Annotated in this window: 45 protein-coding genes, 3 tRNA genes and 4 pseudogenes (2 of these 52 running past the window's edge); 17 read left to right on the top strand and 35 right to left on the bottom strand. The window is 60.5% G+C overall.

From position 1 onward, the window contains the following. From eno to rlmD, 5 genes are all read right to left on the bottom strand, one after another. Positions 1-923, bottom strand: the 5' portion of a protein-coding gene (gene eno, locus AC1M2H_RS05640; RefSeq protein WP_045857537.1) for a phosphopyruvate hydratase. 376 nt of this gene lie to the left of the window's left edge; 923 of the gene's 1,299 nt are visible here — the first part of the coding sequence; it begins with the start codon at positions 921-923; the stop codon falls past the left edge of the window. 80 nt (positions 924-1,003) lie between these two features. Beyond that, positions 1,004-2,641 carry a glutamine hydrolyzing CTP synthase gene (gene pyrG, locus AC1M2H_RS05635; protein ID WP_480150631.1) on the bottom strand — a complete coding sequence of 546 codons (1,638 nt, stop codon included), beginning with the start codon at positions 2,639-2,641 and terminating at the stop codon, positions 1,004-1,006. A gap of 223 nt (positions 2,642-2,864) precedes the next feature. Next, positions 2,865-3,656 (bottom strand): nucleoside triphosphate pyrophosphohydrolase, encoded by a 792-nt coding sequence (gene mazG / locus AC1M2H_RS05630; RefSeq protein WP_426812113.1) that lies wholly within the window; start codon positions 3,654-3,656, stop codon positions 2,865-2,867. Positions 3,657-3,773: 117 nt separating this feature from the next. After that, a complete protein-coding gene (relA, locus tag AC1M2H_RS05625; protein WP_426812112.1) occupies positions 3,774-6,011 on the bottom strand; it encodes a GTP diphosphokinase in 2,238 nt (745 codons plus the stop codon). A 131-nt stretch (positions 6,012-6,142) separates the two neighbouring features. Beyond that, a complete protein-coding gene (gene rlmD, locus AC1M2H_RS05620; protein ID WP_480150630.1) occupies positions 6,143-7,483 on the bottom strand; it encodes a 23S rRNA (uracil(1939)-C(5))-methyltransferase RlmD in 1,341 nt (446 codons plus the stop codon). 57 nt (positions 7,484-7,540) lie between these two features. Here rlmD and barA point away from each other — a divergent pair, with 57 nt between their 5' ends. Then, complete coding sequence (gene barA / locus AC1M2H_RS05615) at positions 7,541-10,294, top strand: two-component sensor histidine kinase BarA (protein WP_480150629.1); 2,754 nt, start codon at positions 7,541-7,543, stop codon at positions 10,292-10,294. Between the two features lie 50 nt (positions 10,295-10,344). Here barA and AC1M2H_RS05610 read toward each other — a convergent pair whose 3' ends face one another. From AC1M2H_RS05610 to syd, 8 genes are all read right to left on the bottom strand, one after another. Continuing rightward, positions 10,345-11,484: a glycerate kinase gene (locus AC1M2H_RS05610; protein WP_480150628.1), complete on the bottom strand. Its 1,140-nt coding sequence runs from the start codon at positions 11,482-11,484 to the stop codon at positions 10,345-10,347. A gap of 70 nt (positions 11,485-11,554) precedes the next feature. Beyond that, positions 11,555-12,895: a glucarate dehydratase gene (gene gudD, locus AC1M2H_RS05605; protein ID WP_480150627.1), complete on the bottom strand. Its 1,341-nt coding sequence runs from the start codon at positions 12,893-12,895 to the stop codon at positions 11,555-11,557. A gap of 18 nt (positions 12,896-12,913) precedes the next feature. Next, a complete protein-coding gene (locus AC1M2H_RS05600) occupies positions 12,914-14,254 on the bottom strand; it encodes an enolase C-terminal domain-like protein (protein ID WP_480150626.1) in 1,341 nt (446 codons plus the stop codon). Between the two features lie 2 nt (positions 14,255-14,256). Further along, positions 14,257-15,609 (bottom strand): MFS transporter, encoded by a 1,353-nt coding sequence (locus tag AC1M2H_RS05595; RefSeq protein WP_480150625.1) that lies wholly within the window; start codon positions 15,607-15,609, stop codon positions 14,257-14,259. A 469-nt stretch (positions 15,610-16,078) separates the two neighbouring features. Continuing rightward, positions 16,079-16,522 (bottom strand): flavodoxin, encoded by a 444-nt coding sequence (locus AC1M2H_RS05590; RefSeq protein WP_480150624.1) that lies wholly within the window; start codon positions 16,520-16,522, stop codon positions 16,079-16,081. A 2-nt stretch (positions 16,523-16,524) separates the two neighbouring features. Then, on the bottom strand, positions 16,525-17,319 hold the full coding sequence (gene truC / locus AC1M2H_RS05585; RefSeq protein WP_480150623.1) for a tRNA pseudouridine(65) synthase TruC: 795 nt from the start codon (positions 17,317-17,319) through the stop codon (positions 16,525-16,527). Beyond that, positions 17,319-17,648 carry a YqcC family protein gene (locus tag AC1M2H_RS05580; protein ID WP_480150622.1) on the bottom strand — a complete coding sequence of 110 codons (330 nt, stop codon included), beginning with the start codon at positions 17,646-17,648 and terminating at the stop codon, positions 17,319-17,321. The genes truC and AC1M2H_RS05580 overlap by 1 nt, the downstream gene beginning before the upstream one ends. A gap of 632 nt (positions 17,649-18,280) precedes the next feature. Then, a complete protein-coding gene (gene syd, locus AC1M2H_RS05575) occupies positions 18,281-18,826 on the bottom strand; it encodes a SecY-interacting protein (RefSeq protein ID WP_480150621.1) in 546 nt (181 codons plus the stop codon). A gap of 68 nt (positions 18,827-18,894) precedes the next feature. On the opposite strand from syd, the gene queF reads away from it, so the two are divergent. The 5 genes from queF to AC1M2H_RS05550 all read left to right on the top strand — a co-directional run bounded on the left by queF (position 18,895) and on the right by AC1M2H_RS05550 (position 25,611). Next, entirely contained in the window at positions 18,895-19,740 is an 846-nt protein-coding gene (queF, locus tag AC1M2H_RS05570) for an NADPH-dependent 7-cyano-7-deazaguanine reductase QueF (protein WP_480150620.1), read from the top strand. 114 nt (positions 19,741-19,854) lie between these two features. Further along, the gene (gene ppnN / locus AC1M2H_RS05565) at positions 19,855-21,222 is read left to right on the top strand and encodes a nucleotide 5'-monophosphate nucleosidase PpnN (RefSeq protein ID WP_480150619.1); all 1,368 of its coding nucleotides are present in this window, start codon (positions 19,855-19,857) and stop codon (positions 21,220-21,222) included. A 580-nt stretch (positions 21,223-21,802) separates the two neighbouring features. Then, a complete protein-coding gene (locus tag AC1M2H_RS05560; protein ID WP_480150618.1) occupies positions 21,803-23,092 on the top strand; it encodes an HAAAP family serine/threonine permease in 1,290 nt (429 codons plus the stop codon). A gap of 57 nt (positions 23,093-23,149) precedes the next feature. After that, positions 23,150-24,517 carry an L-serine ammonia-lyase gene (locus AC1M2H_RS05555; protein WP_480150617.1) on the top strand — a complete coding sequence of 456 codons (1,368 nt, stop codon included), beginning with the start codon at positions 23,150-23,152 and terminating at the stop codon, positions 24,515-24,517. Positions 24,518-24,672: 155 nt separating this feature from the next. Next, positions 24,673-25,611: a sulfonate ABC transporter substrate-binding protein gene (locus AC1M2H_RS05550; RefSeq protein ID WP_480150616.1), complete on the top strand. Its 939-nt coding sequence runs from the start codon at positions 24,673-24,675 to the stop codon at positions 25,609-25,611. A gap of 37 nt (positions 25,612-25,648) precedes the next feature. Here AC1M2H_RS05550 and AC1M2H_RS05545 read toward each other — a convergent pair whose 3' ends face one another. The 8 genes from AC1M2H_RS05545 to ssuD all read right to left on the bottom strand — a co-directional run bounded on the left by AC1M2H_RS05545 (position 25,649) and on the right by ssuD (position 35,119). Next, the gene (locus AC1M2H_RS05545; RefSeq protein ID WP_480151849.1) at positions 25,649-26,872 is read right to left on the bottom strand and encodes an acyl-CoA dehydrogenase family protein; all 1,224 of its coding nucleotides are present in this window, start codon (positions 26,870-26,872) and stop codon (positions 25,649-25,651) included. 10 nt (positions 26,873-26,882) lie between these two features. Next, the gene (locus AC1M2H_RS05540; RefSeq protein ID WP_480150615.1) at positions 26,883-28,304 is read right to left on the bottom strand and encodes an MFS transporter; all 1,422 of its coding nucleotides are present in this window, start codon (positions 28,302-28,304) and stop codon (positions 26,883-26,885) included. A 171-nt stretch (positions 28,305-28,475) separates the two neighbouring features. Further along, positions 28,476-29,354, bottom strand: coding sequence for a MetQ/NlpA family ABC transporter substrate-binding protein (locus tag AC1M2H_RS05535; protein WP_480150614.1), 879 nt, complete (start codon positions 29,352-29,354; stop codon positions 28,476-28,478). After that, the gene (locus AC1M2H_RS05530) at positions 29,351-30,049 is read right to left on the bottom strand and encodes a methionine ABC transporter permease (RefSeq protein ID WP_480150613.1); all 699 of its coding nucleotides are present in this window, start codon (positions 30,047-30,049) and stop codon (positions 29,351-29,353) included. The genes AC1M2H_RS05535 and AC1M2H_RS05530 overlap by 4 nt, the downstream gene beginning before the upstream one ends. Next, complete coding sequence (locus tag AC1M2H_RS05525) at positions 30,046-31,065, bottom strand: methionine ABC transporter ATP-binding protein (protein ID WP_480150612.1); 1,020 nt, start codon at positions 31,063-31,065, stop codon at positions 30,046-30,048. Before AC1M2H_RS05525 ends, AC1M2H_RS05530 begins: the two co-directional genes overlap by 4 nt. Further along, entirely contained in the window at positions 31,062-32,468 is a 1,407-nt protein-coding gene (locus AC1M2H_RS05520; RefSeq protein ID WP_480150611.1) for an LLM class flavin-dependent oxidoreductase, read from the bottom strand. Before AC1M2H_RS05520 ends, AC1M2H_RS05525 begins: the two co-directional genes overlap by 4 nt. A gap of 39 nt (positions 32,469-32,507) precedes the next feature. After that, positions 32,508-33,902, bottom strand: a complete 1,395-nt coding sequence (locus tag AC1M2H_RS05515; protein WP_480150610.1) for an FAD/NAD(P)-binding protein — start codon at positions 33,900-33,902, stop codon at positions 32,508-32,510. Positions 33,903-33,946: 44 nt separating this feature from the next. After that, positions 33,947-35,119 carry an FMNH2-dependent alkanesulfonate monooxygenase gene (gene ssuD / locus AC1M2H_RS05510; RefSeq protein ID WP_480150609.1) on the bottom strand — a complete coding sequence of 391 codons (1,173 nt, stop codon included), beginning with the start codon at positions 35,117-35,119 and terminating at the stop codon, positions 33,947-33,949. 271 nt (positions 35,120-35,390) lie between these two features. Between ssuD and AC1M2H_RS05505 the strand changes: the two genes are divergently transcribed. Then, complete coding sequence (locus AC1M2H_RS05505) at positions 35,391-37,334, top strand: aliphatic sulfonate ABC transporter substrate-binding protein (protein WP_480150608.1); 1,944 nt, start codon at positions 35,391-35,393, stop codon at positions 37,332-37,334. 157 nt (positions 37,335-37,491) lie between these two features. Next, entirely contained in the window at positions 37,492-38,247 is a 756-nt protein-coding gene (xni, locus tag AC1M2H_RS05500; RefSeq protein ID WP_480150607.1) for a flap endonuclease Xni, read from the top strand. Between the two features lie 255 nt (positions 38,248-38,502). Here the strand turns inward: xni and AC1M2H_RS05495 are convergent. Further along, positions 38,503-38,601: pseudogene (locus AC1M2H_RS05495) on the bottom strand (hypothetical protein); the annotation flags it as partial. Between AC1M2H_RS05495 and AC1M2H_RS05490 the strand changes: the two are divergent. From AC1M2H_RS05490 to fucR, 3 genes and pseudogenes are all read left to right on the top strand, one after another. Then, positions 38,567-38,734, top strand: a pseudogene (locus AC1M2H_RS05490) (hypothetical protein); the annotation flags it as partial. The pseudogenes AC1M2H_RS05495 and AC1M2H_RS05490 sit on opposite strands and share 35 nt — an antisense overlap. 46 nt (positions 38,735-38,780) lie before the next feature. Then, positions 38,781-38,900 (top strand): annotated as a pseudogene (locus tag AC1M2H_RS05485) (RbsD/FucU domain-containing protein); the annotation flags it as partial. 58 nt (positions 38,901-38,958) lie between these two features. After that, positions 38,959-39,675 (top strand): L-fucose operon activator, encoded by a 717-nt coding sequence (gene fucR, locus AC1M2H_RS05480; RefSeq protein WP_480150606.1) that lies wholly within the window; start codon positions 38,959-38,961, stop codon positions 39,673-39,675. A 56-nt stretch (positions 39,676-39,731) separates the two neighbouring features. On the opposite strand, the gene rlmM is transcribed toward fucR, so the two are convergent. Genes rlmM through gcvA form a run of 3 tightly spaced genes read right to left on the bottom strand, consistent with a single transcriptional unit; the run spans position 39,732 to position 42,157 of the window. Beyond that, positions 39,732-40,832 (bottom strand): 23S rRNA (cytidine(2498)-2'-O)-methyltransferase RlmM, encoded by a 1,101-nt coding sequence (rlmM, locus tag AC1M2H_RS05475; protein WP_480150605.1) that lies wholly within the window; start codon positions 40,830-40,832, stop codon positions 39,732-39,734. After that, a complete protein-coding gene (locus AC1M2H_RS05470) occupies positions 40,825-41,220 on the bottom strand; it encodes a DUF423 domain-containing protein (protein ID WP_480150604.1) in 396 nt (131 codons plus the stop codon). The genes rlmM and AC1M2H_RS05470 overlap by 8 nt, the downstream gene beginning before the upstream one ends. A 19-nt stretch (positions 41,221-41,239) precedes the next feature. After that, positions 41,240-42,157, bottom strand: coding sequence for a glycine cleavage system transcriptional regulator GcvA (gene gcvA, locus AC1M2H_RS05465; RefSeq protein WP_480150603.1), 918 nt, complete (start codon positions 42,155-42,157; stop codon positions 41,240-41,242). A 434-nt stretch (positions 42,158-42,591) separates the two neighbouring features. Here gcvA and csdA point away from each other — a divergent pair, with 434 nt between their 5' ends. Together csdA and csdE are read left to right on the top strand one after the other, a co-directional pair. After that, the gene (csdA, locus tag AC1M2H_RS05460; RefSeq protein ID WP_480150602.1) at positions 42,592-43,797 is read left to right on the top strand and encodes a cysteine desulfurase CsdA; all 1,206 of its coding nucleotides are present in this window, start codon (positions 42,592-42,594) and stop codon (positions 43,795-43,797) included. Beyond that, positions 43,797-44,237 (top strand): cysteine desulfurase sulfur acceptor subunit CsdE, encoded by a 441-nt coding sequence (csdE, locus tag AC1M2H_RS05455; protein ID WP_480150601.1) that lies wholly within the window; start codon positions 43,797-43,799, stop codon positions 44,235-44,237. Before csdA ends, csdE begins: the two co-directional genes overlap by 1 nt. Here csdE and tcdA read toward each other — a convergent pair. Then, on the bottom strand, positions 44,234-45,040 hold the full coding sequence (gene tcdA, locus AC1M2H_RS05450; protein ID WP_480150600.1) for a tRNA cyclic N6-threonylcarbamoyladenosine(37) synthase TcdA: 807 nt from the start codon (positions 45,038-45,040) through the stop codon (positions 44,234-44,236). The genes csdE and tcdA overlap by 4 nt on opposite strands. Positions 45,041-45,108: 68 nt before the next feature. Continuing rightward, positions 45,109-46,206 carry a murein transglycosylase A gene (gene mltA, locus AC1M2H_RS05445; RefSeq protein WP_426812085.1) on the bottom strand — a complete coding sequence of 366 codons (1,098 nt, stop codon included), beginning with the start codon at positions 46,204-46,206 and terminating at the stop codon, positions 45,109-45,111. Between the two features lie 214 nt (positions 46,207-46,420). On the opposite strand from mltA, the gene AC1M2H_RS05440 reads away from it, so the two are divergent. The 3 genes from AC1M2H_RS05440 (at position 46,421) to AC1M2H_RS05430 (ending at position 46,743) form a co-directional block, all read left to right on the top strand. Then, positions 46,421-46,497: transfer RNA gene (locus tag AC1M2H_RS05440), tRNA-Met, on the top strand. Positions 46,498-46,545: 48 nt separating this feature from the next. Then, a tRNA-Met gene (locus AC1M2H_RS05435) sits at positions 46,546-46,622 on the top strand. 44 nt (positions 46,623-46,666) lie between these two features. After that, positions 46,667-46,743, top strand: a tRNA-Met gene (locus AC1M2H_RS05430). 166 nt (positions 46,744-46,909) lie between these two features. On the opposite strand, the gene cobS is transcribed toward AC1M2H_RS05430, so the two are convergent. From cobS to amiC, 6 genes and pseudogenes are all read right to left on the bottom strand, one after another. Then, a complete protein-coding gene (gene cobS, locus AC1M2H_RS05425) occupies positions 46,910-47,653 on the bottom strand; it encodes an adenosylcobinamide-GDP ribazoletransferase (RefSeq protein ID WP_480150599.1) in 744 nt (247 codons plus the stop codon). Next, positions 47,650-48,195, bottom strand: coding sequence for a bifunctional adenosylcobinamide kinase/adenosylcobinamide-phosphate guanylyltransferase (gene cobU / locus AC1M2H_RS05420; RefSeq protein ID WP_480150598.1), 546 nt, complete (start codon positions 48,193-48,195; stop codon positions 47,650-47,652). The genes cobS and cobU overlap by 4 nt, the downstream gene beginning before the upstream one ends. Next, complete coding sequence (locus AC1M2H_RS05415) at positions 48,189-49,712, bottom strand: cobyric acid synthase (RefSeq protein ID WP_480150597.1); 1,524 nt, start codon at positions 49,710-49,712, stop codon at positions 48,189-48,191. The genes cobU and AC1M2H_RS05415 overlap by 7 nt, the downstream gene beginning before the upstream one ends. A gap of 52 nt (positions 49,713-49,764) precedes the next feature. Continuing rightward, positions 49,765-50,724 (bottom strand): adenosylcobinamide-phosphate synthase CbiB, encoded by a 960-nt coding sequence (gene cbiB, locus AC1M2H_RS05410; protein ID WP_480150596.1) that lies wholly within the window; start codon positions 50,722-50,724, stop codon positions 49,765-49,767. Between the two features lie 336 nt (positions 50,725-51,060). Then, positions 51,061-52,145, bottom strand: a pseudogene (cobD, locus tag AC1M2H_RS05405) (threonine-phosphate decarboxylase CobD). Positions 52,146-52,159: 14 nt separating this feature from the next. Next, the gene (gene amiC / locus AC1M2H_RS05400; RefSeq protein ID WP_480150595.1) at positions 52,160-53,413 is read right to left on the bottom strand and encodes an N-acetylmuramoyl-L-alanine amidase AmiC; all 1,254 of its coding nucleotides are present in this window, start codon (positions 53,411-53,413) and stop codon (positions 52,160-52,162) included. Positions 53,414-53,642: 229 nt separating this feature from the next. Here amiC and argA point away from each other — a divergent pair, with 229 nt between their 5' ends. After that, complete coding sequence (gene argA, locus AC1M2H_RS05395) at positions 53,643-54,974, top strand: amino-acid N-acetyltransferase (protein ID WP_480150594.1); 1,332 nt, start codon at positions 53,643-53,645, stop codon at positions 54,972-54,974. Between the two features lie 51 nt (positions 54,975-55,025). On the opposite strand, the gene recD is transcribed toward argA, so the two are convergent. Beyond that, a complete protein-coding gene (recD, locus tag AC1M2H_RS05390) occupies positions 55,026-56,870 on the bottom strand; it encodes an exodeoxyribonuclease V subunit alpha (RefSeq protein ID WP_480150593.1) in 1,845 nt (614 codons plus the stop codon). Next, positions 56,867-57,671 carry the 3' end of an exodeoxyribonuclease V subunit beta gene (gene recB / locus AC1M2H_RS05385; RefSeq protein ID WP_480150592.1) on the bottom strand. 2,741 nt of this gene lie beyond the right edge of the window, so only the last 805 of its 3,546 coding nucleotides appear in the window; its start codon lies off the right edge, out of view; it ends in the stop codon at positions 56,867-56,869. The genes recD and recB overlap by 4 nt, the downstream gene beginning before the upstream one ends.

Genomic DNA, 57,671 nt, shown 5'->3' with positions numbered 1-57,671 from the left:
AGAACTTTAGTCTGGTATGCAAAGCCGTCCCAGTCAGATTCGTCCAGACCGTCTTCGATAGAGACGATCGGGTACTGTTTGGTCAGGTCTTCCAGGAAGTGGGTGAACTCTTCAGAGGTGAACGCTTTGTTGCCTTCGCCAGCCAGAACGTATTTACCGTCTTTGTAGAATTCAGAAGCCGCGCAGTCCATCGCCAGGGTGATGTCTGTGCCCAGCTCGTAGCCGGCAGCTTTAACCGCTTCAGCGATAACCGCCAGAGCTTCAGCGTTGGAGCCCAGGTTCGGCGCGTAGCCGCCTTCGTCACCCACTGCGGTGTTCATGCCTTTAGCTTTCAGAACTTTAGCCAGGTTATGGAACACTTCAGAACCCATACGTACGGCTTCTTTCAGGGATTTAGCGCCAACCGGCTGAATCATAAATTCCTGGATGTCGACGTTGTTGTCCGCGTGCTCGCCGCCGTTGATGATGTTCATCATCGGAACCGGCATGGAGTATTTGCCCGGGGTACCGTTCAGCTCGGCGATGTGTTCGAACAGCGGCTGACCTTTAGCGGCAGCGGCTGCCTTGGCGTTTGCCAGGGACACGGCCAGGATTGCGTTCGCACCGAAGTTAGATTTGTTTTCAGTACCGTCCAGATCGATCATGATCTTGTCGATGCCGGCCTGGTCTTTGGCGTCTTTGCCAAGGATTGCCTGAGCGATCGGGCCGTTAACCGCGCCAACGGCTTTCAGTACGCCTTTGCCCATGAAGCGGGATTTGTCGCCATCGCGCAGTTCCAGCGCTTCGCGGGAACCAGTAGAAGCACCTGACGGAGCTGCTGCCATACCAACGAAACCACCTTCCAGGTGTACTTCGGCTTCAACAGTCGGGTTACCACGGGAGTCGATGATTTCACGACCGATGACTTTAACGATTTTGGACATTAGATTTTCCTCAGTACAAGTTAAACTAAAACTCCAGACAAACAATGCACCCGGATGGGTGCATTGCCGTTCTAACTCTTTTACTTCGCCTGACGCTTCTGATACTCGCCTGCTGCTTTAACAAAACCAGCAAACAGCGGATGGCCGTCGCGCGGCGTCGAAGTAAACTCCGGGTGGAACTGACAGGCCACAAACCACGGATGGTTCGGCACCTCGATGATCTCGACCAACTGATCGTCCCCGGAACGGCCCGCAACGCGCAGGCCCGCATTTTCAATAGGCTTCAACAACATGTTGTTGACTTCGTAACGGTGACGATGGCGCTCGGTGATTGTCGGCTCGCCGTACAGCTGGCGCACCAGGCTATCTTCGTCCAGCTGGCACTGCTGCGCGCCCAGGCGCATGGTGCCGCCGAGATCGCTTCTCTCGGAACGAACTTCGACGTTGCCTTCTTCATCACGCCATTCGGTAATCAGCGCCACGACCGGGAACTTACAGTCTGGCACAAATTCCGTGGAGTTGGCGTTCTCCATCCCCGCTACGTTGCGCGCGAACTCAATCAGCGCAACCTGCATACCCAGGCAGATACCCAGATATGGAATATTGTTTTCACGCGCATAGCGCGCGGTGGCAATCTTACCTTCAACGCCGCGGTAGCCGAAGCCGCCCGGGATCAGGATAGCATCTAAATTCTTCAGAATTTCGACGCCGCGCGTTTCCACATCCTGCGAATCAATCAGCTTGATGTTTACGGTCACGCGATTTTTCAGACCGCCGTGTTTCAGCGCTTCAATCACCGATTTGTAGGCATCCGGCAGCTCAATGTACTTACCGACCATACCGATGGTGACTTCGCCTGCCGGGTTAGCTTCTTCGTAGATAACCTGTTCCCATTCGGCCAGGTTTGCTTCCGGGCAGTTCAAGCTGAATCGTTTACAAATATAATCGTCCAGCCCCTGAGATTTCAACAGGCCCGGAATTTTATAAATGGAATCGACATCTTTCAGAGAAATAACGGCCTTTTCCGGGACGTTACAGAACAATGCAATTTTAGCACGTTCGTTCGCCGGGACCGCCCGATCGGAGCGGCAGATCAGAATATCTGGCTGAATACCGATAGAAAGCAGCTCTTTTACGGAGTGCTGAGTCGGTTTGGTTTTGACTTCGCCGGCTGCCGCCATGTACGGCACCAGGGTCAAATGCATAAACAGGGTATGCTCGCGGCCGATTTCTACCGCCATCTGGCGAATCGCTTCGAGGAACGGCAGGGATTCGATATCGCCGACGGTACCGCCGATTTCAACCAGCACCACGTCGTGACCTTCGCCACCGGCAAGCACGCGCTCTTTAATCGCGTTGGTAATGTGCGGAATAACCTGTACGGTTGCGCCCAGGTAATCACCACGGCGCTCTTTGCGCAGGACGTCGGAGTAAATACGCCCCGTAGTGAAGTTGTTGCGGCGGCTCATTTTGGTACGGATGAAGCGCTCGTAATGGCCCAGGTCCAGATCGGTTTCAGCGCCGTCTTCAGTAACGAACACTTCCCCGTGTTGGATAGGACTCATGGTACCCGGATCGACGTTGATGTACGGATCCAGTTTCATCATGGTCACGTTAAGCCCACGGGCCTCGAGAATAGCTGCGAGGGATGCTGCGGCAATGCCTTTACCCAGAGAGGATACGACCCCGCCGGTCACAAAAATATAGTTCGTTGTCATGCTGAACCTGAGAAGTTAGGGTGAAACGATGGAATAACCAGGACGGGAAAGTAGTATACCCGAACACGACGAGCGCCACAAACTTTCATTCTCCGCCTCCTTTCCAGGCCATAACAAACACAGGGAGTGAGAAAATAGCCCCTTTTGGGTAAATGTTTTTGACGCAAATCAAGCGCTTGTCATTTAAAAAATCACACAAATCGCGCTTGATCGCGAAAACCCGTTAGAGATCAGTTTCCTGCCGCTTTACCTCTTGCCACACTTCTTCCATGGTATCAAGGTCAACGCCGGTCATCTCCAGTCCGCGCGCGGCGACAATGCGCTCAACTTCGCGGAAGCGGCGCTCAAACTTCAGGTTGGCTTTTTGCAGCGCGACTTCGGCTTTAACGCCTAAATGGCGGGATAAATTGACCGTCGCAAACAGCAGGTCGCCAACTTCCTCCTCCAGTTTAGCCTCATCTACTACCGCCTGCTGCACTTCGTGCATCACCTCGTCGATCTCCTCGTGCACCTTGTCCAGCACCGGACCCAGCGAGGTCCAGTCAAAGCCCACCCCCGAGCAGCGTTTTTGTATTTTATGCGCGCGCATCAGCGCCGGCAGGCTGTGCGGAATATCATCCAGCGCGGAGTGCTGGGATTTTTCCGCCCGCTCGGCGCTTTTGATCTCTTCCCAGCGCGCCAGCACTTCCGTACTGCTGCCGGCGCTGGCGTCGCCGAAGATATGCGGATGGCGGCGCTCCAGCTTATCGCTAATCGCGGCACACACGTCGTCAAAGGCAAAACGTCCCTCTTCCTGCGCCATCTGGGCGTAGAACACCACCTGGAACAGCAGGTCTCCGAGTTCGCCGCGCAGATCGTCAAAATCTTCGCGGGCGATAGCATCCAGCACTTCGTAGGTTTCTTCGAGGGTATAGGGGGCAATGGTGGCAAAGGTCTGCTCTTTGTCCCACGGGCAGCCGGTTTCCGGGTCGCGCAGGCGTTGCATTATCCCGAGCAGGCGGTCGATTTGAGTCATGACGATTCCTTGCAAAATGTTGGTCTTTTTCGCTTCCCCCGGTGTCAACGCAGGAGAAAATCAGCGCGGTAGCCCTCTCCCCAAAGGAGAGAGGGCCATGGATGGAGGGCTAAACCATTAGCCGCCGTGCAGACGGCGGGCATCAATAACGTCCGGTACCTGGTTCAGCTTGCCGAGCACGCGGCCCAGCACCTGCAGGTTATAGATTTCGATGGTCATATCGATGGTGGCCAGCTGCTGTTTGGTATCGCTACGGCTGGCCACGCCCAGCACGTTGACCTTCTCGTTGGCGAGGATGGTAGTGATATCGCGCAGCAGGCCGCTGCGATCGTTGGCGACCACGCGCACCACCAGCGAGTAGCCCGCGGAGTAACTTTCCCCCCAGACCGCATCGACGATCCGCTCCGGCGCGTGCGACTGCAGCTCCGCCAGCTGATCGCAGTCCGCCCGGTGCACCGAGATCCCGCGCCCCTGGGTGATAAAGCCGACAATCTCATCGCCGGGGATCGGCTGGCAGCAGCGCGCGATATGGTGCATCAGGTTGCCGACGCCTTCGACCACCACCCGGCCGTTGTCTTTGCTGCGATTCTGCGGCGCCCAGCTCTTCTGCTGCAGCTGCTTCAGCGCCGCCGCATCCTGCTCGGCCGCGCTCGGCTTATTGAACTGCGCCTGCAGGAAGTTGACCATCTGGTTAAGGCGAATATCTCCGCCGCCGATGGCCGCCAGCAGCTCGTCCAGCTCGTTGAAGTTGTAGCGCGGCAGCAGATGTTTTTCTGCATCCTTGAGAGTGATGCCAAGATGCTCCAGCTCATCGTCAAGGATCTGCCGCCCGGCGAGAATGTTTTTATCGCGATCCTGCTTGCGGAACCAGGCGTGAATTTTCGAGCGCCCGCGGCTGGTGGTGACGTAGCCAAGGTTCGGGTTCAGCCAGTCGCGGCTCGGGTTGGGCTGCTTCTGGGTGATAATTTCAATCTGATCGCCCATCTGCAGCTGATAGGTAAACGGCACAATGCGTCCGCTGATTTTCGCCCCGATGCAGCGGTGGCCGACATCGCTGTGGATGTGGTAGGCAAAATCGAGCGGCGTCGAGCCGGAGGGTAAATCGACCACGTCGCCCTTCGGCGTAAAGACGTAAACCCGGTCGTCAAAGACCTGGCTACGCACTTCATCCAGCATTTCGCCGGAATCCGCCATCTCTTCCTGCCAGGCGATCAGCTTACGCAGCCAGGCAATGCGGTCTTCGTAGCCGCGCCCGCCGCCCACCGCCGCGCCGGCGCCCTCTTTGTACTTCCAGTGCGCGGCGACGCCCAGCTCGGCATCCTCATGCATCTGGCGAGTACGAATTTGAATTTCTACCGTTTTGCCGCCGGGGCCGAGCACCACGGTATGAATAGACTGGTAGCCGTTAGGTTTCGGATTAGCGACGTAATCATCGAACTCATCCGGCAGATGGCGGTAGTGGGTGTGGACTATCCCCAGCGCGGCGTAGCAGTCCTGCAGGCGCTCGGCGACAATGCGCACCGCCCGCACGTCAAACAGCTCATCGAAGGTGAGGTGCTTTTTCTGCATTTTCCGCCAGATGCTGTAGATATGCTTCGGCCGGCCGTACACTTCGGCCTTAACGCCTTCCGTTTTCATCTCCGAGCGCAGGTGGCCGACGAATTCGTCAATGTAGTGCTCGCGGTCGATTCGCCGCTCGTGCAGCAGCTTGGCGATGCGCTTATATTCGTCCGGATGCAGGTAGCGGAAGCAGTAGTCCTCCAGCTCCCACTTCAGCTGGCCGATGCCTAAGCGGTTGGCCAGCGGCGCGTAGATATTGGTGCACTCTTTCGCCGCCAGCACCCGTTCATCTTCGGGCTCGTCTTTGACTTCCCGCAGGTGGGCAATACGTTCGGCGAGCTTGATGACTACGCAGCGGAAATCGTCGACCATCGCCAGCAGCATGCGGCGAATGTTATCCACCTGCTCGGAGGAGACGGAGTCGGTGTGGGTGGCCTTGAGCTGGCGGATGGCCGCCATGTCGCGTACGCCGTGGATCAGGGTGACCACGGATTTGCCGACGCTCTCCTGCATCACCTCTTCGCTGACGACCTCGCCGTCCGCCAGCGGGAACAGCATCGCAGCCCGCAGCGTATCAATGTCCATGCTCAACGTGGAGAGGATTTCAACCATCTCCACGCCACGCCATAGCAGAAGGTCCGCGCGCGGATGTCCCTGCGTTTGCTCACGACAATAGTCCCAGGTTTCGGCTAAGCGCTCACACGACTGCTGGCTGGAAATGCCCAGACTCGCGATCCATTTATTCGGGTCAAATTCACCAGCTTTATTTAGATGTGCACTTCTTACCGCAACCATTGTCCTCTCCTTAAGGGACCTGGCCTGCCGAAGTCGGCAAGCCTCAACTTATACACTTCATCCTGCAAATCGTATTAACGCCGGCGCCCGTCGCTCGCCTCAGTCGCTGAGCCGAACGGGCCGCTGAGGATTTACTCTACTGCCACCTCAATGCGATTCGTATGATTTTGTGTAAGCTTGTGCTCAAACAGCACCATTGATTCCAGATGCCCGGTATGCGGGAACATATCCAGCATCGCCAGGCGTTGGATTTCATACCCCGCCCCTAAAAGCAGTTCGCTATCGCGCGCCAGTGTCGCCGGGTTACAGGAGACATAGACTACGCGCTGCGGGGCCAGTTTTATAATATGTTGCATCACGCCGGCCGCGCCGGCTCTTGCCGGATCGAGCAGTATTTTATCAAAGCCGCGCTTCGCCCAGGCCTGGCGGGTCACGTCCTCTTCCAGATTTTCGTGGAAGAATGTGACGTTATGCAGATTGTTCAGCGCGGCGTTTTCTCGCCCCTTCTCGACCAGAGCAGGAACGCCTTCAACCCCGACAACCTGCGCGGCGCGCTGCGCCAGCGGTAGGGTAAAATTGCCCATTCCGCAGAACAGATCCAGCACCCGGTCCTGCGGCTGAATATTCAGCCACTCGAGCGCCGTACGCACCATCAGCTGGTTAACGCCGTCGTTAACCTGGATAAAATCGCGCGGACTGAACACTAAGCGTAGTCCGTCTGACGTATACCATGGCGCTTCGCCGGCAATATGTTCAAGTATCTCGCTTTGCGGCGCCAGGTACAGGGAAAGACCGTTAGATTGCGAAAATCGTTCCAGTTTTTCTTTATCGCCGGCGGGCAGCGCGGCGGTATGGCGCAATACCATCAGCGGCCCGTTATCGGCCTGCACCAGCTCAACGTGGCCCAACTGACGCACGGATTTCAGGCTGCTCAGGCATTGGCGCACCGCCGGCAGCAATGCCTCAAGAGCGGGCGCCAAAACGGGGCACTGCACCACGTCGACAATATCGCTGGAGCTGGCCTGACGAAAGCCCATCCGTAAGTGTTGGGTCTTTGGCTGATAATTCAAGCTCAGGCGCGCGCGTCGGCGATAGCCCCACGGCGAAGCGGCTATAATCTCTTCGACATCGCGCTTCATCAGCCGCCCGAGCGCGGCGCGCTTGCTTTGCTGCTGCAGCTCAACGCTGGCATGCTGCTGCTGGCAGCCGCCGCAGACGCCAAAGTGCGGGCAGCGCGGCGTCTGGCGCTGCGGGCTGTCGTTGAGGCGGCGTTTCACCCCGGCGTGAGCGTACTGTTTTTTATCGTCAACCAGCACCACCTCGGCCTGCTCCTGCGGCAGCAGGCCGCGAACAAATAGCGCTTTTCCCTGGTGACGAGCGACGCCCTGACCAAAGGGATCGAGGTCATTGACTGTAACGGTTATGATCTGGCGCGTCGTCACACGCCGTTTTGCAGAGTAGAATTGCGCCATCGTAGAGATTTGTCTCAATCAAATATACTGACTCTTATTCTCCCATAACGGAACCGCATGACCAACTACAGCCTACGTGCTCGCATGATGATTCTTATTCTGGCGCCTACCGTACTTATTGGTTTGCTGCTCAGCATTTTCTTCGTCGCGCATCGCTATCACGACCTGCAGCGTCAGCTGGAAGACGCCGGCGCCAGCATTATCGAGCCGCTGGCGGTCTCCAGTGAATATGGCATGAATCTGCAAAACCGCGAATCTATCGGGCAGTTGATTAGCGTCCTGCACCGTCGTCACTCGGATATTGTGCGCGCAATTTCAATTTATGATTCGCAAAACAGGCTCTTTGTGACCTCCAATTTTCAGCTTAACCCCAGTGAGCTGCGGCTGGACAAGGGGGCAAAGTTTCCCCGCCAGCTCAGCGTGACCCGCAAAGGCGACGTGATGATCCTGCGCACGCCGATCGTCTCGGAGAGCTATTCGCCCGACGAGTCGCCGGTGACCGATGCCAAAATGCCCGGCAACATGCTGGGCTACGTGGCCCTCGAGCTGGATCTCAAATCGGTACGCCTGCAGCAGTACAAAGAGATTTTTATCTCCAGCGTGATGATGCTGTTCTGCATTGGGATTGCGCTGATTTTCGGCTGGCGGCTGATGCGCGACGTCACCGGGCCGATCCGCAATATGGTCAATACCGTTGACCGCATTCGCCGCGGGCAGCTGGATAGCCGCGTCGAAGGCTTTATGCTCGGCGAGCTGGATATGCTGAAGAACGGCATCAACTCTATGGCGATGTCGCTGGCTGCATATCATGAAGAGATGCAGCACAATATCGATCAGGCGACCTCCGATCTGCGCGAAACCCTCGAGCAGATGGAGATCCAAAACGTGGAGCTGGATCTGGCGAAAAAACGCGCTCAGGAAGCCGCGCGCATCAAGTCAGAGTTCCTCGCCAATATGTCCCACGAGCTGCGAACGCCGCTTAACGGCGTGATTGGCTTTACCCGCCTGACGCTGAAAACCGATTTAAACGCCACCCAGCGCGATCACTTGACCACCATCGAGCGCTCCGCCAACAACCTGCTGGCCATCATCAACGACGTGCTGGACTTTTCCAAGCTGGAGGCGGGTAAGCTCATTCTTGAGAGCATACCGTTCCTGCTGCGCAGTTCGCTGGATGAGGTGGTGACCCTGCTGGCGCACTCGGCCCACGATAAGGGGCTGGAGCTGACGCTGAACATCAAAAATGATGTGCCGGATAATATTATCGGCGACCCGCTGCGACTGCAGCAGATCGTCACCAACCTGGTGGGCAACGCCATCAAGTTCACCGAGCACGGGAATATCGACGTGCTGGTGGAGCAGCGCGCGATCGGCAACTCCCGCGTGCAGATCGAGATCCAAATCCACGATACCGGAATCGGCATTCCGGAGCGCGACCAGTCGCGGCTGTTCCAGGCTTTCCGCCAGGCGGATGCCAGCATCTCCCGCCGTCACGGCGGCACCGGCCTGGGGCTGGTCATTACCCAGCGGCTGGTGAGGGAGATGGGAGGCGATATCTCCTTCCACAGCCAGCCTAACCGCGGCTCAACCTTCTGGTTCCATATCAGCCTCGATCTCAACCCGAACGCGATTCCCGACAGCCCGCTCACCGACTGTCTGCAGGGGAAAACGCTGGCGTACATCGAAGCCAACGCGGCGGCGGCCCAGTGCACGATGGAGCTGCTGGCCAACACGCCGCTGGAAGTGGTCTATAGCCCGACGTTTTCCGCGCTGCCGGAGACGCATTACGATATTCTGCTGGCCGGCATTCCGGTTTCCATGCGCGACCTTAATCAGCACAAGGATAAGCTCACCAAAGCCTGCGCGATGGCGGACAATTTAATTCTCGCGCTCCCCTGCCACGGGCAGATCAACGCTGAAGCGCTGAAGCGCGAGGGCGTGGCCGCCTGCCTGCTTAAGCCGCTGACCTCAACCCGGTTACTCCCCGCGCTAACCGCCTCCTGTCGGACGCAGCCGGCGGTGATGTTGACGCATATCGACAGCAGCAAGCTGCCGATGACGGTGATGGCGGTTGACGATAATCCGGCAAACCTGAAGCTTATCGGCGTACTGCTGGAAGACCTGGTCCAGCACGTCACGCTATGCGAGAGCGGCCAGCGATCCGTGGAGCTGGCCAGGGAGATGCAGCTGGATCTGGTGCTGATGGATATTCAGATGCCGGATATGGACGGCATTCGCGCCTGCGAGCTCATTCGCCACCTTCCCCACCATCAGCAAACGCCGGTCATCGCGGTCACGGCCCACGCCCTGGAGGGGCAAAAAGAGAAACTGCTGAGCGCCGGCATGAACGACTACCTGGCAAAACCGATTGAAGAGGAGAAGCTGCACAGCCTGCTGCTGCGCTATCAGCCAGGAATGCACGCCGCCGCCCCGCTGGCGGCCGAGGTGATTGAACCCCCGATCGATCATAACGTCACCCTCAACTGGCAGCTGGCGCTGCGCCAGGCGGCGATGAAGCCGGACCTGGCGCGGGAGATGCTGCAGATGCTGCTCGCCTTTATGCCGGAGGTACGTAACAAGGTGGAAGAGCAGCTGGTGGGCGAAGAGCCGGAAGGGCTGCTGGATTTGATTCATAAGCTTCACGGGAGCTGCAGCTACAGCGGCGTGCCGCGGCTGAAGAAGCTGTGTCAGACCATCGAGAGCCAGCTGCGCGCGGGAACCGTCGCCGAGGATCTGGAGCCCGAGCTTCTGGAACTGCTGGATGAGATGGATAACGTCACGCGGGAAGCGTGCAGGCTAATGGGCGTCTAGCCCGGCTGACTCTGCGGGTCCGGGCAGCGGCCCGGCCCCGCGGAGCGCAGCTACAGCTTTTGCCCCATTTTCAGTATCGCCGCCACGTTGCGCGCCGTCATGCGCACATTATCGGCGGCATTTTCCAGCGCCTCTTCCAGGGTGCAGACGGAATTGAGTACGCTGAAGACCGCATCCAGCCCGTGCTGATGCACAACGCCCACGTCCGCGCTCAGGCTGCCGGCAATGCCAATCACCGGGATATCGTAGCTTTTCGCCACCTTAGCCACCCCAACCGGCACCTTGCCGTGGATAGTCTGGCTGTCGATGCGCCCTTCGCCGGTGATCACCAGGTCAGCGTCCGCCACCCGCTCCGCGAGACGCAGGGCGTCGGTCACAATCTCAATCCCCGGGCGCAGCCTCGCTCCGCAAAACGCGTAGAGCGCGGCGCCCATTCCGCCCGCCGCTCCGCCGCCCTCAAGATTGAGGACATCAATGTCGAGGTCGCGATGGATAATTTGCGCGAAATGCGCCAGCGCGCGGTCGAGGCGATCGATCATCGCCGGCGTCGCCCCTTTCTGCGGGCCAAATACCGCCGTTGCCCCTTCCGGGCCGGTTAGCGGGTTGGTGACGTCGCAGGCCACCTCGATGCGGCAATCCGCCAGCCGCTGATCCAGCTCGCGGAGGTCAATCTTCGCCAGCTGCTCCAGCGCCGCGCCGCCGGCCGCGATCTGCCGGTTATCTTCCGTCAGCAGCTTGCCGCCCAGCGCCTGCACCATCCCGGCGCCGCCGTCGTTCGTGGCGCTGCCGCCGATACCGATAATAATCTGCTTCACGCCGCTATCCAGCGCGTGGCGGATCAGCTCGCCGGTTCCCCAGCTGGTGGTGAGCAGCGGATTACGGCGCGCCGACGGAACGCTCTCCAGGCCGCTGGCCGCCGCCATTTCGATATAGGCGCAGCGTTCGTCGCCGGAAACGCCGTAAAAAGCGTCCACCGGCTCGCCGAGAGGGCCGGTAACGACAGCCCGCACCAGACGCCCCTGAGTGGCGGCGACCATCGCTTCAACGGTCCCCTCACCGCCGTCGGCGACCGGTAGCTTGAGGTACTCTGCATCGGGATAAACCTCCCTGAACCCCTGCTCTATTGCGGTCGCTACGCCCAGCGCACTCAGGCTCTCCTTGTATGAATCCGGTGCAATGACTATTTTCATAAGCTGTCCTTAATATGAACCAACACCCGCTATCAAAACGCTACCGGCCCCCGCAGGGACCGGCTATTTCTCAGCGCACCATGCACGGGCGCTTGTTGTTAAACGTCCACTCGGGGATCAGATACTGCATCGCCATCGCATCGTCGCGAGCGCCCAGACCGTGCTTTTTATACAGTTCATTAGCCTGCATAACGCGGTCCATATCGAGCTCTACGCCAAGGCCAGGCGTCGACGGTACCTGCACCATACCACCTTTGATCTCAAAAGGTTGTCGGGTCAAACGCTGGTTCCCTTCCTGCCAGATCCAGTGGGTATCAATGGCGGTGACCTTACCCGGCGCCGCCGCCGCGACGTGGGTGAACATCGCCAGCGAGATATCAAAATGGTTGTTCGAATGCGAGCCCCAGGTCAGGCCAAACTCATGGCACATCTGGGCCACGCGAACCGATCCCTGCATGGTCCAGAAGTGCGGGTCGGCCAGCGGAATGTCCACCGACTGCAGGGACAGGGTATGACCCATCTGCCGCCAGTCGGTGGCAATCATATTGGTCGCCGTTGGCAGACCGGTGGCGCGGCGGAATTCCGCCATCACCTCACGGCCGGAGTAGCCCTGCTCGGCCCCGCACGGATCTTCCGCATAGGCCAGCACCCCTTTCAGCGCTTTGCCAATGGCGATGGCCTCGTCGAGCAGCCAGGCGCCGTTCGGGTCAAGCGTCACCCGCGCCTGCGGGAAGCGCTTCGCCAGCGCCACAATGGACTCGGCCTCCTCCTCGCCGGCCAGCACGCCGCCTTTGAGTTTAAAATCGTTGAAACCATATTTTTCGTAAGCGGCTTCCGCCAGACGCACCACGGCATCCGGAGTCATAGCCTCTTCGTGGCGCAGCCGGTACCAGTCGCACTTCTCATCGGTCTGGCTCTGATAGGCCAGCGGCGTGGCCTGGCGGTTGCCGACGAAGAACAGGTAGCCGAGCATTTCCACTTCGCTGCGCTGCTGCCCGTCGCCCAGTAGCGAAGCCACGTTCACGCCGAGGTGCTGGCCAAGCAGGTCCAGCAGCGCCGCTTCAATCCCGGTCACTACATGAATAGTGGTACGCAGGTCGAAGGTTTGCAAACCGCGCCCGCCGGCATCGCGGTCGGCAAACTGCTGGCGAACGGCGCCGAGCACGTTTTTATATTCGCCGAGAGTTTTGCCGACCACCAGCGCCGCGGCCTCCTCCAGGGTCTGGCGGATCTTCTCTCCGCCAGGAATTTCGCCCACCCCGGTATGCCCCGAGTTATCTTTAATAATCACAATATTGCGGGTGAAGTACGGAGCGTGCGCGCCGCTGAGATTCATCAGCATGCTATCGTGGCCGGCCACCGGGATAACCTGCATAGAAGCGACTACCGGCGTTGAGAATTGCGTCGTCATGATTTAATCCTTTTCTAATTAATCGCGGCCGAAAACGGGACGTTTGCGGTCAAATTTCCACCCCGGGATCAGGTACTGCATCGGCCCCGCGTCGTTCCGCGCCCCTCCGGGCAGCGTCTTATAGGCCTCGTGCGCCTTTTGCACCTGCTCCCAGTCCAGCTCCACGCCCAGGCCCGGCGCGTCCGGCACGGCAATCCTGCCGTTTTCAATCTGCAGCGGATTTTTGGTCAGGCGGCAGTCGCCCTCCTGCCAAATCCAGTGGGTATCGATAGCGGTCGGATTGCCCGGCGCCGCCGCGCCGACGTGGGTAAACATGGCCAGAGAAATATCGAAGTGGTTATTTGAGTGGCAGCCCCAGGTCAGCCCCCAGTCGTCGCACAGCTGCGCGACACGCACCGCGCCGGATAGCGTCCAGAAGTGCGGATCGGCGAGCGGGATATCCACCGCATTGAGCATCACCGCGTGCCCCATTTCGCGCCAGTTGGTGGCAATCATATTGGTGGCAACCGGCAGGCCGGTGGCGCGGCGGAATTCCGCCATCACTTCCCGACCGGAAAATCCCTGCTCGGCGCCGCAGGGATCTTCGGCGTAGGTCAGCACATCCTGCAGGCCTTTGCACAGCTCAATGGCCTCATCAAGCAGCCAGGCGCCGTTCGGGTCAACGGTAATACGCGCATCCGGGAAGCGTTTTTTCAGCGCCCGAGCGGTGTGAATTTCCTGCTCGCCCGGCAGCACGCCGCCCTTAAGCTTGAAATCTTTAAAGCCGTAGCGATCCTGGGCGGCTTCGGCGAGGCGGACCACCACTTCGCCGCTCAGCGCCCCCTGATGCCGCAGGTGGTACCAGTCATGCTGGCCCGGAGTGGTCTCCAGATAGGGCAGATCCGTTTTATTACGATCGCCGATATAGAAGAGATAGCCCAGAACGGTGACCGCGTCGCGCTGTTTGCCCGGCCCCAGCAGTTCGCAGACCGGGACATTCAGCGCTTTGCCCAGCAGATCCAGCAGCGCGGCTTCCAGCGCCGCCACCGCGTTAACCCGCAGCTCAAAGGTCCAGGCGCCTTTACCGAAGGTGTCGAAATCCGCCGCCTGATTGCCTTTATGCACCTGTTGAACCACTTTGTTCAGCCGCGCAATCTCCTGTCCCAGCACCTGAGGGATAGCGTCCACCAGCGTCTGATAGATCACCTCGCCGCCGGGGGCCTCGCCGATCCCGGTGTTGCCCGCGCTGTCGGTGAGTACCACAATATTGCGGGTAAACCAGGCGTTGTGCGCGCCGCCAATATTCAGCAGCATACTGTCATGCCCGGCAACCGGGATCACCTTCATGTCGGTGACGATCGGAGTAGATTGAGTATTCATCGTTAGCGTTCCCCAACAGGTTTCAGTTCAATGCGTTTAATATCCCCCACCAGCACCAGGTAGCTCAGCACCGCTACCAGCGCATGCACCCCGACATAAACCAGCGCGCCGTTGAATGACCCCGTGGCCCCGACGATATAGCCGATCGCAATAGGCGTGACGATACCGGAGATGTTGCCGAACATGTTGAACAGGCCGCCGGAGAGGCCGCTGATCTCTTTCGGCGCGGTATCCGCCATCACCGCCCAGCCCAGCGCGCCGATGCCCTTGCCGAAGAAGGCCATCGCCATAAAGCCGATAATCATCCATTCCGCGTTAACGTAGTTACAGAACACCATCACCATCGACAGCAGCATGCCGAGCACGATGGGAGTTTTGCGGGCAATATTCAGCGAGCCGGTGCGGCGCATTAGCCAGTCGGAGATGATGCCGCCGAGCACGCCGCCGGCAAAACCGCAGATGGCGGGTACGGAGGCGACAAACCCGGCCTTCAGAATCGACATGCCGCGCGCCTGCACCAGGTAGACCGGAAACCAGGTAATAAAGAAGTAGGTCAAGGCGTTGATGCAGTACTGGCCGATGTAGATCCCGACCATCATGCGCGATCCGATCAGCTGCCTGATCTGACCCCATTTTTCGCTGAACGTCACTTTCTGCGCGCCTTTCTTCTGATCCATATTGATCAGCGCGCCGCCTTCGGCAATATATTCCAGCTCCTTCTTGTTGACGCCGGGATGTTGATTCGGCTCGTGGATCACTTTCAGCCACACGAAGCTAATCACGATCCCCAGTCCGCCCATAAAGAAGAAGACGTGAGACCAGCCGACCTCATGGGTTAACCAGCCCATGATCGGCGCGAAGATGACGGTCGCGAAGTATTGCGCGGAGTTGAAAATAGCCACCGCCGTCCCCCTTTCCTGCGCGGGAAACCAGGCGGCTACGATGCGGCTGTTGCCGGGGAAGGATGGCGACTCCGCCAGCCCAACCAGAAAGCGTAGGGTAAACAGGGCGACGATAATGCCGAAACCGCTAAAGATATCGACGAAGCCCTGCAGGAGGGTAAACATCGACCAAATGAAGATCGACCAAAAATAGACCCGCTTTGAGCCGAAGCGATCGAGCAGCCAACCGCCGGGAATCTGTCCAATGACGTAGGCCCATGAGAACGCTGAGAAAACGTAGCCCATGCCCACCGCGTCGAGGCCAATATCTTTGGCCATTTCCGAACCGGCAATCGATAACGTCGCGCGGTCGCCGTAGTTAAAAGAGGTGACGATAAACAGCATCACCACTATCCAGTAGCGGGCGTTGGTGCGTTTTTCCGCGCCGCTCGCCGCCTGACTTAATGTACTCATTGTTGCACTCCTGAATCATAGCAATTAGCTACGTTCATTCTGAACAGCACAACCTGTAGGGTAATCAGAATGACGTGTTGGTGTTTTCGTTTTATCCGGCATTTTGCTTTTTCAAACTGGCAGGGAAAGTATAAAAAGAGGACCTGGCCGGCTCACCGTGCACATACACAGCTTTGCGGGACGCGCTGAAATCGATTTATGGCTTATGCCTAATCAGATGGGGGGTAGTTCACGGAAATGAAAAGCAGTCGCCGCTTAGCGCGGCAGGCGACGATGTAAACGGCAGGAGTGTGAAATATCTCTCTTGACCCGGTGAAAAGGCCCGGAAAAGACCACTCTGTAAAGCGGCTATTATGCAGATGCCTGAAGCCCTGACCGGCGGGCGCGGGTATGATCTCCTGGACCGTTTGTCCGGCGCTGGCCTGCAGAAGGGACGCCCTCCAGGTAGAGAGCGTCGCTTTTCATCCGCTTATTCGAGCAGGGTCGCCCACTGTTCAACCCACGGGTTGGAGACGCCTTCGGGCTCAGGGTCTTCGCTGGCGTCAATCAGCAGCATGTCGCCGACGCGCTTTGCGCCCTGCTCCTGCAGCAGCGCATCAAAGGTTTTGCCGCCGCCGCAGAAGTTAGCGTAGGTGCTGTCGCCAAGCGCGATAATGCCGTAGCGCAGGTGCGGCTGGTACATATCCTTAATGCCTTCATATAGCGGGACGATGCTATCCGGCAGATCGCCCTGTCCGGTCGTTGACGTCACGACCAGCACGTATTTTCCGCTGTAGGGCTCCCAGTCCTGAACCGCCGGGTCTTCGAATACCTTCGCTTTATGGCCCAGACCGCTCAAAACGGCTTCAGCCTCTTCAGCGACCAGCAGCGCGTTACCGTACATCGTACCGACAAAAATCCCGACTTCTGCCATGTTTATCTCCCTGGATTGACCTCAATCCGTTCATCCTGACCGCTGTCGCCAGCAAACTCAACCCTTTCATTTAGCGGCAGAAGGCCTCGCCAGCCAAATTGCGACAGCGCCCGCATCCACGTCTCGTCGAGGCCGGCGCGAATGACCAGCGGCTCGCCGGTAAATGGATGGGTTAGCGAGAGCTGGCTGGCGTGCAGCATCAGGCGGTCGCAGGCAAAGTTTTCAGCCGCGCTGCGGTTCTGCCGCAGATCGCCGTGCTTGCTGTCGCCGATAATCGGGTGGCGCAGGTGGGAGAGATGGCGGCGTAGCTGGTGCTTACGTCCCGTTTTAGGCTCCAGCTCAACCAGGCTGTAGCGCGTGGTCGGGTAGCGTCCGGTGGCGACCGGCATTTCCACCGTCGCTAGGCCATGATAGTGGGTCACCGCCGGCTGCGGGCCTTTATCTTCGCGGGCGAATTTATCGGCGATTTTATCCAGCTCTTCTACCAGCGGGTAATCGAGCAGCGCCTCTGCGGTCAGCCAGCCGCGGGCAATAGCGTGGTAGCGCTTTTGCATCTGGTGCTGTTCAAACTGCTGCGACAGTAACCTTCCCGCCTCGCTCGATAGCCCCATCAGCAGGACGCCGGAGGTCGGCCTGTCGAGGCGATGGGCGGTAAAGACGTGCTGGCCAATCTGATCGCGCACCGTTTGCATCACCACCACTTTCTCATCGCGATCCAGCCAGCTGCGGTGGACCAGCCAGCCGGAAGGCTTATTGACCGCCACCAGCCACTCGTCCTGATAGATAATTTCCAGCATCAGGCGCCGTCGCTCGCAAAAAGGGTATCGAGCAGCAGCAGCTCGGCCAGCACGCGCTCGCGCAGCGGGTGGGAGGCGTCAAGGGCCATCTCATAATAGGGGGCGACGGCAAAGCTCTGCGGCAGCGGCCGTTCGCCGTCCAGCAGCTGATGCATACGAGGGATCAGTACCCACTGCAGCCACTCCAGCGGCTCCATGGTATCCATGCAGAACGGGCTGTCGCTGGCAAAGGCGCTGCTTTGCGGCGCATTTTCCTGCCAGTACCGCGTGTCGCGCAGCAGCGCTTCAATAGCGTGCAGGCGCTCGCGCACGCTGAGGTGAAGAGTCATGGGGGAAACCTCGATGAGTTGTAAACCGGCGCAGAATAGCAAATTCAGAAGAGAAATAAAAAAAGGGAGCACTGTATAAACAGTGCTCCCGGTTCGTTTCGCAGCAATCCGGCTACATTGGTGCTCCCTGCTCGTCCGTGAAAACTTTTCCTGAGGTCTCCTGACCATGTTCATCCATAAACTAGTGCATCCTGCTTTCACACCACCCCGATGCGAAATTACCTGTCCTTAAGTCTATCCCGATCTTCCTGATCCACCGTTCATCATGAGCGGCTCACGTTCTCCATCCTGGAGGTGTCCTTTACGCAATCCTGCGTTATCCTGTGCTTCATCCTGAAACCTGTCCCTGCTACGCCTTCCCGGCGGGTCCTGCAGAAGCGTCATCATCCTGATGTTCACTTCATTTCGCGACTTCCTGTCGACGTACATAGGATCACTGATTCCGCCTCGTCTTACAAGCCTTCATACGACAATCTCTTAAGATTATTCCCCACCAATAAAGACGCGATAATAAATAACACACTGAATTATAATGATTTATTTAAAATTAAAAAGTTGAAAAATGACTTAAATAATGACGATCTCTTACAGGTCTTGTAAGAGATCTCTCACAAATGGGCAGGCAGGACGGGTTAAACAACCGGCTCAAGCTGGTTCAGGAAACTCGCAATGGAGGGAGCAAGAGTCGTACGCTTGCGCGTGCCGAGCGTCTCTTTGAGGACTTCGCCGCTCAGGTTACAAACGGAAATAACCTCCAGCTCGCTCTCCAGCGTGGCGATAAATAGCGTCGGCGACAGCTTCAGACGTTTTTGCACCACCAGATGACCAATTAGATTTTCCTGCATGCGCTGGAAGTCATCCGGACTCCAGGTTTGCAGCAGGGTCATCGTCTCACCGGCAAAGCGCGCCTGCATATCGCCGGCAAACTGGGTGGTATAATAACGATGAGCCGGCGGTTGTACCACAATATCCAGGGCCCTTTCAACCGCGCTGATATTGGCGGCGAGGGAAAAGGGCTGCGGTTGCCAGAAAACGGCGTCAGCGTCCGTCGCGCTGATGCAGGGTGACGGGATGCCGTAAAGCTCCTCGCTGCGCGGCAGGCTTGCGCGCTGCTGCTGCCAGGCGTCGCAATAACGTTGGGTAAATGCTTGCAGCGCTTCTGCGGTCTGATTGTCCACCGGTTTCTCTCTTCACGTTAGCCAGGATACACTTAGCAAATAGTGTACCCGCTTTACTATGGTGAAACATGTCTTCTTATGAGAATCATCAGGCTCTGGCCGGCCTGACGCTCGGTAAATCAACCGATTACCGCGATACCTACGACGCATCCCTGCTGCAGGGCGTGCCGCGCAGCCTGAACCGCGATCCGCTGGGTCTCCACGCCGACAGCCTGCCCTTCCACGGCGGCGATATCTGGACGCTGTACGAGCTCTCCTGGCTGAACGCAAAAGGCCTGCCGCAGGTGGCGGTGGGCCACGTCGAGCTGAGCGATACCAGCGTGAACCTGGTGGAGTCCAAAAGCTTTAAGCTCTATCTAAACAGCTTTAACCAGACCCGCTTTGCCGACTGGCAGGAGGTGCAGGCGACCCTGACGCGCGACCTTAGCGCCTGCGCCCGGGGCGAGGTGACGGTTGCGCTCTATCGCCTCGACGAACTCGAAGGCCAGCCGGTGGCCCATCTGCACGGTACCTGCATCGACGATCAGGATATCGCGATTGATAACTATGAATTCAGCACCGACCACCTGCTGGGCGCCGCCGGCGACAAAATCGTCGAAGAGACGCTGGTGAGCCATCTGCTGAAGTCTAACTGCCTGATCACCCATCAGCCGGACTGGGGTTCGGTGCAAATCCAGTATCGTGGGCCAAAAATCGATCGCGAAAAGCTGCTGCGCTACCTGGTCTCGTTCCGTCATCACAACGAGTTTCACGAGCAGTGCGTCGAGCGGATCTTCAACGACCTCCTGCGCTTCTGCCGGCCGCAGTCGCTCTCCGTCTACGCCCGCTATACCCGCCGCGGCGGCCTCGATATCAACCCGTGGCGCAGCAACGCGGACTTTGTTCCGGCTATCGCTCGCCTGGCGCGCCAGTAGTAAAGAATTTTCACAACTTTGCGTGCCTTCACGCGTACGCAAGGTTGTGGAAACGCCGCAGGCAAGGCTATTGTAATCACAGGAAGACGATAATCGTCCTGTTAAGGAGTTCACTTGATTACACATGTTAGCCCGCTTGGTTCAATGGATATGCTGTCACAGCTGGAAGTGGATATGCTTAAACGCACCGCCAGCAGCGACCTGTATCAACTCTTTCGCAACTGTTCGCTTGCCGTGCTCAACTCGGGGAGCCTGACCGATAACAGCAAAGAACTGCTGTCTCGTTTTGAAAACTTCGATATTAACGTGCTGCGTCGCGAACGCGGCGTAAAGCTGGAACTGATCAACCCGCCGGAAGAGGCGTTCGTTGACGGGCGTATTATCCGTTCCCTGCAGGCCAACCTGTTTGCCGTGCTGCGCGACATCCTGTTCGTTTACGGGCAGATTCATAATACCGTTCGCCTGCCAAACCTCGACCTCGAAAGCTCGGTGCATATCACCAACCTGGTGTTCTCGATTCTGCGTAACGCCCGCGCCCTGCACGTCGGCGAAGCACCGAATATGATCGTCTGCTGGGGCGGCCACTCGATCAATGAGACCGAATATCTCTACGCCCGCCGCGTCGGGACCCAGCTCGGCCTGCGCGAGCTGAATATCTGCACCGGCTGCGGCCCGGGCGCGATGGAAGCGCCGATGAAAGGCGCCGCGGTTGGCCATGCCCAGCAGCGCTACAAAGACAGCCGCTTTATCGGCATGACCGAACCTTCGATTATTGCCGCCGAGCCGCCGAACCCGCTGGTGAACGAGCTGATCATCATGCCGGATATCGAAAAGCGTCTTGAGGCCTTCGTGCGTATCGCCCACGGGATCATTATCTTCCCGGGCGGGGTGGGGACGGCGGAAGAGCTGCTCTATCTGCTGGGCATTCTGATGCACCCGGCCAACAAGGCGCAGGTCCTGCCGCTGATCCTCACCGGGCCAAAAGAGAGCGCGAACTATTTCCGCGTGCTGGATGAGTTTATCGTCCACACCATGGGCGAATCGGCGCGCCGTCACTACAAGATTATCATTGACGACGCCAGCGAAGTGGCGCGTCAGCTGAAGAAAGCGATGCCGCTGGTGAAAGAGAGCCGCCGGGAAACCGACGACGCCTACAGCTTTAACTGGTCGATTCGTATTTCGCCGGACCTGCAGATGCCGTTCGATCCGACGCACGAAAACATGGCCAACCTCAAGCTCTACCCGGACCAGCCGGTAGAAGTGCTGGCCGCGGATCTGCGCCGCGCCTTCTCCGGTATCGTCGCCGGGAACGTCAAAGAGGTCGGCATCCAGGCGATTGAAAAATACGGCCCCTATAAGCTGCACGGTGATGCGGAGATCATGCGCCGGATGGACGATCTGCTGCAGGGCTTCGTCGCCCAGCACCGCATGAAGCTACCGGGCGGCAGCGCCTATATTCCTTGCTATGAAATAGGCTCCTGAGCCCTGTTGTAACCCTGCCCGGGCGGCGGCTGACGCCCTGCCCGGGCAATTCAATCCGCACGCTGTACGCCTGCATTCCAACCCTCCCGCTCTCCGCTCTCCGCTCCCCAGCACGATAATCTACCGACCCCGACCTCCCCGCGTGTCCTGTCAGAAATTCATTTCAGCTGTGAATGTTTTGTAGCTTTTTACAAAGCCAATCGTTTGCCTTTCCAAAAACAGCAATAAATATCACCACAAAAGAGACGTCTGATAGCTAAAACATCGAGAACACTCCATTTTTACAGCAAAAACCTCGTTATTAAGCCGCCGTGCTTTTATCTCATATGCTGCAAATGTTAGCCTTCGCGACACAAATAGCTGGCTGAACACCAGAAACAGACTGTTGGACTAAAAATACCCACCTTGAAAGTGGATTATTGCAATTGAGATCGCGATCACTGATAGATTTCCAATATGAATGTATCTTTCCGCCCCACTTGTTACGGAGAAAATCACGAAAAAACCGTAAACAAACGAATTTAATATTACTTAATTGATTTTATTTATTATTTTTTATCGCTTCCTCCAGGAGATACAGATGGAAACCACGCAAACCAGCACTATCGTTTCGGGCGCAACCCGCAGCGGATGGCGCAAAACGGACACCATGTGGATGCTTGGCCTGTACGGCACGGCCATCGGCGCGGGCGTTCTGTTCCTGCCGATCAACGCCGGGGTCGGCGGTATGATCCCGCTGATCATCATGGCTATTCTGGCTTTCCCGATGACCTTCTTTGCCCACCGCGGGATGACCCGTTTTGTGCTTTCCGGTAAGAATCCGGGCGAAGACATCACCGAAGTCGTAGAAGAACACTTTGGCGTTGGCGCAGGTAAGCTGATTACCCTGCTCTACTTCTTTGCTATCTACCCGATTCTGCTGGTTTATAGCGTCGCGATTACCAATACCGTCGAGAGCTTTATGCAGCACCAGCTGCAGATGACGCCGCCGCCGCGCGCGATTCTCTCGCTGATCCTGATCGTCGGCATGATGACCATCGTGCGCTTCGGCGAGCAGATGATTGTTAAAGCGATGAGCGTGCTGGTGTTCCCGTTTGTGGTCGCCCTGATGATTCTGGCGCTGTATCTGATCCCTGAATGGAACGGCGCGGCGCTGGAAACCCTCTCCCTGAGCAGCGCAACCTCTACCGGCAACGGCCTGTGGATGACCCTGTGGCTGGCGATTCCGGTGATGGTCTTCTCCTTTAACCACTCGCCGATCATCTCCTCCTTCGCCGTGGCGAAGCGTGAAGAGTACGGCCAGGGCGCTGAGAAAAAATGCTCCAGCATCCTCGCTCGCGCGCACATCATGATGGTGCTCACCGTGATGTTCTTCGTCTTCAGCTGCGTACTGAGCCTCTCCCCGGCGGACCTGGCGGCGGCGAAAGATCAGAACATCTCGATTCTCTCTTACCTGGCGAACCACTTTAACGCCCCGCTGATTGCCTGGATGGCGCCGATCATTGCGATGATTGCCATCACCAAATCCTTCCTCGGCCACTACCTCGGCGCCCGTGAAGGCTTTAACGGCATGGTGATTAAATCCCTGCGTGGCAAGGGTAAAACCATCGAAATCAATAAGCTGAACAAGATTACCGCGCTGTTCATGCTGGTCACCACCTGGATCGTGGCGACGCTGAACCCCAGCATTCTGGGTATGATCGAAACCCTCGGCGGCCCGATTATCGCGATGATTCTGTTCCTGATGCCGATTTACGCGATTCAGAAAGTCCCGGCGATGCGCAAATACAGCGGCCACGTCAGCAACGTCTTCGTGGTACTGATGGGCCTGATTGCTATCTCCGCCATTTTCTACTCTCTGTTCAGCTAATCTCCCCCTCGCGCCGCCCGCCGGCGGCGCGCTTTCCGACAGTTCTGGATGTGCATCATGATCAGCGTATTCGATATCTTTAAAATCGGCATTGGCCCTTCCAGCTCCCACACCGTGGGGCCAATGAAAGCGGGCAAACAGTTCACCGACGACCTTATCGCACGCGGGCTGCTTGCCAGGGTCACCACCGTCATCGTCGACGTATACGGCTCCCTTTCCCTGACCGGTAAAGGCCACCACACCGACATTGCGATTATTATGGGCCTGGCAGGCAACATGCCCGATAGCGTCGACATTGACGCGATCCCTGCGTTTATTCAGGACGTCAACACCCACGGGCGCCTGATGCTGGCAAACGGCCAGCAGGAAGTCGACTTCCCGGTTGACCGCTGCATGAATTTCCATGCCGACAACCTGTCGCTGCATGAAAACGGCATGCGCATTACCGCTCTCGGCGGCGACAAGGTGCTCTACGCCCAGACTTACTACTCCATCGGCGGCGGGTTTATTGTCGATGAAGAACATTTCGGTCTGACCAATGAAGCGCCGCCCGTGGTTCCTTATCCATACAAAAATGCGGCCGACCTGCAAAGACACTGCCGCGAAAGCGGGCTCTCGCTTTCCGGCCTGATGATGCAAAACGAGCTGGCGCTGCACAGCAAAGAAGAGCTGGAGCAGCACTTCGCCGCGGTCTGGGAAGTGATGAGCGGCGGTATCGAACGCGGCATCACCACCGAAGGCGTACTGCCGGGCAAACTGCGGGTTCCGCGTCGCGCCGCCGCCCTGCGCCGGATGCTGGTTAGCCAGGACAATACCAACAGCGATCCGATGGCGGTGGTTGACTGGATTAATATGTTCGCCCTGGCAGTCAACGAAGAGAACGCCGCCGGCGGCCGCGTGGTCACCGCGCCAACCAACGGCGCCTGCGGCATCGTGCCGGCGGTGCTGGCCTACTACGATAAGTTTATCCGCCAGGTCAACGCCAACTCTCTGGCGCGCTACCTGCTGGTGACCAGCGCGATTGGCTCACTGTACAAGATGAACGCCTCGATTTCCGGCGCCGAAGTGGGCTGCCAGGGCGAGGTCGGAGTGGCCTGTTCGATGGCGGCGGCCGGCTTAACCGAGCTGCTGGGCGGTAGCCCGGGCCAGGTGTGCATCGCCGCCGAAATCGGTATGGAGCACAACCTGGGTCTGACCTGCGACCCGGTGGCTGGCCAGGTGCAGGTGCCGTGCATCGAGCGTAACGCCATCGCCGCCGTCAAGGCGGTGAACGCGGCGCGGATGGCGCTGCGCCGCACCAGCGAACCGCGCGTGTGCCTCGATAAGGTCATCGAGACGATGTACGAAACCGGTAAGGATATGAACGCCAAGTACCGCGAAACGTCGCGCGGCGGCCTGGCGATGAAGATCGTCGCCTGCGATTAAGCCCTCTCCTGCCCGGTAGCCGCGCCTGCCGGGCACTCTCCCTCCCTCCCCGCCGCGCCAACCGACACTTTTGTTATATAGATTAAAATTTAGTTATTTATTGGTTATAAGGGCAATTTGTTACCTTACGCTTAACCGCTACAGGAGAACAAATCATGTCCAAAAGGTTCCATCTGGCCGTACTGCCGCTGGTGCTCGGCCTCTCTGCTTCCGCGCTGGCACAGGCGCCGGAAACCGTTAACATCGGCTATCAAAAAGCCAATATTTTCGCCCTGCTGAAATATCGCGGCACCCTCGATGAGACCTTCAAAAAACAGGGGATCGCCGTGCGCTGGATCGAGTTTCCCGCCGGCCCGCAGATGCTGGAAGGGCTGAACGTCGGCAGCATCGACCTGGCGGCCACCGGCGACGCCCCGCCGGCCTTCGCTCAGGCGGCGCAGGCGGATCTGGTCTATCTCGCCCACTCCCCGGCGAACCCCAAAACCGAAGCCATCGTGGTGCCGGAAAACTCGACGATTCGCAGCGTGGCCGACCTGAAAGGCAAGCGCGTGGGGCTGAATAAAGGCTCCGACGTCAACTACCTGCTGGTGGCGGCGCTGGAAAAAGCCGGATTGAGCTATAAAGATATCACGCCGGTCTATCTGCCTCCGGCCGATGCCCGCGCCGCCTTCCAGCGCGGCGCCATTGATGCCTGGGTTATCTGGGACCCGTACCTTGCCGAAGTCGAAACCAATGCGAAGGCGCGGCAGATCCGCAACGCTGAAGGGCTGGTGCCGCACTACACCTTCTATCTCGCCAGCCGCAAATTTGCCGAAAACCACCCGGATACGGCAAAACAGGTGGTGGATGAGTTACGCCAGCTCAGCGGCTGGGCTAACGCCCATCAGGACGACGCCGCCGGGATTTTGGCGACCTCCACCGGGCTGGATAAGGCTATCTGGCTGAAAGCGCTCGCCCGCCTGCCCTACGGCGCCGAGCGCATGACGCCTGCGGTCTATAACGAACAGCAGGCGCTGGCGGATACCTTCACCCGCGTCGGCCTGCTGCCGGTCAAAGTGGACGTGCGCAGCGCCACCTGGTCGCAGGATAAATAGTGATTAACGGCGACGGTTTTCCCCGTCGCCGCCTTCCTTACCCCTGCGTTTTCTCGCCGTTGCCTATCTGCCAGATAAAGGTCGGCGCTTCGCCGTTGACCAGCCAGTTGCCGATATTGCGCGCTTTATAGATAACCGGATTATGCGAGGCCACCGTGCGCGCATTGCGCCAGTGGCGATCGAGCGCTTTGCCGACCCGGGTGTCCGAGGCGCCAAGGGCGTTAAACAGCTCGGTCGCCGCCCGCGGTATCCAGTCGCTGGCAATCACCTGCGCCTGCGCCGCTTCGACTTCCGCCAGACGATTGCGCTGCGCAATTAGCGCCTCGTCGCCGCTGGCGTGAACGACATAGGCCTGCTGTAAAGACTCCGCCGCCTGCAGCACCGCCGCGCGGGTCGCCCATGCCCAGCTGCTGATTTGCCCGACCACCTGCAGCACCTGAGGATCATCGCGCGGCACGGCGGCATTGCCGTGGCTGTACATACGGGAGCGTTTTTTCACCCCTTCGGCGGCATCGCGTTCTACCGCCAGGTCGATACCCGCCAGCGTCGCCAGTAAGATATGCTGATAGAAGGCGGTCTGGTAACGAAAGCGCTCGGCAAAATCGTAGACGTGCTCCTGCTCAACCTGCGCCTGCCGGAAACGGGTGGTGCCGCTGCCGGTCAGACGCTGACCAAAGCCGTCCCAGTCGTCCTCGCGCTCCACCCCGCTTTGCCCGGTACTGACCAGCGCTATCACGTCGCCGCCGTTGTCGCTGCGGCGGGCGAAAACGTCAATCCAGTCGGCGTACAGCGTCCCGGTGCTGTAAAACTTCTCGCCGCTGAGCCGCCAGCCGCGCTCGTCCGGCGTCACCTGAGTAGTCACCTCCCCCAGCTTCACCGCCCCGATTTCGGTCCAGCCGCTGCCCACCAGCTCCCCGTCGCGAAAACGCTGGAACCAGCGATCGCGCTGCGCGGAATCCGGCTGATTCAGACGGTCCTCAACAAAGGCAAAATGGGCGCGCAGCGCCTGCGGCAGGTTTGAATCGGCCTCGGCCAGCTCAATCAGCAGGGCGATCAGCTGCGGCAGCGACGCGCCCCAGCCGCCCTTTTCCCGCGGAATGCGTACCGTGCCAAATCCCGCCTCCTTCAGCCAGCGAATCGGCTCCTCGGGCAGAATACGCTGCTGCTCGCGGCTGGCCGCCCCTTGCGCAATGCGCGAGAAAATCGGCCGAAAGGCCGCCGCCAGCTGTTCGTAATCGGTACCGGTAGAGAGTAATGTCATCATCTGTTCCTTAATGGTGGCTATCGTCAATGTCGTGACGCGTCGGCTCGTGGCGAACCGCAAGCAGGAAGAAGATCGGAATCAGGGCGGCCAGCGATACCACCCAGAACATTTGCGTGCCGAGGGAGGCCTGCAGCAGCGGCAGCACGAACAGCGCCAGCGCGCTGCCAATCCCGGAGAGCGCCCGGCTGAAGCCGACGCCGGTGGCGCGAATCGAGGTGGGATAGGAGAGCGCCGGATAGATCATCAGCTGCGCGCCGGGGCCAAAGCCCTCGGCAAACAGCCACAGCCCAAGCATCGCAATCGCCAGCACCACGCCGACGGTAGCCTGCGGCTGACCCACCAGAGCCAGCACAATCAGGGCGATAAACTGCAGCGCGAAGCCGGCAATCGCCACGTGGCGCGACGGATATTTCCACGCCAGATGCATCCCCAGCAGCCCGCCGGTAAAGGCAAACAGCGCGTTCAGCCCCAGCGAAGCGGAGATGGTTTCAAACACGCCGGCCCCGAGAAACTGCGCGAGGATCGACGGCAGGAAAAAGGCGATGGCGGTGTACTCAAAGGAGATACAGATATTCATCACCCCGGCAACGATGGTGCGCTCGCGGTACGGCTTTGCAAACAGCACGCGGAAGCTCACCTTCGGCGGCGGCGCGGGGCGTTCAGCCGGCGCTTCGTGAGCGGCAATGCCGTAGGAGTCGCGCAGAATGCGCACCGCCGAGGTCAGATCGCCCTGGTTTGCCGCCCACAGCGGCGATTCATTCATAAATTTTCTGCGCACGGCGATAATCAGCAGCGCCGGAACCGCGCCAAACAGCAGCGAGGCGCGCCACAGCCAGTCGAGATGCTCCTTTGGCAGCAGAAAATAGAGGCCGAAGATAATCAGAAAACAGACCGTCGAGGCGGCGTACCACATCGGGCACCAGGCGGCGAGGCGCGAGGCCTTGTTACCTTTGCCGGTAAAACGCGAAAATTCAGCGAGGTAGGACATAGCGACCGGCAGATCGATACCGACGCCGATGCCCATCAGGAAACGGGCGGCGATCAGCACCCAGACGTTGGGCGCCAGCCCCGCGGCGATAGCCGAGACGACGAAAAACAGCATATCGGCCATAAACACCGAATAGCGGCCATATTTATCCGTCAGCCAGCCGCCGATCAGGTTGCCAAAAATGGTGCCGACCATAATGGATGAGGTGACCAGGCCGGTCAGCAGCGGCGACAGCTGAAATTCGCGCACCACATCATCAATGCCGTAGGAGAGCGTGGTTAAATCATAGGCGTCAAGGAAGACGCCGCCGAGAGCGAGGAAGACAATCATCCGCGCATATTTAGCCTGATCCTTGCCCGAATTAATTAGCCGCGCCACGTCCCCGACGCTACTCACCGGCGCGGAGGCCGCACCGGGATTATCAACAGACAGCGTACTCATGTTTTCACCTTATTATGTTGTGCAGACGATCGCAGTTATAGGCCGACCTTTAATAAAATGAAACCAACAAATACGCATATAAAAATCAATATATTCAATAAGTTAATTAAATAAAACGCCAACAACAGGACGGGCCTTCGCCCGTCCTGCGAGATCGCTCAGCAGCGCAGATTATTCGGCGGAAACCGGCACCAGCACGTCTTTCACCAGCGGATCGTCGGTGGTTTTCAGCCAGCTCTGGATGCGCGGGTCGGAAAACGCCTGTTTTAATTTGACGATATTCTCCTGCGATAAATAAGGCGTGCCGATGACTAATTGCGAAGCGAAGGTGCGCGGCGCCGGCGGGAATAGAATGCCTCTGTCACGCGATACTTTTCCGGCATCAAACTGTGAGACGTAGCCGATTGCCGCATCCACCGAATTGAGCGCCCGCGGCATGGTGAGCAGGTCCAGCTCTTTGAAATTGAACTGATGCGGGTTGCCGACTATATTCTTCAGCTTCGCCGTGCGCGGCTCCACCGCCGGGTCGAGCGTAATCAGGCCGATGCGCTGCAGCAGCCACAGCGCCTGCCCCTGGTTGGCGCCATCGTCCGGCACCACGATCGTCGCCCCGTTAGGCAGATCCTGGACCGACTTATAGCGATCGGAGTAAATGCCAAAGGCCCACTGGAACACCGGCACCGTGGTGGAAAGCGCGAAGCCGTTGGCATCCACCACCTGCTTCAGCCACCACTGGTGCTGATAGATGGTCCCGGCGTACTCCCCCTGCGCCACCGCGCGATCCGCCTGCACCGGATCCTGTACCCCCACCGCCTCCAGCTTCAGGCCGTAGTCCGGCGCGATATGCTCGCCGATATACTCGATGATCCGCTGCTCGCCGGCCATCGCCGGTTCATAATGAATTTTCAGGGTAGTGCCGAACACCACCTGCTGCGCCTGGGCCTGAGCCCGCCACCACCAGAAGGCGGCGGCCAGCGCGACAATCACCACCAGCGCCGCCAGCCACGGCCAGCGGCGGGCCTTACGTAACTCAAACTGTTCTGTTGTCATGAAGAGATCCCCTGCGTGTGGCGAAGTTTGTTGACCAGACGGTCACCGAAAAATTGAATCAGCTGAATAGTGGCGATCAGCGCGATAATGGTGGCGATCATGATGTGATTGTCGAAGCGCTGGTAGCCGTACACCACCGCCAGATAGCCGATCCCTCCCGCGCCGATGGTGCCGGCGATGGCGGAATATTCGATCATCGACACCAGGTTGAGCGTCACCGCCGCCACCAGCGCGGGCAGGGCTTCGCTCAGCTGGGCGCTGCGGATAATCTGCCAGCGCGAGCCGCCGCAGACGATCCCCACGGCGGTGACCTCCGCCGGCAGCTCGCGCAGGGCGTTCTCCACCAGCCGGCCGAAAAACGGCACCCCGGCGGCGATCATCGGCACCACCGCGGCCGGGATGCCGATCGTCGTCCCGGTGAGCCAGAAGGTGAAGGGAATAATCGCCGCCATCAGCACCAGAAACGGCAGGGAGCGCCCCATGTTCACCACCCAGTTCAGCACCCGGTAGAGCGCGGCGTGCGGGAACAGGCCGCGCGACGAAGCGTTGAACAGCACCACCCCGACGACTCCGCCGAGGGTCACCACAAACAGCATCACGATGGCCACCATCAGCCAGGTTTCGCCGTAGGCCGGCAGCAGCAGCGTATGGATCTCGCTCCAGGGGGTATCCTGGCTGATTACCGAAGGTTTCATACCGCCTCCTTGAGTTCCGGCGCGCCGTCAAGCACCTCCGCCGCGATACCGAGCTGCGCCAGCAGCGCCAACACCCGCGCCGCCGACAGGCGCTCGCCCTGAAAGCGTACTCCCGCCTGCAGCCGCCCCGCCAGCCGACCGTTGATTACCTCAACGTGGCCGCCAAGCAGGTCGATCTGCAGCGCAAACTGCTGGCTCAGGCGGCTGATCCAGTCGGTGGCCACCGGCACATCCCAGCGATAGCTCAGGCGCAGCAGCAGATCGCTATGGGCCGCCACCGGAGAGAGCGGCAGCAGCTGCTGCCCGAGCAGAGAATCCGGGCGCGCCAGCAGCTCTTTCACCTCGCCGAACTGGAGGATCGCGCCGTCGCGAATTTCCGCGACCGCATCCGCCGCCGCGCGTACCGCGTCCATCTCGTGGGTAATCAGCACGATCGCCAGGCGATACTCATCGCGCAGGCGTTTAAGCAAATTGAGCACCGCGGCGGTAGCCTGCGGATCCAGCCCGGAGGTGGCCTCGTCCGCCAGCAGCACCGAAGGACGCAGCGCCAGGGCGCGGGCGATGCCGATGCGCTGGCGCTGGCCGCCGGAGAGCTGGGCCGGCCAGGCGTTCGCCTTATCGCTCAGGCCAACGCTTTCCAGCAGTTCGCCGACCCGGGCTTTAACATCCCGCTCCACCACCCCAAGGTACTCCAGCGGTAGGGCGATATTTTGCCAGGCCGTTTTGCGGTTCAGCAGCGCCGAGGACTGGAACACGGTACCGATCGCCCGCCGCTCGCGGCGCAGCGCCTCGCCGCTGAGCAGCGACAGGTCGTTGCCGTTAACCCGGATGCTGCCGCTATCGGGGCGCTCCAGCAGGCTGATGCAGCGCGCAAGGGTCGATTTACCCGCGCCGCTTGGCCCCACCACCGCGGTGATGGAGCCGGTCGGCACCCGCAGCGACAGCCCTTTCAGCACCTCGCTGACCCGCCCGTCCGCCGTGCGGTAGCTTTTATGCAGGTCGTCTATCTCGATCATGTCACCTTCTCCTCCGCCCCGGCGTCGATACGCACGCCGCGCCGGTAGCCGGCACCCGGATGCGGCGCCGCCAGGCGCGGCCCGGCGCCGAACAGTTTTTCGCGCAGCGTGCCTTCGCGGTACTCCTGCTTGAAGACGCCGCGCTTTTGCAGCTCGGGAATCAGCAGCTCCACCACATCGCGGAAGGTTTCGTGGGTCACGGCGTAGGCGAGGTTAAAACCATCGACATCGGTCTCTTCGACCCACGACTGCAGCTCGTCGGCCACGGTTTGCGCGCTGCCGACGATCAGCGGGCCGAAGCCGCCAATTCCCACCCAGTCGGCCAGCGCCTGCACCGTCCACTGGCGGTCCGGGTCGGCGGTGGAAAAGGCCTCAACCGCCGACTGAATGGCGTTGGTATGCAGATACTTCAGCACCTGATCCGGCTGGTAGTGGCCGAAGTCGATCCCGGTCCAGCCGGAGATCAGCGCCAGCGCCCCTTCATAGCTGACGTAGGATTTATACTCCTGCCATTTGGCCTGCGCCTCGCGGTCGGTTTCACCGACGATTACCGTTTGCAGGTTGAAAATCAGGATGCTGCGCGGATCGCGCCCGGCCTCCGCGGCACGGCGGCGAATGTCGGCCACGGTCTTTTTAAGCAGCGTTTTTGACGGCGCGGCGACAAACACGCACTCGGCGTGGCCGGCGGCAAACTGCTTCCCGCGGCTCGACGCCCCGGCCTGGTAGAGTACCGGCGTGCGCTGCGGCGACGGCTCGCAGAGGTGGATCCCCGGCACCGAGAAGAAGTTGCCCTGGTGGTTGATCGGATGGATTTTTTGCGGATCGCTGAAGATCCCACGTTCGCGGTCGCGCAGCACCGCCCCGTCTTCCCAGCTGCCTTCCAGCAGCTTATAGACCACGTCGAGATACTCATCGGCGTAGTCGTAGCGCGCATCGTGATCGGTCTGCGCCTGATGGCCAATGTTGCGCGCCCCGCTTTCCAGGTATGAGGTGACGATATTCCAGCCCACCCGGCCTTTGGTCAGATGGTCAAGGGTCGACAGGCGGCGGGCAAACGGGTACGGGTGCTCAAACGACAGCGAGGCGGTCAGGCCAAAGCCAAGATGCTCCGTCACCAGCGCCATCGGGGTAATCAGCGCCAGCGGATCGTTCACCGGCACCTGCGTCGCCTGGCGAATGGCGGCATCGCCGTTGCCGTTCAGCACGTCGTAGATGCCCAGCACGTCGGCAATAAACAGGCCGTCGAACTTACCGCGCTCCAGCAGACGCGCGAGGTCAACCCAGTAGTCCAGATCCTTGTACTGCCATGAGCGATCGCGCGGATGGGTCCACAGCCCCGGCGACTGGTGGCCGACGCAGTTCATATCAAAAGCATTAAGACGAATTTCGCGTTGTGATGACATAGCACTTCTCCACGGTGCGTCCCGGCAAGGGGCACACGCTTAATCATGAATAATGAAAGAACCCTCGAGCCCCAGCGTCGCCAGCGCTTCGGCGGCAACCGCGGCGGCGTGGTCGGCGACCTGCGGCAGCCCCATCAACTCGCCAAAACGTCCGCGAGCCGCCGGGCCGGAAATCAGTACCTTTGGCGTCACCACGCCCGCGCGGCCAATCGCCCGGGAGCGCGGGTCGACGTCGAGCCCGAGCCCCAGCGCGTCGGCGCGGATCAGCCCGGCCTGCGCCAGGTCGCGCAGCAGCGGCTGGCTGTCGATCAGACCGCCGTGCGCGGGGCCGGTGGTGAGGATCAGGCGATCGACGGTCAGCGAGTGAGGCTCGCCGTGGCGCGGAGTCAGGGTCAGGGTCAGCCGGCCGGCATCGCCCTCCAGCGCCGTCAGCCTTGCAGCCTGCACCTTCAGGCTGCCGTCGCGCTGGCGCTGGCTAAGCACATCGGCGACCTGCGGGGCAATGCGGTAGCGATGCACATCCCAGTAGCTGCGCAGATGGCGCAGGAAGCGCTGGCGGTCGGCAAAGGTCAGATCCTGCCAGATGCTCTGCCCCTGGTTACGCACCGCGTCCAGCACCACCTGCCACGGTTGCCCCTGCTCCGCGGCGTGACGGATATCTTCCCGCACCCGCCGCAGCCGCTGACGCAGCGTGCCCTGGCGATAGTCGCCGGGCCACGGCTCGACGCCGCCGCTGGTGTTCCCGCGGGGCAGCAGGCCGTGGCGCGAAAATGCCGTCACCGGGCCGCGATGCCCGAGCCGCGCCAGGGTGGCGATGCTGTCGGCCATCGTCAGCCCGGTGCCCATCACCGCCACCCGCGCATCCGCCGCAACGTCGGCAAGCGCGTCCGCACGCCACGGGTTGGCAATCAGCGCCGGATGGTCAATAAACGGGGCCGCCAGGCGCGGCAGCGCCGGCGGTGGGTGGCTCACCGCGAGGATCAGCAGATCGCATTTCAGCACCTGACCGCCGGCGGTGGTGACGCCGTCCGGGCCATAGGCCAGCGCCTCTTCTTGCAGATGGACCAGCCGCCCGGCGCTAGCCCGCGCCGCATCGGCAAAGCGCTGGCTGACGTAGCGGCCAAACTGGCCGCGCTGCGGATAGAGCGCGCCGTCCTCGCGCCGCGCCTGCGGGTCGGCGGCGAACGCCGGCTGGCCGCGATACCAGCGGTCGAACGCGCCCTCCTCCTCGCCCGCCAGCTGCATCCGCGCGGCGGGGACGTTGATGCGATGGGAGGGCTCAGCGGTGGAGTAGGCCACCCCGGCGCCGGGTACGGCGCGAGGCTCCAGCAGCGTCACCCGCAGCCCCTGCGGGGCCAGGCGCAGCAGCTCAATCGCCACGGCGGCGCCGCTGAACCCGCCGCCGATAATGACCACCTGCGGTTCAGCGCTCATCGGCAATCCCTCTCTGGAGGCAGAAAAGCATGTCCACCTCCCGCTCAGCTGGCGCTGACCTGTTTAACCGGCCGCTTATCGCCGCCGATGGTTTCGCCAAACGGCCCGGTATTGACGCCGCGCGCTTTGGGCTGGGCGTTGCCGGCAAGCGGCAGCAGCGGCATGACCAGGTCGGCAAAGCGGTGGGCCTCTTCAAGATGCGGATAGCCGGAGAAGATAAAGTTGGTGATGCCGAGGGCCTGATATTCGCGAATGCGGTCCGCGACCTGCTGCGGGCTGCCGACCAGCGCCGTGCCCGCCCCGCCGCGCACCAGGCCAACGCCGGCCCACAGGTTCGGGGCGATGCGCAGGTTGTCGCGGGAGCCGTTATGCAGGGCGCTCATCCGCGCCTGGCCCGCGGAGTCCATGCGGGCAAAAATTTTCTGCGCCTGGGCGATGGTGTCGTCATCCAGATGGGCAATCAGACGGTCGGCGGCGGCCCACGCCTCCTCTTCCGTTTCACGGACGATGACGTGCAGGCGAATGCCGTACTGCAGGGTGCGGCCGCGGGCGGCGGCGCGCTCGCGCACGATGGCCAACTTTTCCGCCACCAGCTCAGGCGGCTCTCCCCAGGTCAGATAGCTATCGATTTGCTCAGCGGCGACGTCAATGGCCTCCTCCGAAGAGCCGCCGAAGTAGAGCGGCGGGCCGTTTTCCTGCACCGGCGGAAAGAGCACTTCCGCCCCTTCAACCCGAATATGCTCGCCGTGATAATCCACCTTTTCGCCTTTCAGCAGGCGCGAGTAAACGTCAAGAAACTCACGGGTTACCTGATAGCGCTGGCTATGGTCGAGGAAAATCCCGTCGCCCTTGTTCTCCACCGGATCGCCGCCGGTAACCACGTTGATCAGCAGCCGGCCCTCCGACAGGCGGTCGAGGGTTGCCGCCATGCGCGCCGCCAGCGTTGGCGGCTGCAGTCCCGGACGTACCGCTACCAGATAGCGCAGGCGGCGGGTTAACGGCGCCAGCGCCGAGGCCACCAGCCAGGAGTCTTCACAGCTTTTACCGGTCGGGATCAGCACGCCGTAGTAGCCGAGGCTATCGGCGGCCAGCGCAACCTGTTGTAAATACGCTAAATCAACGGGGCGCCCGCCTTCGGTGGTGCCCAGATAGCGGCCGTCGCCGTGGGTGGGTAAGAACCAAAACACGTTGATCTTATCGCTAGCTTTCTGCGTCATTATCCATTTCCTATATAACCATATTCGATATTCATCGAAGAGTTGTTTTAATTTGGTTATATGAGTGTTAGCGATAATCGTGCCAATGCGGAGAGTTAAATTAAGTAAATAAAATCAAATAATTACTAAAATTCAGCGCTCGTCAGGCTGTTGCAAATGCGCCAGCGGATGGGGCGAGCCTGCCGCTTTTGCAACAAAACCACAGAGTTTGCCCGTGTTTAGCGCCGCCGCCAGAGGATAAGTTCAGGGCGTTATTTAGCGGAGAACTACCATGCTCAATCCTGAATCCCCTGCCGATACTCCGGTGCTGATCGATCCGGCGTCAAAAGCCTTTCAGAACCTGTTGGATAAACTGGCGCCCACGGAGGCCACCGTGCTGATCGTCGGTGAAACCGGCACCGGTAAAGAGGTGGTCGCCCGCTACCTGCATCACCACAGCCATCGCCGCCAGCAGCCCTTTCTCGCCGTAAACTGCGGCGCGCTCACCGAAAGCCTGGCGGAGGCGGAGCTCTTCGGCCACGAGAAGGGGGCATTTACCGGCGCGGTGCAGGGGCACCCCGGCTGGTTTGAGGCCGCCGAGGGCGGCACGCTGCTGCTCGATGAGATTGGCGAGTTAAGCCTGCCGCTGCAGGTTAAGCTGCTGCGCGTGCTGCAGGAGCGCGAAATTACCCGCGTCGGCTCGCGCAGGGCGATTAAAGTCAACGTGCGGGTGATTGCCGCCACCCACGTGGATTTGGCGCAGGCGATCCGCGAACGCCGCTTCCGTGAAGACCTCTATTACCGCCTGAATATCGCCATCGTCCCGCTGCCGCCGCTGCGCCAGCGCCGCCAGGATATTCCGCTGCTGGCCAACCATTTCTTATCGCTCTACGCCCGCCGTCTGGGGCGCCCGACCCGCTATCTGGCGCCCGAGGCGCTGGACCGGCTGATGGACTACCCGTGGCCCGGCAATATCCGCGAGCTTGAGAACACGCTGCATAACGCGGTGCTGCTCAGCAAAGAGGAGGAGATTACCCCCGCCCAGCTGCGCCTGACCACGCTGCACGCCGCACCGCAGACGGCAACGGATCTTGAACTGGACGACTTTATCCACCAGCAGCTCGCCCAGCCCGGCGACGCGCTATGGGAGCGCATGACCGGCGCGCTGATCCGCGGCGCCATGGCCCACTGCGACGATAATCAAAGCCAGGCCGCAGCCCTGCTGGGGATCAGTCGCCACACTCTGCGTACCCAGTTGGCCAACATCGGCATGATTAAAAGCCGCCGCCGGGTGGAACCGGCGCCGCGCCGGTTAGCCGAAACCGAGTCCGTAGACCGCGAGCTGCGCATCGGCTATCAGCGCTTCGGCAACCTCGGCATTTTAAAGGCCCGGCAGAGCCTCGAAAGCGCCTTCGCCAGCCTTGGCGTCAGCGTGCTGTGGAGCGAATTTCCGGCCGGGCCGCAGCTGCTGCACGCCCTCGCCTGCAATGAGATCGATTTTGGCACCACCGGCGAAGCGCCGCCGGTCTTTGCTCAGGCCAGCAACGCCGAGCTGGTGTACGTCGCGTGGGAGCCGCCGGCGCCGCAAAGCGTGGCGATGGTGGTGCCGCAGCATAGCGAGATCCGCGCCCTCAGCGATCTGCGCGGCAGACGGATTGCGCTGAATAAGGGCTCCAACGTGCACTGGCTGCTGCTGCAGATTCTGGAAGAGGCCGGGCTGAGCCTGAACGACGTGAAGGTGGTCTACATCCCGCCGAAGTACCCGCTCACCGCCAGCGATTACCTGGCGGTTGACGCGTGGATGATGTGGGATCCGCTGCTCAGCGACGCCGAACATACCGGGGAGCTGCGGGTGGTCGCCAGCGGCGAGGGGCGGGTGCACAACCATCAGTTCTATCTCTCACGCCGCGATTACGTCAATCGCAACGGCGACATCATGCAGCGCCTGCTGCACGAGCTGACGCAAACCGGGCAGTTTATCGATAGCCGGCGCGAAGAGGCCGCCGGCCTGCTTGCCGCCGAATTAGGCATTAACGTCGATTCGCTGGCCCTTGCCCTCGCCCGCCGCAGCCATCGCCCGCGGATGATGGATCTTAAGGTCATCCGCGCCCAGCAGACCATCGCCGACCGCTTTTATGCCCTCGGGCTTATCAGCAAACCGGTTTCCGTGCGCGAAGCCGTTTGGTACGGGGAAGCGGCCCATAGCGACCTTGGCCTGCTGCTGCACGCCGATTAGCCCGCTTTTACGAGGCGCGTTCCCGATTATCCCTGCGTCGATAGCCTCCTGCGCACGGCAATGATACCCTTACCTTTCTGAGAACATGGGTCGGGCACGGCGCCCGACCAGGCCGGCGGGCCGTTCATCCGCCGGGCTAAATGATAAGGAGAGACCTGTGGCCGTTCATCTGTTAATCGTCGACGCGCTCAATCTGATCCGCCGCATTCACGCGGTGCAGGGTTCGCCCTGCGTTGACACCTGCCTGCACGCGCTGGAGCAGCTGATCGTCCATAGTCAGCCCACGCACGCGGTGGCGGTATTTGACGATGACGATCGCGCCCACAGCTGGCGGCACCGGCGTCTGGCGGAATATAAGGCCGGCCGCGCGCCGATGCCGGAGACGCTGGAGGCCGAAATGCCCGCGATCCGCGCGGCGTTCGAGCAGCGCGGAGTACGCTGTTGGGCCTTAGCGGGCAGCGAAGCCGACGATCTCGCCGCCACTCTGGCGATGAAGGTCGCCCAGGCCGGGCACCAGGCCACCATCGTCTCCACGGATAAAGGCTACTGTCAGCTGCTTTCGCCCACGGTTCGCATCCGCGACTACTTCCAGAAGCGCTGGCTGGACGCCCCCTTTATTGCCAACGAGTTTGGCGTGACCCCGCAGCAGCTGCCCGATTACTGGGGCCTGGCGGGAATCAGCAGCTCAAAAGTGCCGGGCGTGGCGGGTATCGGCCCCAAAAGCGCCGCCCAGCTGTTAACCGAGTTTGCGGATCTGGAGGGAATTTACGCCCGCCTCGACGAGGTGGCGGAGAAATGGCGCAAGAAGCTGGAAGAGCACAAGGAGATGGCGTTCACCTGCCGCGACATCGCCCGTCTGCAGACCGACCTCCAGCTCGACGGCAACCTGCAGCAGCTGCGCCTGACGGCGTAGCCGATGTCGTTGGTGTAGTTGGTGTAGTTGGTGTAGCCGATGTCGTTGGTGTAGTTGGTGTAGTTGGTGTAGTTGGTGTAGTTGGTGTAGTTGGTGTAGTTGGCGTAGTTGGTGTAGTTAGTGTAGTTGGTGTAGTTGGCGTAGTTGGCGTAGTTGGCGTAGTTGGTGTAGTCGCTTAGCTGGTACAGCCGGCGGCCGCCGTTCAGCAGGGAGGGCGATAGCCGGTATCGCCCTGAATCCTCGGCAGCTCGGCGTTTACCAGGCGGAGTGGTAAAGCTCGATAATCTCCGCCAGGCTGGCTTCCCGCGGGTTGCCGCCGGTGCACACGTCGTCAAGCGCCGCCTGCGCCAGCGCCATCGCCGTCGATCGCCAGGGGCAGATTGTCGCCCGCGCGTCGACCCCCAACGCCAGCGAGGCCGCGGCGGTGATGCGCGATATCGGCCGCATCATGCCAACCCGGCGGCTGCAGGAGATCTCCGGCGTCGGGGCCTTCAGCTTCAACACGCTGTATAAGCTGCTGTGGCTGAAGGAGAATCACCCGCATCGATCGCTTTGCGTTCTACGAGCGGGCGCAAAAAACCTTTGCGATCGTTATCACAGGGGAGCGCGCGAAGTACGGGAATATTCTTTTAAAAAAAGGAGTAACGCCGTAATCTCATGCCGGAGCGCCCGCCTGATGCGGGCGTTTATTGACTGACAGGGTGAGAGAACATGAAAGCGGCACGCCAGCAGGCGATAATAGACCTGCTGATCAACCATAGCAGCCTGACGACTGAAGCCCTATCGCTGCAGCTTGCGGTCAGTAAAGAGACAATTCGACGCGACCTCAGCGAACTGCAGTCGCAGGGAAAAGTGCTGCGTAACCACGGACGCGTCAAGATCATTCACCGCCAGAGCCAGGACAGCGGCGATCCGTTTCATATCCGCCTCAAAAGCCACTATGCCCACAAGGCGGATATCGCCCGCGAGGCCCTTGCCTGGATAGAAGAGGGAATGGTTATCGCCCTCGACGCCAGCTCCACCTGCTGGTACCTGGCCCGCCAGCTCCCCGACGTCAACCTCCACGTGTTTACCAACAGCCAGCCCATCTGCCAGGAGCTGAGCAAGCGCGAGAACATTCAGCTCACCTGCTCGGGCGGCACCCTGCAGCGTAAATACGGCTGCTACGTCAGCACCTCGCTTATCCCGCAGCTCAGGTCGCTGGAGATCGATCTGTTCGTTTTTTCCTGCGAAGGCATCGACAGCAACGGCGCGCTTTGGGATTCAAATACGGTAAACGCCGAGTTCAAATCCCTGCTGCTCAAGCGGGCGGCGCAGTCTTTGCTGCTGATCGATAAGAGCAAGTTTAATCGCTCGGGGGAGGCCAGCATCGGCCATCTCGATGACGTGACGCACATCATTTCCGATGAGCCCATCGCGGCGAAATAGCCGGCGGGAGAAGCGGGTCCGGATAGCGGGGCCGCTATCCGGGAGGCGACGCTAAATTAGCGCTCGTCGCGGCGGCCGCCGACGGCCGCCCACAGGCGACGGACGTGAACCGTCACCTCTTCGCGATCGTGATACAGCTGGCGCGCCTGAATCTGCGCATTGATGCCGTGCTCATCCAGCTGCTCCTGGATGTAGGCCAGATTGCGCGACAGCTCTTCATAGCGCTTTTTCATCGGCAGCTTGAGGTTGAAGATAGTCTCACGGCACCAGCCGTTGACCAGCCACTGCGCCATCAGCGCCGCAACCTTAGCCGGCTTTTCTACCATGTCGCACACCATCCACGAGATGTTGTTACGGGTCGGACGATAGCGAAAGCCGTCTTCGCGCAGCCAGGTCACCTGCCCGGTATCCATCAGGCTCTGCGCCATCGGGCCGTTATCGACCGACGACACCCACATATTGCGCTTCACCAGCTGATAGGTCCAGCCGCCGGGACAGGCGCCAAGATCCACCGCATACATGCCGTTGGCCAGCCGCTCATCCCACTCATCGGCCGGGATAAAGACGTGGAACGCCTCCTCCAGCTTCAGCGTAGAGCGGCTCGGGGCGTCGGCAGGGAATTTCAGCCGCGGGATCCCCATATAGAACGGCGAATTGTTGTTGGAGTAGGAGTAGCCGGCATAGCAGCAGCCCGGAGCGATAAAGAACACGTGCACCACCGGACGCTTCGACGTTTCGTAGCTGGCCAGCACGCCCGCTTCACGCAGTGCCCCGCGCAGCGGAACCGTAAACTTGCGGCAGAACTTCATCAGCTCCTTGCTTTCATTGGTATCGGCCACCTCAACCCGCAGGTCGCCGCCCTTCTCCACCACGCCCTGCAGCATGCCGACAATCGGCGTAATGCGATCTTCCGGCGGCAGGTCGCGCAGCAGCTCGCCCACCACGAACATCTGGCGGGCAAAAACCAGCGAGCTGAACGGCAGCTCGCGCGCCAGCCTGTCGCCATCTTCCGCCTGATAGCATTCAAAAACCACGTACCCGGCGTTATCTTTGACGCGGGCAAAACCAAACACCTCAAGGCGGGATGCCTTATCGGTAATTTCTGCTGCGCACTCCTTCTCAAACCCGGGGCGACAATAGAGGACAACCTTATTCATGAACAACGCCCTTACGTTTCAGACGAATTGCACCAATTAACATTAAAATCCAGCCAGCGAGGAAGCTGACGCCTCCCACCGGCGTTACAAACGCCCACAGGCGCAAATGCGACAGCGCCAGGCAGTAAAGGCTGCCGCTGAACAGAACGGTACCCAGCGCCATAAAGACGCTGCTCCAGTAGAACCAGATGCTGATGCGGCGCTGCATCGCCACCGCCAGGCCAAAAATGGCCAGCGTATGGAAGGCCTGGTACTCAAGGCCGGTATGGATCCAGGCCATTTCCGCCACGCCCAGCGACCGGCTTAACACGTGCGCGCCGAAGGCGCCCAGAGCAACAAAGATAAAACCGCTTATCGCGGCGAATATCAGCATAAAACGGCTGGTCATGTTATTACCCTACAATTATTTATTGTTCGTAACGAAAGCGAAATTTTTCTTGTTCACTCGCCGCTTTTGCCAGTATCCACTGCCGAAAGGCGGCTATTTTACCCAGTTCAGCCTGGCTGTCATGACAAACCAGATAAAAGGCATTTTTACTGACCAGAACATCATTAAACGGACAGACCAGGCGGCCGGCCTCGATTTCGGACTGGGACATCACGTTATTGGCGAGAGCCACTCCCTGCCCGTGAATGGCCGCCTGCAGCACCATCGCGCTGTGGCTGAAAATCGGCCCCTGCTGGACGTTAATATGGCTTAGACCCAGCTGGCGGGTATAAGTTTGCCAGTCGAGACGGGAAGCATCGTGCAATAACGTATGTTGCGCCAGATCCGCAGGCGTTTTCAACGCCTTGTCGCCGGTCAGCAGCATCGGCGAGCACACCGGCAGCAGGTACTCGGCGTACAGTTTTTCGACGCGCAGCCCCGGCCAGTTGCCGCGGCCGTAGAAAATCGCCACGTCGACGTCATCCGCCAGCTTATCTTCCTGACGGTCCACGGCCTGGATTCTGACGTCGATTCCCGGATAAGCTGAATTAAAGCTTGAAAGGCGCGGGACCAGCCACTGAATCGCAAAACTGGGCAGCAGGCTGACCGTTAACGCCCCTTTTGCGCTTCGCGCCTGCAGTTTACGCGTCGCCTCCGTCAGCTGCGAAAAAATCTCTTTAATATCCTGAAAATAGCTCTGGCCCTCTTCCGTCAGCAGCAGCGAACGGTTGCGCCGCCGAAACAGCTTCAGCCCAAGAAAGTCCTCTAGTGACTTGATTTGGTGACTGACTGCGGCCTGGGTCACAAAAAGCTCATCGGCTGCGCGAGTGAAGCTTAAATGACGTGCGGCTGCATCAAAAACACGTAATGCATTCAGAGGTGGTAATCGCTTTGACATGGTTATTCTGGCTTAGATGTTAAGGCAATTTAACAAACAGGAAACAACAGTTAACCTATTAGTTTTTTTTATCTGAGACATTATAATTTGTCCGTTGAGGTTCTACCAGCAAATACCTATAGTGGCCGCACTTCCTGAGCCGGAACGAAGAGCTTTTTTTGGAATGCGTGTTCCAACAAGCTTTTGGCTTACGGTTGTGATGTTGTGTTGTTGTGTTTGCAATTGGTCTGTCTTTGCGGACCACGGTGGCTAAGCTACCCCCTTTTCACTTCCTGTACATTTACCCTGTCTGTCCATAGTGATTTAATGTAGCACCGCAACGCGCGGTGCTTTTTTTTGCCCTGAATTTCCCCTCTCTTCTCTGTCCCGTGCTTGTCAGCCTTGCCCTGACGGATAAATTGCGCGACGATCGGCGTATTGCAACGAGGAGTTCCATGAACGCATTCAATCCCGCTCAGTTTCGCGCGCAGTTTCCCGCTCTGGCCGACGCCGGCGTTTACCTTGATAGCGCGGCGACGGCGCTGAAGCCGCTGGCCACCATCGAGGCCAGCGATCGGTTCTATCGCCTCAGCGGCGGCAACGTGCACCGCAGCCAGTTTGCCGCCGCCCGGCGCCTGACCGAACGCTATGAAGACGCCCGCGAGCGCGTCGCGGCGCTGCTCAACGCCCCGTCGGGTAAGGATATCGTCTGGACCCGCGGCACCACCGAGGCCATTAACATGGTGGCGCAGAGCTACGTTCGCCCGCGCCTGCGGCCCGGCGACGAAATCATCGTCAGCGAAGCGGAGCATCACGCCAATCTGGTTCCCTGGCTGATGGTGGCCGAGCAAACCGGCGCCCGGGTGGTGAAGCTGCCCATCGGCGCCGATCGCCTGCCCGACGTGGCGAGCCTGTCCTCACTGATTACGACGCGCAGCCGGATGCTGGCCATTGGCCAGATGTCCAACGTAACCGGCGGCTGCCCGGATTTGGCGCTGGCGATCCGCCTCGCCCACGAGGCCGGAATGGTGGTGATGGTCGACGGCGCCCAGGGCGCGGTGCACTTTCCGGCCGACGTTCAGGCGCTGGATATCGACTTTTACGCCTTCTCAGGCCACAAGCTGTACGGCCCGACGGGGATTGGCGCCCTGTACGGTAAAAGCGCGCTGCTGGACGCCATGTCGCCGTGGCTCGGCGGCGGGAAAATGATTACCGAAGTCACCTTCGATGGGTTTAAAACCCAGCCCGTACCCCATCGGCTGGAAGCCGGCACGCCAAACGTCGCCGGCGTCATTGGCCTGAGCGCGACGCTGGAGTGGCTGCAGGAGACGGACATCGCCCAGGCCGAAAGCTGGAGCCGCAGCCTGGCGACGCTGGCTGAGGACGAGCTGGCGAAGCGCCCGGGCTTTCGCTCTTTCCGCTGCCAGAGCTCAAGCCTGCTGGCGTTTGATTTCGCCGGCGTGCACCACAGCGACATGGTGACGCTGCTGGCGGAGTCCGGCATCGCGCTTCGCGCCGGGCAGCACTGCGCCCAGCCGCTGCTGGCGGCGCTTGGCGTTAGCGGAACCCTGCGCGCCTCGTTTGCGCCTTATAATACCCAGGATGATGTTTACGCGCTGGTGCACGCCGTTGACCGCGCTCTGGAAATTTTGGTGGACTAATGACGACTCCCTACCTGCAGAACCATCCGTTTGGCACCGCCATCACCGAAGCGACGCTGCGGCAAACCTTCGTCCCGCTGAGCCAGTGGGAGGATAAGTACCGGCAGCTGATTCTGCTGGGCAAAAAGCTGCCGCCGCTGGCGGAGGAGGCTAAAGCCCGCGCGACGGAGATTACCGGCTGTGAAAACCGCGTCTGGCTGGGGCACACCCTGCGCGACGGCCGGCTGCATTTCTTCGGCGACAGCGAAGGCCGCATCGTTCGCGGCCTGCTGGCCGTGCTGCTGACCGCCGCCGAGGGGAAAAGCGCCGCCGAGCTGCTGGACCACGATCCGCTGGCGCTGTTCGATGAGCTGGGGCTGCGCGCCCAGCTGAGCGCCTCCCGCGGCCAGGGACTCGCCGCGCTGGGCGCAGCGGTGCTCGCCGCGGCCCGCGAGGCTTAACCCTGACGTTCGGCTTTCGCCAGCATTTTCTTCAGCGCGTGCGATACGGCGACAAAGCCGAAGGTGGCGGTAACCATCGTTGCCGCCCCAAAGCCCGACGCGCAGTCCATCCGCTTAGGTCCTTCCGCGCTGCTTTTCATGGCGCATACGCTGCCGTCCGCCTGGGGATAAACCAGCGCCTCGGTGGAGAACACGCAGTCGATACCGAGCTTGCCCTTACTGTTTTTCACCACCCCAAACTGTCCCTTCAGACGCTCGCGCAGCTTCGCCGCCAGCGGATCCTGAATCGTTTTCGCCAGGTCAGCCACCTGGATCTGGGTCGGGTCAATTTGCCCGCCCGCGCCGCCGGTGGTCACCAGCGGCACCTTATAGCGACGGCACCAGGCAATTAACGCCGCCTTCGGCCGTACGCTATCTATCGCGTCAATCACGTAGCTGAAGCCCGCGCCCATATATTCGGCGACGTTCTCCGGCGTCACGAAGTCGTCAATCACCGTCACCTGGCATTCCGGGTTGATCAGCCGAATACGCTCCGCCATCACCTCGGCCTTCGCCTGCCCGACGTTGCCGCTCAGCGCATGAATCTGCCGGTTGGTGTTGGTGACGCAGACGTCGTCCATATCGATAAGGGTAATGGCGCCGATCCCGGTTCTTGCCAGCGCCTCCGCGGCCCAGGAGCCGACGCCGCCGATGCCCACAACGCAAACGTGCGCGTCGGCAAAGCACTGCAGCGCTTTTTCACCATACAAACGCGCCGTACCGCCGAAACGCTGGCGCCAGGCGTCGCTAATTACAACTGACATATAACCTCAGAATAAAATGACCGGCTCCCCGACGCGCGCGTGTCGTCGGGGAGCCGGAAAAAGGAGAGTTAACCGCTAAAGACGTTGCCCGCACCCGGGGCGTTTTTCAGCACCCAAACGCGGCCGTAGTGGTTATACCAGCCTGCGCGATGCCCGGCCTCCGCGCCGATACCCTGATAGATATCGAAGTGCTGACCTTTAATCGCGCCGCCGACGTCCAGCGCAACCATCAGGCGCAGCTCGTACTGACCGTTAAACTTGCCGCTATTATCCAGCAGCGGCACTTCCGCCAGCAGGGTGGTGCCCGCCGGGATAATGCTGCGGTCAGAGGCGACCGACGCGCGGCCAATCAGCGGTACCGCGCTGGCGCCTTTCACCGGGGCGAAGGATTGCGGCTTAAAGAAGACGAAGGAGGGGTTCTCTTCGAGCAGCGCGCGCACTTCAGCTTCGCTATGGGTTTCGCCCCATTCGCGGATCGCCTGCATCGACATATCTTCTTTCTTCACTTCGCCGCGATCGATAAGAACCTTGCCGATGCTGCGATACGACCAGCCGTTCTTCCCGGCATAGCTGAAGAAGTTCAGCGGCGAGCCGTCGCCAAAATCAATATAGCCGCTGCCCTGGACATCCATAATGAAGTTATCCATCAGCGAGTTGCTGTAAGCCAGGATGTAGCTGTCGCTCAGCCCGCCGGCGTAGATGCTGGCGCGAGACGGAAGCTTGCCGCGCTTCGGCGGCATGCGGTAAATCGGATACTGGAACTCCCCCTGACGCGTGTGGCGCGCCTGCACCACCGGGGTGTAGTAGCCGGTAAACTGCACGTTGCCGTAGCTATCGGCGCCCTGCATCTGCCAGGCGTCAATGCCGAACTGGCTCAGCGTGCGGGTATCGCCGCCGGCGCGTAGCCACTGCTGCAGGGAGTTATAGACGTTGCTCTGGCTGTTATAGAGGCGCGGAGAGGCGCTGCGGATCTGCCTGACCTGTTCGGAGAAGTCGCCCGCGTTAATCGGCGTGCCGACCGCATCAGGCTGGTTAACCAGTGAAAACGGCTGGGTGAGCTTTCCTTCATTATACTGCTGACCGCGATCGGTCGGTTTCGAGGAGCAGCCGGCGAGCATCGCCAGTATTGCTCCGGTTGCCACATACTTTGCCCAACATCCTTTCATGGTATCTCTTCTTTTGCTGCTCAGTACCGGTTGGTGAAGAGGGAAGATAACAAACCGTCAGGGCTATTGAAATGCGCGATAGCAGCACAAACACAAAATCGGCTAAAAAACGCGCTAAAAACGATTCTTTCTACATCATTCATTACAAAATTATCGATTTAGCTGAAAAAGAGTTGCATCAAAACGTTAGCAGAGTATAGTGCGCATCCACGGACGCGGGGTGGAGCAGCCTGGTAGCTCGTCGGGCTCATAACCCGAAGGTCGTCGGTTCAAATCCGGCCCCCGCAACCAATTAAAATCAGAGAAGTAAGCTTTATTCGATGGAAGAGTAAAGACGGACGCGGGGTGGAGCAGCCTGGTAGCTCGTCGGGCTCATAACCCGAAGGTCGTCGGTTCAAATCCGGCCCCCGCAACCAAATAAAATCTGATGCAAGTTTACTCGATGAAGAGTAAAGACGGACGCGGGGTGGAGCAGCCTGGTAGCTCGTCGGGCTCATAACCCGAAGGTCGTCGGTTCAAATCCGGCCCCCGCAACCAACACAATAAACACCCTGACGGGTGTTTTTTTGTTTCTGCGCTCCCCGCACGATAGCTTCAGCCCGGCCGGTTCACAGCACCGCACGACCTTTCTTCGCGCCAATACCCGGATCCGGCCTCATCGCCAGGTGCGCCATCGCCGCCTGCAGCCATGGCGCAGGCTTGCTTACAGCAGCGCCAGCAGGAAGATCAGCTCGCCGATCTCAATCGCCGCCCCCAGCGTATCGCCGGTTTGCCCGCCGAGGGTGCGCTTTAAGAGCTGGCCGAGAATGAAAATCGCCGCCGCGGTGACCGCCAGCGCCGCCACTCCACGCATGCCCGGCAGCAGCACGGCGGCCAGAATCGCCGCGAGTCCCAGGGTGACGCAGGTTTGGCGCCCGCTCACCTTGCCGATGAATACGTTGCCCAGCCCCTCTTCCCGCGCGTAGCGCTGGCGGTACATCAGCAGCACGCTGGTCCCCCGCCCTGCCGCGCAGGCCGCCGCCAGCGCCGCCAGCATCGGCGTGCCGCGCAGCGCCAGTTCGCTGACCACCAGCACCTTCGCCAGCAGGACAAAAATCAGCGCCAGCCCGCCGTGGGTTCCCAGCCGGCTGTCGCGCATGATCTCCAGCATCCGTTCCCGACCGCGGGCGGAAAACACCCCATCGCAGGTATCGGCCAGCCCGTCGAGGTGGAAGCCGCCGGTGAGCAGCGCCAGCGCCAGTACGGCGAACAGCGCCGCCAGCGGGAGCCCGCACCACGACTGCACGGCGAGAAACAGCAGGCCGCTCAGCAGCCCCAGCAGCGCGCCGACCACGGGAAAGGTGACAATGCCGCGAACGTAGCGATCGATATCCAGCCCCTGCGACCAGCGCTCCGGTACCGGTAAACGGCTGAGAAAAGAGAGCGTTGCCCAGAATAGTTTGATCATTTTATTTTGACTCCAATACCTGATACTACCAGCCAGACCTCATCCGCAGCCGCCGCCAGGCGCTGGTTAACCCGGCCGGCGATATCGCGAAAATGCCGCGCAAGACGATTTTCGGGGACAATCCCCATGCCCACTTCGTTGGTGACCACCACGATCTTCGCCGGGGAGCGCTGGCAGGCGGCGATCAGCGCGTGAATCTCGTCGTCAATCATCCGCTCCATCGCCGCATAATCCCAGCCGTCGGGATCGCTATCGCCGCCCTGAGCAAACAGCAGGTTGGTCACCATAGTGGTGATACACTCCAGCAAAATAGCTTCGTCGGGATCGCCGTGCGGGGTAATTAGCTTATCAAGATGCTGCCAGCCCTCGACGGTGCGCCAATGCGCCGGCCGGCTATCGCGGTGGTGCTGGATCCTCGCCGCCATCTCCTCATCAAAAATCTGCGAGGTGGCGAGATACAAAACCTGCGCTGAACCGGCGATCAGCGCCTCGGCGTGGCGGCTTTTCCCGCTGCGGGCGCCGCCGGTAACGAGGATCAGCATAATGGCTCCTGATGCTGGCGCATGATGCGGTAAATTGCTTCAATATCAATGTGCTGACGCATTGCGTCTGCCAGGATATCGAACTGCTGCGACTTATACTGCGCGTAGCGAAGGGTAGTATCCAGCGCCGCCAGGCCTTTGCGCTGGCGCAGGCCGTTGACCAGCGCGCGGGTGAAATCATCGTTGTCGAACAGGCCGTGCAGGTAGGTGCCAAACGCCAGCCCGTCTTCGGTCAGCGCCCCGTCCGCTACCGGCTGGCCGTTTTTTTCCAGCTGCAGCAGCGGCCGGCAACTGCCCTGGCGGGTCGTTTCGCCCATATGAATTTCGTAGCCGCGCACGCGTAGCGCGGAGGCGCCCGCCAGCCAGCCCGGAAGCACGGCCGCCGTCGTCGCCTCGACCTGCGTGGTGGTTTTATGTGGTGCAAACTGCGTTACGGTGCTGAGCAGCCCCAGGCCGGGCAAACGGCCCAGGCCGGACTCCACGTCATCAACGATGGTCTCGCCGAGCATCTGGTAGCCGCCGCAGATCCCCAGCAGCGGAATCCCCTGCCGATGCGCCTGCAGCACCCCCTGCGCCATCCCGCTTTCGCGCAGCCACTGCAGATCGCCCAGGGTGTTTTTGCTGCCGGGCAGAATCACCAGGTCGCTGGCCGGCAGATCCCGGGAATGACTAACGTAGCGCACGCGCACGTCCGGCTGCGCCGCCAGCGCGTTGAAATCGGTGAAGTTGGACGTATGCGGCAGCTGCACCACCGCAATGTCGATCTCCCGCTGCCCGGTGCGCAGATATTTCCCTTTCTGCAGCGCCACGCTATCTTCATCTTCCAGATCGACCTCCAGCCACGGCAGCACGCCCAGCACCGAAACGCCGGTCAAAGCTTCAATCTGTTCGATGCCCGAGTGGAGCAGCGCCACATCGCCGCGAAACTTATTGATGATTACCCCTTTCACCCTCGCGCGCTCCTGTTCCTCAAGCAGCGCCAGCGTTCCGTAGATGGCGGCAAACACGCCGCCTCTGTCGATGTCGGCGACGAGGATCACCGGACACTGCGCCATCTCAGCCATGCCCATGTTGACGATATCGCGATCGCGCAGGTTGATCTCCGCCGGGCTGCCGGCCCCCTCGAGGACCAGCACATCATACTCCTGCGCCAGGCTGCGATAGACCGCAAGGATCTGCTCGCGCAGGCGCGGCTTGTATTCGTGGTAGCTCACCGCGTCCATATCGGTCGCCACTTTTCCCATCAGCACCACCTGCGCTTTCAGATCGCTGGTCGGCTTTAATAGTATCGGGTTCATGCGCACATCCGGCGCGATGCCCGCCGCTTCGGCTTGAAAGATCTGCGCCCGCCCCATCTCTTTGCCATCGGCGGTGATGCCCGAATTCAGCGCCATGTTCTGTGATTTAAACGGCGCCGTGCGCAGGCCGTCCTGGTGAAAAATTCGGCACAGCCCCGCCACCAGCACGCTTTTTCCCACGTCGGATGCCGTACCCTGCAACATGATTGCCTGCGTCATAAGGACTCCTTTATCGCGTTCTGTCGCCTTCGCATTAACACTCATCTTTCGTTTACGCCGCGCCGACCAGCAGGTAGCGCACCAGCATAAACAGCGCCAGCGCCAGGGTTGACGCCACCCACATCAGCCGAATCGTGCGGGGAATATCGTCCACCGAAACGTCGCGCACCTCGTCGCCAATCCACGGTTTTTCTACCCGCTGGCCAAAATAGCTGTTTGGGCCGCCCAGGCGAATCCCCAACGCGCCGGCCACGCTGGCCTCCGGCCATCCGCAGTTGGGGCTGCTGTGGTTATAGCGATCGCGCCAGCCGATACGCAGCGCCCGGGGACCATCGTTGCGGCATAAGAAGGCCGCCACGCTCAGCAGCAGCCAGCTCAGACGGGCGGGAATAAGGTTGGCGACATCGTCAAGGCGGGCGCTGACCATGCCAATGGCGCGATACTTCTCGTGCTTGTAGCCCACCATTGAATCGAGGGTATTCACCGCCTTGTAGGCCATCGCCAGCGGCGCGCCGCCGAGCAGCAGGAAGAATAGCGGGGCAATAATGCCGTCGACGGTGTTCTCCGCCACCGTCTCCACCACCGCGCGGTTAATCTGCTGCGGCTGGAGCCGGGACGTGTCCCGCCCGACGATCCACGAAAGCTTCTCGCGGCTCTGCGCCAGGTCGCCCGCGCGCAGCGGACGTTCAACCGCCCGGGCGCAATCCGCGAGGCAGCGGCCGGCCAGCAGCGTAAAAATCATCCACACCTCAAGCACCCAGCCAAGCCAGGGATGGATACTCTCCGCCAGCGTCAGCACGCCCCAGCATACGCCCCACGTCAGCCCCACCACCACCAGCCACATCAGCGCGCCGCCGATGCGTAGCGCCCTGTCGCTGTGGCAATAGCGCCTGGCGACGCGTTGCACGACGGTAATGAGGTGGCCTATCCAGCGTACCGGGTGGGGCCAGCGCGGCGGATCGCCGATGATGATATCGAGGAGCCAGGCAACGCACCAGGCAAGCAGCGTCATCGCGCGAACCTCGCAGGCGCCTGCCGGCGTACGGAAATAGATGAATGGAGTCCTGCCGCCATACCCGGTTCCTGTTCAGGGTGGTCGGGGGGGAATAAAGGTGCGCCCGCGGGATCCTTTCGCCGGTACGCCTCTGAGCACCCTGCTTGCCACCGAGGTTGTTGATGATGGCCAACGGGCAGGATTTCTGGCTTAGCGTCAGCAGCGCAGCGGTAGAGAATTTTACTCCCGCCGCTGGCACCCGTTGGTTTCTATCGCGAAAGCACCCTGAAGCTCTGCCGTTCGCTTAATAAGGAACGGCATTATGCCACACGGATGCGCCGGCGGCTTGCGAAGTCAGACGTTGGGGGAAAGGATCTGCGCCAGCGCCGCCAGCAGGCGTTGATTCTCCTCCGCGCTGCGGATCGCCACGCGGAAATAGCCCGCCCCGAGGCCGGGATAGTTGGCGCAGCTGCGAATCAAAATATGCTGCTGTAGCAGCGCATACTGCAGGTCGATGCCCGGCATATCGAGGCGCAGAAACAGATAGTTTGCCTGACCCGGATAGACCGTCAGGCCGGGAATCTGGCGCAGGCGTTGGTAAAAGCGCGGCCCCTCTTCGGCCAGCCACTGCCGGGTTTTCTGCTGGTAGGCGCGATCTGCAGAATGATCTCCCCCGCCAGCGCGGCGAACGCGTTAATTGACCACGGCATTTGCCGCTCGCGCATCCGGGCGACGGCGCGTTCATCGCCGTTGACCAGATAGCCCAGGCGCAGGCCGGGGATAGCGTAGAATTTGGTCAGCGAGCGCAGTACCCAGATATGCGGGTTATCGCACAGCAGAGGAATAAACCCCGGCTGGTCGGGAATAAAATCGATAAAGGCCTCATCGAGGATCAGCGCGATGCTCAGCGCCTTGCAGCGAGCGGCAATCGCCGCCAGCAGCTGGCTCTCCGGCAGCAGGCCGGTTGGATTGTTGGGCGTACACAGGAACAGGCAGTCGAGGTCCGGCGTCAGGGCCGTGAGAAGGGCCTCGGTCAACTGCCAGCCGTCCTCTTCCCGCAGCGCGAACTCGCGGATCGCGCAGTCCACCGAGCGCAGCGCGCGGCGATATTCGGCAAAGCCGGGTACCACAATCATCGCCTGACGCGGCTTCAGGCCGTTTACGACGGTGAAAATCGATTCGGTTTCGCCATTGCCTGCGACGATCCACGAGGCCGGAATATGATGGTGTTCGGCCAGCGCCTCGTGCAGCTGCCGATAGTCGACGTCCGGATAGCGCTCCGCGCGCTCAAGATTAGCGATCAGGGCGCGTTTCAGGCTTTCAGGCATACCCAGCGGATTAATGTTGGCGCTAAAATCGAGCAGCAGCTCGGGCTGAATGCCCAGCAGCGCCGCCGCCTCCCGCGTATTGCCGCCGTGGGCGCTCTTTAACAGGGCCATCTCCGCTCCTTCTATCAGCCAAGCCTTGCCAGGGTTGCGCCATCGGCGAAGTAGGCCTTAATTCCCGCCAGAATCGACTCGGCGACCTGCTGCTGGAAGGCCGCCGTTTTCAGCTTGCGCTCTTCCTCAACGTTACTGATAAACGCCGTTTCCACGAGGATCGACGGGATATCCGGCGCTTTCAGCACCGCGAAGCCCGCCTGCTCGACCTGGTTCTTATGCAGATCGTTAACCCTGCCCATTTTTTGCAGCACCGCTTTGCCAAACTTCAGGCTATCGGAGATGGTCAGCGACTGCACCATGTCGAACATCGTATGGTCGACGTAGCGGTCGCCGCTCTTGCTGACGCCCCCCACCAGGTCGGAGGCGTTCTGGGTTTGCGCCAGGTATTTAGCCGCGGTGCTGGTAGCGCCTTTGGTTGAGAGCGCAAACACCGACGAGCCGCGCGGCTGGCGGCTGGTAAAGGCATCGGCGTGAATGGAGACGAAGAGATCGGCGCGCTGCTTCTGCGCCTTGGCGACGCGCACCTTCAGGGGAATAAAGACATCTTCATTGCGGGTCATATAGGCCTTCATATTCCCCTCTTTTTCGATCAGCGCCCGCAGTCGGCGGGCGATCTGCAGCACCACGTCTTTCTCGCGGGTGCGGTATTTACCGACCGCGCCGGAGTCTTCGCCACCGTGTCCCGGGTCGAGCATAATCACAATCGGCCGGTCGCGCCCGGCTTTACCCGGCTTCGGCCCGCTTTCCGCCGGCGGCACCTGACGCTCGAGATCGCCCTTATTGTAGTCCTCCAGCAGCGCCAGCAGCGGATCCTGCACGTCGGTCGCCGTAGACGGATAGAGATCCATCACCAGCCGCTCTTTAAAGCCGGCTACCGGCGCAAGGGCAAAGAGCTGCGGCTTCACATTCTGCTTGAGCTCAAACACCATGCGCACCGTTTGCGGATCGAACTGCCCGACGCGCGCGGATTTAATATAGGGATCGTCGTCGCGGATGCTGCCGCCCATGCCTTTTAGCACGGAATTAAGATTAACCCCTTCCAGATCGACCACCAGCCGCTCCGGATTGCTCAACGCAAACTGCCGATATTTCAGCACGTGGTTGGATTCCACCGTCACGCGCGTATAGGTTGACGACGGCCAGACGCGCACGGCGACGACCCGTGCGACGGCAGCTAAGCCCACCGGACTGACGCTCATTAACCACATCGCGCTCGCCCCCTGTAAAAAACGGCGACGGCTTAATCCTGACTTGTATCCCGGCATGCCACTCCCAAGCAATAAAAACGCATTCGTATCTAAAACAAACAGATTGACCAGAAACTTTAACGAAAGCCGTATAACCTGTCATCAATAAAAGGGTAAACAATCTTTGGTGGCGCGCTTTAAGTCACAGTTCTTTCGCCATTTTGGGACAAATTGGGGCTTGCGTTTAGCGGGAAAACAGAATAAAAATACACTTATTACGAATAATCATGCATTGAGGGTTGTTGTCATGGTGAAGGAACGTCGCACCGAACTGGTAGAAGGATTCCGCCATTCTGTTCCCTATATTAACGCCCATCGGGGAAAAACGTTTGTCATCATGCTGGGCGGAGAAGCCATTGAGCATGAGAATTTCTCCAGCATAGTCAATGACATTGGTCTGCTGCATAGCCTGGGCATTCGCCTGGTGGTGGTCTATGGCGCGCGTCCGCAGATCGACGCCAATCTGGCCGAACATCATCATGAGCCGCTGTACCACAAGCAGACGCGCGTGACTGACGCCAAAACCCTCGAACTGGTTAAGCAGGCCGCCGGCATGCTGCAGCTGGAAATTACCGCGCGCCTGTCGATGAGCCTCAACAATACCCCGCTGCAGGGCGCCCACATCAACGTCGTGAGCGGCAATTTCATTATCGCCCAGCCGCTTGGCGTCGACGATGGCGTCGATTATTGCCACAGCGGGCGCATTCGTCGCATTGATGAAGAGGCGATCCACCGCCAGCTTGATAACGGCGCCATCGTGCTGATGGGCCCGGTTGCGGTATCGGTCACCGGCGAAAGCTTTAACCTGACGTCAGAAGAGATTGCCACCCAGCTGGCTATTAAACTGAAAGCGGAAAAAATGATCGGCTTCTGCTCGTCGCAGGGGGTATATAACCAGCAGGGCGATATCGTTTCCGAGCTGTTCCCGAACGAAGCCCAGGCGCGGGTTGAGGAGCTGGAAGCGGAAGAAGATTACAACTCCGGTACCGTGCGCTTCCTGCGCGGCGCGGTGAAAGCCTGCCGCAGCGGCGTGCGTCGCTGCCACCTGATCAGCTACCGGGAAGATGGCGCGCTGCTGCAGGAGCTGTTCTCCCGTGACGGTATCGGGACCCAGATCGTTATGGAAAGCGCCGAGCAGATTCGCCGCGCCACCATCAACGATATCGGCGGCATTCTTGAGCTGATCAGCCCGCTGGAGCAGCAGGGGATTCTGGTGCGCCGCTCCCGCGAGCAGCTGGAGATGGAAATAGATAAATTCACCATCATCCAGCGCGATAACACGACAATCGCCTGCGCCGCGCTCTATCCATTCCCGGAAGAGAAAATCGGGGAGATGGCCTGCGTGGCGGTCCATCCGGACTACCGCAGCTCATCGCGCGGGGAGGTGCTGCTAAATCGGATTGCGACCCAGGCAAAACAGATGGGGCTCAGCAAGCTGTTCGTGCTGACCACCCGCAGCATCCACTGGTTCCAGGAGCGCGGCTTTACGCCGGTGGATATCGACCTGCTGCCGGAGAGTAAGAAAGAGATGTACAACTACCAGCGCCGCTCCAAGGTGATGATGGCCGACCTCGGCTGAGCGACCGCTCCCCTTTGCCGGCCAGGCTGACAAAGGGGAAGCAACTGAAAGCTAAGGCTGCCCGCCGCTGGCGAAGATCTCCGCCAGCCCGCTGCGCCGCTCGGTGCGCGCCACGATAGCCTGCGTAAGCACCTGCTCATCGGCATAAATCGAGAGCCGCCGTTTGGCGCGGGTTATCGCGGTATACACCAGCTCACGCGTCACCAGCGGCACGCTGCGGGAAGGCAAAATCAGGGCCGCGTGGTCAAACTCCGAGCCCTGGGATTTATGCACCGTCATCGCCCAGGCGGTATCGTGTTCCGGCAGACGGCTCGGCTGCACCGACTTAATGCTGCCATCCGGCATCGGGAACCAGACGCGCAGCCCGTCTCCCCTTTCCAGCGCAATGCCAATATCGCCGTTAAACAGCCCCAGCGCGCTGTCGTTGCGCGAGATCATCACCGGACGCCCCTCATACCAGCGCGAATGCCGCGGCAGCGCGATAGCCCGCTGACGATTGAGCATCAGCTCCAGCCGTTCGTTCAGCCCGCTAACGCCGTAGGGACCGTCGCGCAGGGCGCACAGCAGCCGGAACTCGCCGAAAGCGGTAATTATCTCCTCCGGCTCCGCCCGTTCGCGCAGCAGCTGGAGATAGCGATCGTAGCCGGCCTGCGCCTGCGTCAGCATCGCCTCATACTCCTCGGTGGTGCTGAGCGGATGCAGAACGATATCGTCGAACGGCTGACGCAGGGTGGTTTTGACGCCGAGCCGATCGCCGGCGTTAACCGCCCGGGCCAGGCTACCGATACCGGAGTGGCTGCCGAAACGATAGCTTTTCTGCAGCAGGCACAGGCTGTCGCGCAGAGCGCCCGCCGCTTCGCTCTCGCCGGCAGGTACCGGCAGGCCGGTCAGCCGCTTCAGCTGCGCCGCACGCTCGGCGGTATAGCCCGCGTTCACCCAGGCACAAATATCCCCCAGCACCGCGCCGGCCTCCACCGAAGCCAGCTGATCGCGGTCGCCGAGGAAAATCACCCGAGCGTGCGCCGGCAGCGCGTCAATCAGGCGCGCCATCATCGGCAGGTCAATCATCGAGGCTTCATCCACCACCAGCACGTCGAGGTGCAGCGGGTTACCGGCGTGATAGCGCATACGCTGGCTGCCCGGCTGCGCGCCCAGCAGACGATGCAGGGTGCTGGCCTCAGTCGGCAGCTGCGCCTTCTGCTCATCCGTTAGCGGCAGCTGGCGCAGCGCGCTGCCCAGCGATTCGGTCAGGCGCGCGGCGGCTTTGCCGGTGGGCGCCGCCAGACGAATACGGCAGCGGGGTTTATCCGTCATCTGAATCAGCGCCGCCAGCAGCCTGGCGACGGTGGTGGTTTTACCGGTGCCGGGACCGCCGGAAATCACCGCAATGCGCCGGGTCAGCGCCACCGCCGCCGCCACCTTCTGCCAGTCGATATCGTCCCCGGCGGGGAAGAGCGCATCCAGCGTCGACGCCAGCCGCGTTTCATCGACGCTCAGCGCCTGATTGGCTTCGTTAAAAAAGCGTGCGACGGCCAGCTCGTTACGCCACATGCGGTTAAGGTAAAGCCGTTCGCCGCAGAGGATCATCGGCGTCGGGCGCTCCCCGCGGCTCACCGCCGCCGAAGAGAGCAGCAGCGCCGACCAGTCATCTGGCGCGCCGGCCTGCGCCAGCAGCTGCTCGCGCAGGTCGGCGGCTTTACCGCTCAGCACGTCGTCAGCGGCAAGGCGCGAGAGCGGCAGGCAAACGTGTCCTTCGCCGGCATCGCGGCTTAGCACCGCCGCCGCCAGCCTCACCGCCGGGTGCGCATCCTGAGCGACCATCAGCGCAAACTGAACGTCAAGCGGACGTAGCAAACGCTGGTTTGCTGCCTCAAGCAGCAGCTCATCCATGGTCATGAGGCGGTCTCCTGAACTTCGCCGGCAAACAGGGCGTCGAGGCCATCGATCAGCGGCCGCTCGGGGCGGGTGGTAAATATCCCCTGCCCGCCGTCCTGTCCGTCCATTCCGCGTAAAAAGAGATAAATGACGCCGCCAAAGTGACGCTCATAGTCATAGTCAGCAATGCGGTGGCGTAAATAGCGGTGCAGCGCCAGGCTATAGAGCTGGTACTGTAAATCATAGCGATGCGTGCGCATCGCCTGCGCCATCGCCTGCCGGGTGTAGGCTTCGCGATCGTCCCCCAGCCAGTTGGATTTGTAATCCAGCAGGTAGTAGCGATCGTTATGACGAAACACCAGGTCGATAAACCCTTTCAGCATTCCGCGTACCTGACGGAAATCAAGCTCCGGGCACTGCGCCGAAAGCGGGTCGTAGCGGCGAACCAGCGCGTCCAGGCGCCGCGGATCCAGTGGGGCCTCAATGGGTAAATAAAACGCCATCTCAACCTGCTTGTCCGCCGCTGCGAGCTGATTCAGCGCGATATCGGCGCCCGGCAGCGGCGTGCGCAGAACGTCATCCAGCCATTGGGTCAGCACCGGCGTCCACTGTTCGCCAAAGCCGCCGGACCGCAGCTTTTCCGCCATCCAGTCGGCGGGAACCGGCTGGGTAAAGTCGAGGGCTTCAAACAGGCCGTGCAGAAATGTCCCCGGCGACGCCCCGCGCGGGAACTGTTGGGGAGTGAGCTCCGGCTCCTCGATCACCTCCCCTACGCCGGCCGCGTCAACGTCAAGACGGGGCAGTAAATCCTGCGCCGGGCTG

This window comes from Klebsiella sp. F11, assembly GCF_056712265.1.
This window is presented reverse-complemented; position numbering and strand designations above follow the sequence as displayed.

Coding starts and splice junctions, on each gene's coding strand:
- AC1M2H_RS05560 (WP_480150618.1), top strand. CDS start 21,803: ATGGAAACCACGCAAACCAGCACTATCGTTTCGGGCGCAACCCGCAGC.
- cobS (WP_480150599.1), bottom strand. CDS start 47,653: ATGATCAAACTATTCTGGGCAACGCTCTCTTTTCTCAGCCGTTTACCG.
- pyrG (WP_480150631.1), bottom strand. CDS start 2,641: ATGACAACGAACTATATTTTTGTGACCGGCGGGGTCGTATCCTCTCTG.
- gudD (WP_480150627.1), bottom strand. CDS start 12,895: ATGACGACGCAATTCTCAACGCCGGTAGTCGCTTCTATGCAGGTTATC.
- AC1M2H_RS05505 (WP_480150608.1), top strand. CDS start 35,391: ATGCTCAATCCTGAATCCCCTGCCGATACTCCGGTGCTGATCGATCCG.
- AC1M2H_RS05610 (WP_480150628.1), bottom strand. CDS start 11,484: ATGAAAATAGTCATTGCACCGGATTCATACAAGGAGAGCCTGAGTGCG.
- barA (WP_480150629.1), top strand. CDS start 7,541: ATGACCAACTACAGCCTACGTGCTCGCATGATGATTCTTATTCTGGCG.
- AC1M2H_RS05515 (WP_480150610.1), bottom strand. CDS start 33,902: ATGAGCGCTGAACCGCAGGTGGTCATTATCGGCGGCGGGTTCAGCGGC.
- mltA (WP_426812085.1), bottom strand. CDS start 46,206: ATGAAAGGATGTTGGGCAAAGTATGTGGCAACCGGAGCAATACTGGCG.
- truC (WP_480150623.1), bottom strand. CDS start 17,319: ATGCTGGAAATTATCTATCAGGACGAGTGGCTGGTGGCGGTCAATAAG.
- cbiB (WP_480150596.1), bottom strand. CDS start 50,724: ATGACGCTGCTTGCCTGGTGCGTTGCCTGGCTCCTCGATATCATCATC.
- AC1M2H_RS05530 (WP_480150613.1), bottom strand. CDS start 30,049: ATGAAACCTTCGGTAATCAGCCAGGATACCCCCTGGAGCGAGATCCAT.
- AC1M2H_RS05550 (WP_480150616.1), top strand. CDS start 24,673: ATGTCCAAAAGGTTCCATCTGGCCGTACTGCCGCTGGTGCTCGGCCTC.
- AC1M2H_RS05580 (WP_480150622.1), bottom strand. CDS start 17,648: ATGACTCTTCACCTCAGCGTGCGCGAGCGCCTGCACGCTATTGAAGCG.
- amiC (WP_480150595.1), bottom strand. CDS start 53,413: ATGCCGGGATACAAGTCAGGATTAAGCCGTCGCCGTTTTTTACAGGGG.
- AC1M2H_RS05470 (WP_480150604.1), bottom strand. CDS start 41,220: ATGACCAGCCGTTTTATGCTGATATTCGCCGCGATAAGCGGTTTTATC.
- tcdA (WP_480150600.1), bottom strand. CDS start 45,040: ATGTCAGTTGTAATTAGCGACGCCTGGCGCCAGCGTTTCGGCGGTACG.
- queF (WP_480150620.1), top strand. CDS start 18,895: ATGTCTTCTTATGAGAATCATCAGGCTCTGGCCGGCCTGACGCTCGGT.
- AC1M2H_RS05555 (WP_480150617.1), top strand. CDS start 23,150: ATGATCAGCGTATTCGATATCTTTAAAATCGGCATTGGCCCTTCCAGC.
- AC1M2H_RS05525 (WP_480150612.1), bottom strand. CDS start 31,065: ATGATCGAGATAGACGACCTGCATAAAAGCTACCGCACGGCGGACGGG.
- mazG (WP_426812113.1), bottom strand. CDS start 3,656: ATGACTCAAATCGACCGCCTGCTCGGGATAATGCAACGCCTGCGCGAC.
- AC1M2H_RS05540 (WP_480150615.1), bottom strand. CDS start 28,304: ATGAGTACGCTGTCTGTTGATAATCCCGGTGCGGCCTCCGCGCCGGTG.
- fucR (WP_480150606.1), top strand. CDS start 38,959: ATGAAAGCGGCACGCCAGCAGGCGATAATAGACCTGCTGATCAACCAT.
- csdE (WP_480150601.1), top strand. CDS start 43,797: ATGACGACTCCCTACCTGCAGAACCATCCGTTTGGCACCGCCATCACC.
- AC1M2H_RS05535 (WP_480150614.1), bottom strand. CDS start 29,354: ATGACAACAGAACAGTTTGAGTTACGTAAGGCCCGCCGCTGGCCGTGG.
- AC1M2H_RS05590 (WP_480150624.1), bottom strand. CDS start 16,522: ATGGCAGAAGTCGGGATTTTTGTCGGTACGATGTACGGTAACGCGCTG.
- AC1M2H_RS05600 (WP_480150626.1), bottom strand. CDS start 14,254: ATGAATACTCAATCTACTCCGATCGTCACCGACATGAAGGTGATCCCG.
- csdA (WP_480150602.1), top strand. CDS start 42,592: ATGAACGCATTCAATCCCGCTCAGTTTCGCGCGCAGTTTCCCGCTCTG.
- cobU (WP_480150598.1), bottom strand. CDS start 48,195: ATGCTGATCCTCGTTACCGGCGGCGCCCGCAGCGGGAAAAGCCGCCAC.
- gcvA (WP_480150603.1), bottom strand. CDS start 42,157: ATGTCAAAGCGATTACCACCTCTGAATGCATTACGTGTTTTTGATGCA.
- AC1M2H_RS05545 (WP_480151849.1), bottom strand. CDS start 26,872: ATGACATTACTCTCTACCGGTACCGATTACGAACAGCTGGCGGCGGCC.
- rlmM (WP_480150605.1), bottom strand. CDS start 40,832: ATGAATAAGGTTGTCCTCTATTGTCGCCCCGGGTTTGAGAAGGAGTGC.
- argA (WP_480150594.1), top strand. CDS start 53,643: ATGGTGAAGGAACGTCGCACCGAACTGGTAGAAGGATTCCGCCATTCT.
- rlmD (WP_480150630.1), bottom strand. CDS start 7,483: ATGGCGCAATTCTACTCTGCAAAACGGCGTGTGACGACGCGCCAGATC.
- AC1M2H_RS05520 (WP_480150611.1), bottom strand. CDS start 32,468: ATGTCATCACAACGCGAAATTCGTCTTAATGCTTTTGATATGAACTGC.
- recD (WP_480150593.1), bottom strand. CDS start 56,870: ATGACCATGGATGAGCTGCTGCTTGAGGCAGCAAACCAGCGTTTGCTA.
- AC1M2H_RS05415 (WP_480150597.1), bottom strand. CDS start 49,712: ATGACGCAGGCAATCATGTTGCAGGGTACGGCATCCGACGTGGGAAAA.
- AC1M2H_RS05595 (WP_480150625.1), bottom strand. CDS start 15,609: ATGAGTACATTAAGTCAGGCGGCGAGCGGCGCGGAAAAACGCACCAAC.
- ssuD (WP_480150609.1), bottom strand. CDS start 35,119: ATGACGCAGAAAGCTAGCGATAAGATCAACGTGTTTTGGTTCTTACCC.
- relA (WP_426812112.1), bottom strand. CDS start 6,011: ATGGTTGCGGTAAGAAGTGCACATCTAAATAAAGCTGGTGAATTTGAC.